We start from the raw sequence: 55574 nt of genomic DNA, 5'->3' as shown, positions 1-55574 counted from the left end.
GCCCCGGGCGAGGAGGTAGATGAAGCAGCCGAGGAAGGGCACGACGCAGACGAGGACCGTCCATCCCGTCTTGCCCCAGCCGCCCAGGCTGTCGTCCCGGAAGATGTCCCCGATGATCCTGAAGAGCAGCATGAACCACAGCACCCACAGGAAGAACCAGAGCATGGTGAGGAATGCGTTGAGCAGCGGATAGTCGTCCATCATCGTCTCCGTCGCAAGGCTGCCCCGGCCGCGGGGCGGCGTCTGTGTGGCGTGCTCCAGGGTCCTCGCTCCCCCCGTCGCCTGCATCACCCGGTCCGGGTGGGGCCACCGGCCGTACGGAGGATGCCGTCACCCGGGACGGGGCGGACCCCCGGGAGATGCGCGGCCATCCGGCCTGGAGCTCAATGGAGATCGGGGGGTGAAGGTACGGCAGAGCGGAGGATCCCCACGTGAGCATGCACGCCAAGGCGCGGCTGGCCCTGCTGTCCGGTGCGGCGGCCCTGATCGTCATGCTGGTCTTCGCCGGCTACCGGAGCATCCTCCTGGTGCTCGTGGGAGCGGCCGGGGTGGTGCTGACGGTGGTGGCCGGCTGGCTGGTGCTGGCCCATCGCGGCCCGGTGCGGTGGGTGGCGCTGCTCCTGGTCGTGGCGGCCCCGGTGGCCGTGATCGTCTGGTACGTGCACGCCGGGCTGCTGTGGGTGGTGCTCTGCGCGGCCCTCCTGTGGGCCCTGGCCGTGGCGGCCGGGCGGGCCGCCCTCACCGCGGAGGGCCGGTCCAGGATGCCCGAGTTCCGGGCCCCGCCGCCCGAACGGCCGTTCCTCATCATGAATCCGCGCTCAGGGGGCGGCAAGGTCGGCTCCTTCCACCTGCGGGAGAAGGCCGAGGCGCTGGGAGCGGAGGTGGTGCTCCTCGACCCGGACCACCCCCAGGACGTCGCCGATCTCGCCCGCCGGGCGGTGGACCGGGGCGCCGACCTCGTCGGGGTCGCCGGGGGCGACGGTACGCAGGCCCTGGTCGCCGGCGTGGCGGCGGAACGCAACGTACCGTTCCTGGTGGTCAGCGCGGGTACGCGCAATCACTTCGCGATGGACCTCGGGCTGGACCGCAGGGACCCGGCGGCCTGCCTGGACGCCCTGACCGACGGGGTGGAGCTGCGGGTGGACCTCGGCCGGATCGGGGACCGGGTCTTCGTCAACAACGCCTCCTTCGGGACGTACGCGGAAGTGGTCCAGAGCCCGGCGTACCGGGACGACAAGATCCGTACGATCATGGCGCTGCTGCCGGACCTGCTCGCGCGCCACAGCGGGCCCCGGCTGCGCGTGCACGCCGACGGGACGACCGTCGAGGAGCCGCAGGCCGTGCTGGTCAGCAACAATCCGTACGGCCACGGCGACCCGGCGGGGCTGGGCAGGCGCACCCGGCTGGACACCGGCACGCTCGGCGTCCTGAGCGTGAAGGTGAACAACGCCGCGCAGGCAGCCGGGATCCTGCGGCACGGACGGTCCAGCGGCCTGACGTCGCTGCGCACCGGCGAGGTCGTCGTGGACTCGGACGACGCGTTCGTCCGGGTCGGGGTGGACGGCGAGTCGCTGACCATGCCCGCGCCGGTGCGCTGCCGGGTGGAGCCCGGCGCCCTGCGGGTGCTGGTGCCCCGGCACCGGCCCGGGATCCGGACGGGGGTGCCGATGGACTGGGCCGGGGTGCGCAGACTCGCGCTGACGATGGGGAGGGCGGCCGTGGAGAAGCGGCCCGCTCCGGCGGGCACGGGCGAGCACCCGGGAGAGCACGGCCGCGGGCGGCCGGGGCCGGGTGGCGCGGCGCGGTCCGACTACTCCGGAGCCGTGTACGGGTCGCTGCTCGCCGCCTCCGTCATCGTCGGGGCCGGCAGCCTCGGGAACTTCCCGAGGACGCAGCTGATCGTGCTGCTGCTCGGCACGGGTGTGGTGTTCTGGGCGGCGCACGTCTTCGCCCGCCTCTTCGGCGTGTCGCTGGCCGACGCGCAGCTGACCTGGCGCGAGGTCCGCCGGGAGTGCGCGCGCGAGCGGCCCCTGGTCGACGCGGCCGTACCGCCCGCCGCGGCCGTCGCGCTGAGCGGGCCGCTCGGTCTCGACATCCCCGGGACGGTGTGGTTCGCGCTGTCCGTGGCCCTGGCCGGGCTCGTCGGCTGGGCGGTCGCCGGGGCGGTACGGGCCGGCGCGTCGCGCCGTCTGGTGGCCATGGCGGCAGCGGCGAGCCTGGTCCTGGGCCTGCTGATCGTCGGGCTCAAGACGGCCATCTCGCACTGAGGCCGGGGGCGGGGGGCCGGAGGGCCGGGCTCTCAGGGAAGGGGGCGGGGCTCTGGAGGACGGGGGTCAGGGCGCCGGCGGCGTACTGGCCTGTGCGCCCATCCGCCCCGTGGGCAGCCGGCGGGTGAAGGGGAAGCAGGCCAGGGTGACGGCCCCGACGGCCAGGATCGCCGTCTTGAGACTGGTGATCTGGGCCTGCGCGTACTCGTCCACGTAGGCGTCGGCCTCCGCCGCCGGGACGTCCGTCTGTTCGATCGCCGCCCGGACCTGGTCGGTGGAGAGGAAACTGACCCCTGACTCCACCGCGACGCCGGTCTGCTCGCGCACGGCGTCGGAGATCAGGGGATTCTCCTCGATCTGCCGGACGAAGACGGTGGTGAGCGCCAGGATCAGCACCGATCCGATGAGCGCGGTGCCCAGCGAGGAGCCGAGGTTCTGCGCGGTGTACTGCAGTCCGCCGGCCTCGCTGCGCCGGCTTTCCTCGACGCTGGACTGCACCACGTTGCCCAGCTGGGACGCCAGCAGGCCCATGCCGATGCCGAGCAGGCCCATCGCCCAGGCGAACGAGGCCTCGTCGAGCTCCGGCTGGATCGTGGAGAGGAGCCAGACGATGGCGCCGAGCAGGACCAGCAGCCCCACCCTGACCACCGTGCGCGGGGCGGCCACCCGGCCCAGGAAGGGACCGCTGAGGGCCGAGAGGAACATCGTGACCGAGACCGGCAGCAGCCGCAGACCCGTCTCGAACGCGTTGAGCCCCTGCACGATCTGGAGGTAGAGGGGGATGACGAAGAAGAGGCCGAGCAGGATGAGGTTCTGGGCGAACAGCATGGAGAGCCCGGAGCGCAGGACGGGGACGCCGAACAGGTCGAAGCTCACGAGCGGGTCCTCGTGCCGGGACTCGCGGCGCCGCTCCCAGATGCGGAACAGCCACAGCAGCAGGCAGCCCGCGGCCACCACGAACAGCGTCGGCGCGAATCCGAAGACGGTGAAGGGGACGTCCCGGGGCTGGAGCCATCCCCAGGTCGAGCTCTGCAGGACGCCGAGCACCACGCCGGCCAGGCCGAGGGCGGACAGCGCCACGCCGACGGCGTCGAGCCGGGGCGGCCGGGCGGGCCGCGGCGGCTCGGTGATCCAGCGCACCACGCAGAGCAGGGCGACCACGACCACGACCTCGCCGGCGAAGACGACGCGCCAGGTGAGGTACGTCGTGACCCAGCCGCCCAGCAGCGGGCCGACCGCGATGCCCGCTCCCGCCAGCCCGCCGATCACGCCGTAGGCGACGGCCCGGTCCCGGCCCTGGTAGGAACCGGCGACGAGGGCCGCGAGGGCGGGCAGGACCAAGGCCGCGCCCAGGCCTTCGATGACCGACCAGCCGAGGGTCAGGACCCACAGTTCGGGTGCCAGCGCCGTCAGCGCGGAGCCCACGCCGTAGACGCACAGACCGATGGCGAAGGTACGGCGGCGCCCGGCCATGTCACCGATCTTGCCGCCGGTGATCATGAAGGCCGCCATGACCAGCGTGTAGAGCGTGATCACGGCCTGGATGGCGGTGACGTCGGTGTCGAAGTCCTCCACCAGGGTGCTGATGGAGACGTTCATGACCGCGGTGTCCAGCACCATCAGGAACTGCGCGGTGCCCAGCACCAGGAGAGCCCGCCATCGACGCACTGCGCCACCTCTCTGCCCGGGCCGTACGGGGCCTGGGCGGCCCGGCCGACCGTTGCCACCCACCGTAAGGAGGCGGCGGCGGCCGTCGGCACATTGACGGGCCGCTCGGCTCCCCTGTCAGCCGTACGGTCCTGGCGGCGGCGCCGGGCCGGGCGGCGGCGGTCAGCCGGCCGCGGTGGGGACCCGGCCGGTCCGGGCGGCGTCGACGAGGGCCTCGTAGTCGCGCTCGTTGCGGTCGGCGTACGCCTCGGCGAAGTCGGCCAGCGCGCGGTCGAAGGTGTCCGATCCGCCGAGGTAGGCGCCCATGGCGATGGGGTCGCCGGAGCGCGCGTGGGCGCGGGCGAGGGAGGCGCCGCAGACGCGGGCGAGCAGCCGCATGCCCTCCGGCCGCATGTCCTCCGTGCTGAGGGAGCCCTTCCAGTCGTGCAGTTGCCTGACGTAGAAGTCGCGGTGCCGGCCGTCGAGGCCCTCGGCCCGCTGCCAGCCGAGGAAGATGTCGCCGGTGGCCTGCATCAGCCGCTGGCCGGCCACCACGCGGTGGCCCTGGTTGTCGTACGTGACGGGCCCGGCGTACGGGGCGAGCACGGACGGTCCGGCCTCCTTCGCCTGGAGGAACAGCGGGTCGTCCTCGTCCCTGCCGGTCAGCAGGACGATCCAGCAGCGGGTGCCGACGCTGCCCACGCCGACCACCTTGCGGGCCACGTCGACGAGTCGGAACCGCCCGAAGAGCGCCCGGCGGTCGGGGGGCAGGCTGGCCGCGTAGGAGTCGAGGAGTTCACGCAGCACGGTGTCCTGGTCCGCCGCCGTGGGCTCGTCCCGCAGCTCGGACAGCGGCACCACCAGGGGCGGGTCCGCCGCGATGCGCAGCTGCCCTCCGTCCCGGTGGGTGAGCTTGGCGAAGGCCTGGAGGTGGTCCCTGGTACGGGCCTTGCCGATGACCCGGTCGGCCCGGCTCAGAGCGCGGCGGCCGCCCTCGGCGGCGATGGCGCGCAGGTCGTCGGCGTTGTCGTGGGCGTACCAGATGTCCAGGACGCGCATGCCCGCGAACTGCCGCATCCGCAGACGGTAGGCCGACGCCGCCTCCAGGACCGCGGCGGCCCGTATCCGCGCCGGGAAGCCGTTGACGCGGCCGGCGACGGCGAGACTGGCGGCGAGCCGCTTGACGTCCCACTCGAAGGGGCCGGGGTGCGTCTCGTCGAAATCGTTCACGTCGAAGACCAGGGTGCGCTCGGGAGAGGCGAAGAGGCCGAAGTTCAGGAGGTGGGCGTCGCCGCACAGCTGGGTCGTCAGGCCCGTGTGGGGCGCCCCTCCGAGGTCGGCGGCCATGATGGCGGCCGAGCCGCGGTAGAAGTGGAAGGGCGACTGGAGCATCCGGCCGTAGCGGATGGGCAGCAGTTCGGGCAGCCGTGTGGCGGCCTCGGCCTCCAGGATGCCGACGGGGTCGGCCCGCTCGGTTCCCGGGTCGAACAGCGCCTGTTCCGCCCGCCGTACGCTCGCGCGGGCCGCCTTGCCGCGCTCCGCGCGTGCGGCGGGTGTGAGGGCGGCCTCCGGGGCAGCTGCGCGCTCGGTCATGGCGACGGCTCCTCTCGCCTGGTGTGGTGCCCGTCCGGCCCCGGTGTCCGGGATCAGTCGGGCAGCCGGCGCATCTCCTCGACGTGCAGGCCCAGGTCCCGGAAGCGCCCGAGCAGGCCGTACAGGTGCGCCTCGTCCGTGACGGTGCCGTAGAACTGGGTCTGCCGGGACGCCGGCTTGTGGTCGAGTTCGGGAAAGGCGTGGGACAGCGTGTCGGACACATGGCCCGTGATCCGGAATTCGTAGCGCATGGGCGGCGTCCTTCCCACCTCGCCCGGGGGAGGGCCCGGTGCGGGGCCTTCCGCGTCGTGCCGGCCGGAGCCGGCGTCCCCATGCTGGCCGCGGCCGGGCGCCGCGCGCCTCACCCGTCCGAGGTGAGGGGGCGGCCGGGTGCCGCTGGCGCTGCCGCTGCCGCGCGAGCAGGGGCGACGGCACGGTCAGAGCATGTGCAGCTCGCGGGCACGTTCGACCGCGTCACGCCTGCGGGACACACCCAGCTTGTGGTAGATGCCGCGCAGGTGGGTCTTGACGGTGTTCACGGACAGTCCCAGCTCCGCGGCGACCTCCTCGGTGGACAGCATCCGCGCCACGTGCCCGAGCACCTCCCTCTCGCGCGGGCTCAGCTCGTCGACCACGAGGGGCACGGGCTCCGCGGGCGCGGCCGTGACCCAGGCGTAGGCGGCGCTGCGCCCGTCGAGCCCGGCCGCGAGGTGCCGCACCCAGGGACCGGCCTCCGTGAAGGGCCGTCGCAGGAGTTCGGGGCGCGCGCGGTCGAGGGCCTGTACGAGCCGGTCGCGTGCCCCGGCCTCGTCACCGTCCAGGAGGGCGTGATGGGCCCGCAGGAGCTCCAGCCGTACCCGGTCCGTGAGGGTGGGAGCGGCGGCGTCCTCGGCGTCCGCGATCAGCCGCAGCGCCCGCGCGCCGTGCCCGGCGGCGAGATGCGCCCGCGCGAGGACCACCGCGCGCGAGGGCGGGCCGTCGGGGGCGTCCTCCAGGACGAGCAGCGCCGTGCCGGGATCCCCGTGCGCCAGTGCGGCGGTGGCGTGCGCCTCGGCCAGGCGTACGGCCGTACCGGTGCCGGTGGCGGTGGCTCCGGCCCGGGCCGGCTCGTCGAGCAGGTCGAGCGCGGCCTGCCACCGGCCCCGGGCGAGTTCGAGGTGCGCGCGCCGGACCAGGCACTCCGTGGCGAGGTCCGCGTCGCGGCGGACGTCCGGGAGCTGCTCGCAGCGCTCGAGGTGCGCCGCCGCCGTGACGAGGTCGCCGCGTTCCAGGGCCACCGTGGCCAGGGCCAGCCCGGCCGCACCGCAGCGGTGGTCGAGGGGGATGCCGTGCTCGTCGGCGACGCGCAGGGAGGCCGTGGCGTGCTCCTGGGCCCGGGTCAGGGCTCCGGCGGCGGCGTCGGCCAGCGCCAGCCGTCCCAGGCAGCGGTGGCGCAGGACCGCCGTCGTGTCACCGGAGCAGGCCCGGACCGCCTGCTCCAGCGCGTCACGGGCCGCTTGCGGGTCGCCGGCGCGCAGGCGGGCGCACGCCAGCCCGTACAGGCGCAGGGGTTCGGTCTCGGGGTGGCGGGCGAGCTGCTCGGGCGGCAGCTCCGCCATGAGGACGGCGACCCGGCGCGCCTGCGTGTCGCCGCCGCCGTGGGGAGCGGCCAGGAGCCGGAGCAGGGCGACGGTGAGCCGGGTCGCCGGATCCGGCGGCCGGCCGGCACGCGCCAGCCGGCGCTCGGCCCGTACGAGCCAGGAGCGGCATCCGGCGGCGTCGTGGTGGACCAGTCGGCAGCCGGCGGCTACCAGGGCCGGGGCGGCGCCCGGGGTGTCGGCGGGCATCCGGGCGAAGGTGTCGGCGCAGGGGAGGCCCGCGGGACCGCCCCGCAGGGGACCCGCCGGCCCGGATCCGGCCAGCAGGGGGACGACCATCAGGTGCTGGACGGTCCGGGCGGCCGCGAAGGCCCAGTCGCCGCCGGCCGCGGCCTCGGCCACGGCCTCGGCGGTCCGGCCCCGGCCGGCGTACCAGCGGGCCGCGCGGCGGTGCAGCCGGGGTTCCAGTTCCGGCTGACGGCTGCGCAGGTGGGTGCGCAGGACCTCCGCGAACAGCGGGTGGAACCGGTACCACCGGGTGCCGGCCAGCGGTTCCACGAAGGCATGACTGCGGGCCAGGTCCCGCAGGGCCCCCTCGGAGTCGTTCCGTCCGGTCAGGGCGTCGGCGAGGTCGGGGTGGACCAGGTTCAGGACGCCCGTGCGCAGCAGCAGGTCGCGCAGCGGCTCCGGCTGGGTGGCGAGCACCTCGGTGAGGAGGTAGTCGGAGACGGCCTGCTCGGAAGCGGTGAGGGAACGGGCGAAGCCGGCGGGGTCGCCGGACCGGGCCAGGGCCAGGGCGCACAGCCGCAGGCCCGCGGCCCAGCCTTCGGTGTGCCCGAACAGGAGGTCCACGACGTCGTCGTCCGGCGCTTGTCGCGGTCCGCCGTGCCCGCCCCGTCCGCCGTCCCCGGCCCCTCCGCCGAGGAGCAGGGCCGCCTCGTGCCGGGTGAAGGCGAGGTCGTGTTCGCGGATCTCGTGGACCCGTCCGTCGGCGCGGTAGCGGTGCAGCGGCAGGGGCGGGTCCTCCCGGCTGATGAGGACCAGGCGCAGGGCCGGACCGGCGTGTTCCATGACGAACCTCAGCTCGTCGTGGACTCCCCTGCCGGGGAGCTTGTCGAGGCCGTCGACGACCATGACCAGCGGGTCCGGCACCTGTTCGAGGGTCGAGGCGAGGCGGATCAGGAAGGAGCGGGCGACGTCGTCGGCGTGGACGGGCTGCTTCAGACCGGTCGCGGCCGGCACGCCGTGGCGCCGGAGCCCTTCGACGACGTACGCCCAGAAGACGCCCGGGGTGTCGTCCGCCTCCGCCGTCAGCCAGACCACCGGGGTGCGGTCCGGCCGGGACAGGGCCCACGACGAGGCGAGGGCGGTCTTGCCGAACCCCGCTCCCCCGGTGATCAGCGTCAGCGGCCCGCGCGTGCCGACCGTGAGCCGCTGCATCAGGCGCGGGCGGCGGACGAGGCCGGGTGCCCGGACGGGTACGGCGAGCTTCGCGGCCAGCAGTGGATCTTCCGAGAGAGGCACGGTCATGTGTCACACCCCGCGTGGTTCGGGCACCCTCCATGGTCGGGTCGGACCGCCTTGATCGCCACGCGCGCCCGACCCGATCCGGGGGATGCGGACGGGACGGCGGACCTGCGGGCGTGCAGGACGTGCGCGTCCAGGGGCAGGGGGCTGTGGCCGACGAGTTCGAGGCCCGCGTCGGCGAGCAGGCGCGCGTAGTGGTCGGTGCGGCGTTCGCGGCCGCCGACGTTGCACAGCATGTGCAGGTCCCAGGCGGTGGCCAGGGAGGGGGAACCGTCGGCGGGCAGGAGCCGTTCCACGATCAGCAGGTCCGCGTGGGCGGGCATCGCGCGGGCGCAGTGGCGCAGGATCTCCCGGCAGCGGTCGTCGTCCCAGTCGTGCAGGACGCGGGAGAGGACGTACACGTCGCCGCCGGGCGGCACGTCGGCGAAGTCGCCCGCGCGGTAGTCGCAGCGCGCGCCGCAGCCCGCGGCGTCGAGCAGGCGGCGGGCGGCCTCGACGGCGTGGGGGCGTTCGAGGAGGATCCCGCGCAGGCGCGGGTGCGCGGTCAGGAGACGGCCGAGGAGCTCTCCCGTCCCGCCGGCCACGTCGACGACGGTCGCGGGCGCGGACGCCCGGGCCGCGGCAGTGATGACCGGGTGGGCGGGCAGCGGCTGGAACATCCGTGCGCTCGAGGCCATGGACCGGTCGAAGAGGTCGGCGAGTTCGGGGTCGCGGGCGAAGTGGTCGAAGTGGTTCTCCCCGAAGAGGTGGTCGAAGGCGGGCTCTCCGGTCCGCACGGCGTGGTCGAGGCCGCCGAAGGAGCGGTAGAACGGGCCGCCGTACAGCAGGGCCAGTGGTCGCATCGACCCCGGCTCGTCCGTGCGCAGCAGGGCGCCGAGTCCGGTCAGCCGGAAGCCGTCCGGCTCCTGGTCCGGGGCCCGGTCCGGTTCCTGGTCCCGGGTGACGGCGCCGAGCATGGCGAGGTAGCGCAGGAGGGTGGCGAGGGCGCGGGGGTGGGTGCCGGTCAGCCGCGCGAGGTCCTCGGCGCGGTACGAGGTGCTGGGGTCCATCGCGTCCGGCAGGCCCAGCCGGGCGAAGGCGGCGAGCGCCTGCGTCGTCCATGCGCCGGTCAGGAGGCGAAGGAGCGTTTCGGCGGGCGGCCGCGCGCCGTCGTCGGGGTGGTCCAGGTGCGCGGCGAGGGCGCCGCGGTGGTCCCCGCGTACGTAGAGTTCCAGCCTCCGGTATCCGCAGGCCGGATCGGCGGGGGTGGTGAAGTACAGGACCGTGCCGTCCTCGTGCGGGTTGTAGCCGCCGCCGTCGGGGCGCGCGCCGTGGCGGACGAGGATCGCGCACAGGCCGCGCAGGACCAGCTGCTCCGGGTGCTCGACCTCGAAGGCGAGGTGCGACTCGTGGCGGCGGGCGCGCTCGTGGGCGGCGATCCGTTCCAGGCCGGAGTGCGGGGGCACGGTCAGGGCGAACACCTCGACCGCGCGGCGCTCCCCGGCGGATCCGTGGACCTGCGGGCGCAGGATGCGTACGTCGAGCTCCGCCGGATCGAGCCGGTGGCGCCGGGCGAGGCGGTCACGGACCACCACGCTGGGGTGGGAAGGGGTGTCCGGGGCCAGCCCGCAGTCGGCGAGCCGGGCCCGCAGGCCTTCCGTGTCCGGAGGGAAGAGCAGCAGTCCGGCGTGGGCGAACCGGCAGTGCCCGGCGAGCGCCGTCAGGTCCGGGCCGTCGAGGCCGGGCAGGAGGAGGGGGAACAGGGCGGCGCTGTCATGCCCGCGGACGAACTCGGCCGCCGCGCGCAGGCGGGCCGTGTCGTCCAGAAGCATCGTTTCGTCGGAGAACGTCGTCGTCATCGTGGGGGTGTCCTCGGGCGGGTACGGGTCTGGGTGGGGGGGGTGGTCTGGGCAGGGGTGGTCTGGGCAGGGGTGCTCTGGGCTGGGGTGGGCGGGGCGGCGCTGCCCGGGCGTGGCACAGCAGGCGGCGGGCAGGGCAAGCAGGGGTGGCGGTCCCGCGGGTGGGGACGGGGAGGCCGGGTGGCGGTAGGGGGTGGGCCGCCTCGGCCGTCACACGCCGACGTAGTTCTCGGCGAACCAGTCCTGGTGGACGCGCGAGGTGCGCAGCGAGTCGAGCCGGGAGCGCCGCAGAGCGGCGTGGAAGGGCGATTCGGGACCCTCGTCCCGGTCCGGAACCGCGTGCAGCAGCCGGGTCAGCCACCCGGTGAACTCCTGCGCCCGCCAGATGTGGGCGAGGCACTGGTCGGAGTACCGGTCGAGGGCCCTCATGTCGCCCCGGGCGAGGGCGTCGACGAGGCCTTGCGCCAGGAGCTCGGCCTCCAGCACCGCCAGGTTGGCGCCCTTCGCGGCGGCCGGGGCCGACAGGCTCGCCGCATCGCCCGCCAGGAAGAGCGAACCGTGCCGCAGCGGTTCGACGACATCGCAGGTCAGGTCGACGATCCCGCGTTCCAGGAACGGGCCCCGGCGCAGCGGGCCGTACTCCGCGGCGCGCATCCGGAGGTCGAGCTCGTCCCAGATCCGCAGCTCGGGCCAGGCGTCGGCCGGGACACCGCGCGGCCACTGGAGGTAGTAGCGGGTGATCTCCGCGGTACGCGCCATGTGTCCGGCGAAACCGCGGTCGTGGAGGGCGTAGCCGACGGCGTCGAGGCTCGGCGGTGTCCCGGCGAGCAGGCCGAGCCAGGTCACGCCGTGGTCGTGGAGGTGGCGGACGGCGCCCGGTGGCAGGGAGCGGCGGGCCGCTCCGTGCCGTCCGTCGCAGCCGGCGACGTAGCGGGCGGCCCACCGGGCGGGGCGGCCGTCGGGCTCGCGCGTCGTGACGGACGGCCGGGGGGTGTCGGCGTCGTGCACGGCGAGCGCCTCGGTGTGGAAGCGGACGCGCCCACCGCGGTCGAGGTAGCGCGTCAGGAGGTCGGTGACCAGGTTCTGCTGCGGGTAGACGTGGTGCTGCTCGCCGTGGCCGAGGGTGCCGTAGTCCAGGCGGAACCGGCCGTCGGCCGTCCGGAACTCGCACGTGCCGTGGCGGCGGCCGTGCCGGTGCAGGCCGTCGGCGAGGCCGTGACGGTCCAGGATCCGCACGGTGTTCGGCACGAGGAACCCGGCCCGGGCCCGGGTCTGGACGTGGGCCCGGGAAGCGCGTTCCAGGACGACGCAGTCGATCCCGGCGGCGTGCAGGAGGGTTGCGAGAACGAGCCCGGCGGGACCGGCGCCGAGGACGACCACGTCGGCTGCTTCGCATAAGGAGGGGGAGTTCTGACTTTCCGTCATAGCGGGTGAAGCATAAGCACGCGAAGAAGCGTGAAACTACGCAAGTCATCCCCAGGCGGGAATAGAGTGACAATCGGAGCGGCCGGTCCCGGCCCGTGAGGCGGGGCCGGGAGGGCCGCCCGCGGCGGGCCGGGTCGTGCGCGCCGGGCGCGCGGCGCCGGACACACGCTCCCACAACGCTCCGCCGCGGACCGTCGCGCTGCAGGGGAGCTTGCCCGGCCGCGGGTCGGTGCTCGGATTGAGGACGAGGAGGGGCTGCGGGCCGCCGAAGCCGGCGCCGGGCGGCCCGATCGCGATGCTTCCGTCGTCCTCCCGGCCGTGTTCGACGTAGCCGAGGACCTCGCTCCAGAACGCGGCGAGCCCCTCGGGGTCCGCGCAGTCGATGACCAGCTCACTGATACGGCATGCCATGCGCGTCAGTGGAGGGGGACGGTGGCGGATCGAGCCCCGGGCAGGCAGGCTGCCACGCATGATCTCCGCAGTGCGGAACGAGGAGATCGAGCGGCTGCGTCCTGCGCGGCGAGTCCGATCGCGCGATGGCGGACCGTCCGCGCTCATGACCCGGCCCTCGTCAGCGCCGCCGGGGTGCCGGAAGTGCCGGGGACGGGGCCGATGCCGCCAGGGACTGCCATTCGGTCGGGGACATGCCGTACGCGCCGCGGAAGGAGCGGCTGAAGTGCGAGGGGCTGGTGAAGCCCCAGCGGCGGGCCACCGCGGCCACGGTGAACCGGCGCCGGGACCTGCCCAGTTCGATCCGGCAGGACTCCAGCCTGCGCCGGCGCACCCACTGGCTCACCGTCATGCCGTCGTTCTGGAAGAGCCGGTGGAGGTAGCGGACGGAGATGTGGTGGGCGCGTGCGATCGATTCCGGGGAGAGGTCCGGGTCCCGCAGGTGCTCCTCGATGAAGGACCGGATCCGGGACAGCGTTTCGTCGCCCGCCCTCGGCGGGCCGGCCCCGGCCGGCCCGCCGGCCGCGACCGGCTCGAGGAGCTCCATGACCAGCACGGACAGGAGGTGAACGGCCGTACGGGCCGGTCCGTCCCCGATCGTGGACCGGCGGAACTCCGACTTCGCGGCGAAGGCTGAGAGGAAGTCCGACACCAGGGCGCCCAGGCCCTCTCCGCCGCGCACGGGGACGCCCACCACCCGCCGCAGCTCGGGCTCCGTGACGCCCACGTAGCAGCGCGGGATCCGGAAGAAGATCATCTGGCAGTCGTCGCCGAAGTGCAGCAGGTGGCGACGGGCCGGGTCGCAGAAGACGAGGTCACCCGGCCGCAGGGGGCTCGTCGCCCCGTCGCGGACGACCGTGACCGGTCCGTGGACGTGCATGCCGAGGTAGAGGAACGTTCCGTCGCCGTCGTCGCCGGGCATCGTGGAAAGGATCTGCACGAGCCACGACGGGGTCGGGGTCGGGGTCGGCGTCTGTGTCATGGGTACTCCCACCGAACGGTGCGTGGCGGTGGCCGGGTCAGGACCGGGGGTCCGGGGACTCCTCGGCCAGGAACTCCTCCAGGAACTCCTCCACCACCGCGTTGAAGGCGGCCGGGTTCTCCAGGAAGGGGAAGTGCGAGTTCGCCTCGTCGGAGGTGAAGACGTGCAGCCGCGCGCCGGGGATCCGCCGGGCTATGTAGCGCTGCGCGTCGGGGTGCACATGGCTGCCCTCGCAGCCGATCACCAGGGTGGGTACGTCGATCCTGGGCAGGACGTCGCGCCAGTCCTGGGCGCAGTGGTCGAAGAGCAGCGGTACGCCGGCGTGCGCGGGGGTCGAGGTGATCTCCCGTGCGACGAAGGCGAGCAGCTCCGGGTCGGGATCGCCGGAGAACATGCCGCGCACGAAGTCGGCGCGCACCGTGTCGCCCTGCGGCCCGGCGAGCGCGGCGCACAGGGCGAGGAGTCCGGGCACGTCGAAGATGGCACCGGACTCCTGCTGCTCCTGCCGGGTCAGCCAGGGAGCGGCGGCGACGGCCGCCGGCTGGTCGACGGCGACGAAGCGCCGGATCCGGCCGGTGCCGTACTGGTCGATGAAGCTCCACCACACCGATACGCCCATGGACCAGCCGAGCGCGTCGAAGCGCTCCAGCCGGAGGTGGTCGACGACTTCGCGTACGTCCGCGGCCAGCCGGGCGATGCGGTAGCCGTACCGCGGCTTGCCGGACCGACCGTGCCCGCGCAGGTCCAGGGTGACGATGCGGCGGCCGGGGGCCAGGCCCTCGGTCTGGTGCCGGAACATCTCCTGCGTCTGGCCCCAGCCGTGCAGCAGGAGCAGGGGGACGCCCTCGCCGCCGGTGTCCCGGTAGGCGATCCGCGTGCCGTCGGTCGTGATCACTTCGTTCATCGCGTCCTTCCTGTTCACGGGCGGGCCGGCGGGCCCACCCCGTCCCGTCCATCCTCGGAGGCGGCGCGGCGCCGCCACCACCGCGTGCTGTAGGAATCGGGGGGCGGATCATTCTCGTTCTGTCGAAGTCACGTGTGCGCGGGGGCGGCCGCGGTGAGGAGCTCCCCGATCCTGAGGCCCAGGTGCAGGGTGAGCCGGTGGGCGCCGTCGTCCAGGTCGAGTCCGGTGATCTCCTGGATCTGGCGCAGGCGGTAGTAGAGCGAGGTGCGGTGCAGGCTCAGCGCGTCCGCGGTCCTCGGGATCGACCCGGCGTTCTCGAGGAAGCACCGCAGCGTGTCCCGCAGCCGGTCGCCGCCGTGGGCCCGGTCGAGCATCCGCAGCGGCTCCGGCACGAGGGACGGGTTCAGGGCGTGCTCGGGGAGCTGGAGGAGCACCGCGAGCGCGCCGAGCCGTTCCCAGTCGCCCACGCCCTCCAGGGAGGGCAGCCGGCGGGCCGCGCGGGCCGCCACCTGCGACTGCTCGTACGACGTCCAGGCGTGGGCCAGGCCCTGCTGCCGTCCGCCGACGCCGATGACGGGGACCGCCGACGGGTCCAGGAACGTGCGCAGTTCCTCCAGGATGCGCGCGCACTGGGCCTCGATCTCCTCCGGCGCGGGCGGCCGGTCGCGCAACTGGAGCAGGACCGCCCGCTCCTGGTAGACCGCCACGAGACCCTGTGCGGTACGCGTCCGGCGCAGACCCTCCAGCGCCGCCCACAGGGCCGTGTCGGACTGCCGCCCGGGCTCGGTGCCGCGGCACAGCTGGACGGTGCTGACCAGGACGTGCCCCGCCTCGCCGATCAGTCCGAGTTCCAGGGCCCGCCGGCGGGCGGCGGTGCGCGTGGCGAGGTCGGTGTCCAGCAGCTCCAGCACCATGGTGCGTTCGTCGGACCTGCGGGTGTCGGAGGCCAGCTGTTCGCCGTACATCTGGGTGGCCATCGCTTCGGCGGCCCGCGCCACGGCGGCGGTCTCGTGTTCGGCGAGGGCCTGGTCCGGCGCGACGATCATCAGCAGCCCGAGGAGGTGCCCGCGTGCCCGGAGCGGCACGACGTAGCGGGGCAGCAGTCCGAGGTCCGGGCGGCCGTCGACGAATCCGGGGCGCGTCCACCGGGCCACGCCCAGGGAGAGGACGTACCGGACCGTGGCGCTGTCGGCGCGGCCCTGGAGCAGGGTGCCGACGCGTACCGGGTCCTCGTCGCCGAAGTGGCGGCTCGTGCACACCATGCGGACCAGCGGATCGTCGACGACGACGGAGCGGCCCAGGGTCTCCGCGAGGTCGTCGACGAGCGCCTGGAGCTCCGTACTGCCGGGTCGCGCTCGCTGGGGACTGACGGTCATGCACTGTTCCTCTCTCGACCACCTGGGTTCCCGCGGAGCGCGCCGCCTTCCGGCCCGCCGCGGCATTGATCATTTTTGAGGAACGGCCGGGGCCCGCACATCGCACGAATCGTGCATTGACGGGGCACCGGCAGGGGATACGAAGCGATTACGCTCCGTCGTCCCGGGTGGTCACCAGGCGGGCCAGGTCCGCGCGCGAGGTGAGGTCGAGCTTGGTGAAGGCGCGGCGCAGGTGCGAGCCCACCGTGTGCGGCGAGAGGGAGAGGTGCTCGGCCACCTGCGCGTTGGTCAGCCCCTGGGCGACGAGGCGGGCCACCCGGAGCTCGGCGCCCGTCAGTTCGGGCCATTCCTTGTCGTGTCCGGCCGTCGACGGCCGCCGCCGGATGCCGGCGGCGCGCAGGCGCCGGCGGACGCGTGCGGCGTCCCGGTCGGCCCCGGCCCGGGTGTAGAGGGCGAGGGCCGATTCCAGGTACGGCACGGCGTCGGACAGCCGGGTGGCCGCGAGTCTGCGTCCGGCGTCCTCCAGGGCGGATGCGCGGGCGATCGGCCGGGGGCAGTCCTCGTACAGCCGGACCGCGCGCACGAGGTGGCCGAGGTCGTTGTCGAGCAGTCCACGCGCGTGGGCGGCGCCGGCGGCCAGGAGCGGGATGCCGGGGTTGTCCGCGGCCCGTCGCTCGGCGGCGTGGACGGCGGGCACGGCCCGCTCGAGTGCGCCCGCCCGCAGGGCGATGCGGACGAGGACGGGGGTGTCGGCGGGGTCGAGCGGGGCGGTGAGGAGCGGGCCGGGGGCGGTGGGTGACGGTGTGTCCGGGTCGGGTGCGGGCCGTTGTGCGCCGGGCGCGGGCAGGAGCTCGTCGAGGGCGGCCAGGGCCCGGTCGGGCCGGCCTTCGGCGTCGGCCAGCAGGGCGAGGAGCCAGGAGCCGGCCGTACGGACCAGGGGTGGGCCGCCGGCGCGCATGCGCCGGGCCTCGGCCGCGCACGTCCGGGCGGCCGCCCGGTCGCCGGTGTGGAGGGCGACGCGCGTCATCGCGTACCGGAGGGTGAGGTCGGCGAAGTCGCCGAGGCCCAGTTCGTCCGTCAGCGCGGCGGCGGCCTCCGCGTCGGCCCGGGCGTCCGCGAGCCGTCCGGCGTCCAGGAGGGCCCGGGTGCGGTTCATGAGCCACAGGCACGTGGTGGCCGCCTGGCCCTGGTTCCGGCTGCCGCGGACACCGGAGTCGGCGACGGCGAGCGCCGCGCGGGAGCGGCCCGCGAGGTTCAGCAGGAAGCCGTGCCAGAGGGCTTCGGGAACCCAGAGGGAATGGACGATGCCGAGGCCGGCGGCGAGGGCCGTGGCCCGGTCCGCCCGGCGCAGGGCGTCGGCCCAGTCCGACCGGGCGAAGCGGACGGCCGATTCGACCACCGCCAGCGTGGCTTCCGCCGTACGGTCCCCGGCTTCCCCGGCGGCCGCCAGCGCCGCGGGCAGGGCCCGTTCGGCTGCCTCGTTCTCGCCCGACATCGCCAGGCCCAGGCATGCCAGCGCCAGCAGCCGGGCCCGCAGGTCCGCCGGGAGCCCGGGCAGTGCGGCGCCGGTCCGGGCCTGGCGGACCGTCTCGGTGAAGTCGAACTGGCTGGACAGGCGGGCCAGGGCGAGGCGTATCCGGGCCTCGTCCTCGGCCCCCGGGGCGGCGGCCGGGGCATCGCCGCCGGGCTCGCGGCTCGCCAGGGCCGAGGCGCCGAGGTCGCGCGCGCGGGCCGGCCGCCCAGCCTGCCAGAGCAGCGGGATGGTCTCGGCGACGAGCCGCGGCCGCTCGGGAGCGTCCGCGGCGATGCCGTCCAGGGCCCGCAGAGCCAGCTCCGCGGCGGCCGCGGGGGCGGTGCTCGCGAGTTCCGCCGCGGCGGTACGCAGCCGGTCGCTCTCCCCGCGGCCATCGCCGGGGCGCCCCTGACCGGCCTGCGGGGCGGGCGGATTGTCGGCCGGCGCGGCGCCGCCGCGCGGGCCGGCGGCCGGCGCGCCGCCGCCCGGCTCGTCGGCGGCGTGCCGGTACAGGCTCTGGCGTACCGAGGGCGGCAGCCCGGCCGCGACCGCGCGGCGGACCAGATCGTGGCCGAAGGCCAGGAAGTCGCCCTGTTCCGTGAGCAGTTCGGCGTCCAGGGCTTCCCGTACGGCAGTGATCAGTGCGGCCGGCGACCTGCCGAGCAGCTCGGCGAGGCGCGCGACGGTGACCGGGGCGCCCACGGCGGCGGCCGTCTCCACCAGCTCGCGCGCCGCCGCGGAGAGCCGGTCGAGGCGGCGGGCGACGGAGGGCAGCGGGGGCACCGGGAAGGCGCCGGCGGTCAGTGCCGCCGTCCCGTTCTCGATCGTCACCGCCTCCTCCTCCCGTACGGCGCCGAGCAGTTCGACCAGCAGCGCGGGCACGCCCCCGGCGGTGCGGACGAGGCCGAGGACGTCCGGTCCGGGAACCGCGCCCAGGACGTCCTCGGCGATCCGCGCGCTCGCCCGGTCCGTGAGCGGCCCCAGGACGAGTTCGTGCGCGCCGGCCCGCCGCATCCGGTCCAGGGTCGTGCGCACGCCCGGCGGTACGACGGCACCCCGGACGGCCACCAGCCAGAGGATCGCGTGCGGGGCCAGTTCGGTCACGACGGTGCCGAGCGTGAGCAGGGTCAGGTCGTCGCACCACTGGAAGTCGTCGAGGACGATCAGCAGCGGCCGGTCACGGGCCGCCTCCCGCAGGCGGTCGGCCAGTTCCCGCAGCAGCCAGAACCGCTGACCGGGCACCGTCGCCAGGTCCCGTAGCCGGTCGGCGTCGGCGAGCGGCTCCGGGCCCGCGAGCAGCCCCTCCAGCAGCGGGCCGAGCGGGACCGGCGGCGCGTCGGGGTCCACTCCCCCGTGGAACACCCGTATGCCGCGCCGTCGTGCGGACGCCGACGCGGCCGCGAGCATCCTGGACGTGCCGATCCCCGCCGGGCCCTCGATCCGTACGATCCCGCCCGCGCCGCGGCCGAGGGCGTCGAGCCGTGCTTCGATGAACGACTGCTCCGCCGCCCGGCCGCGCAGCGGCGTCGGCCCGCCGTCGGGCTCCTCGGAAGAGGGGCCTGGCCCTGTCGTCATGCCGTTCACTCTTTTCCGCCGGCCGGGGGCCGCACGGGATGACGCCGGAGCTCCACGCGCGGTACGGCGGATCAGTATGAACGCTTCTTGGGGCTTCAGTCGAAGCGCAGGGCGTGCTCCAGGACCAGGGAGTGCCGCGCGGTGCCCCCGGTCGCCGCGATCAGGACCGGTGTGCCGGTGAGGGCGTCCGGGCCGAACACGTCGAAGAAGGACGTGAACAGCCCGCTGCAGGAGGCCGTGAACACCGGCGTGACGACGATCAGGCCGTCGGCCGCGGTCACGGCGTCGAGTTCGGCGCGGACCGACTCGGTCAGCCGGTCCGCGTGCAGGCGGATGAGCAGAGCGCCACCATGCGCCGGGTGTGGTCGGCCGGCCAGAAGGGACGGGGCCTGCGGGGCGTGGGGGGGGGGGGGGGCCCGCCCCCCCCCCCCCGCGCGGGGGGGGGGCGCCCCCCCCCCCCGGGGGGGGCCCGCCCCCCCCGGGGCCCGCCCGCCCCCCCCGGGGGGGGGGGGGGGGGGCGGCCCCGCGGGGGGGGGGGGGGGGGGGGGGGGGCCGGGGCGGCCCCGGCCCCACGCCGGGCGTCACTTCGCGAGGAAGGCCAGGAGCGCGGCGTTGACCTCGGCCGCGTGGGTCCACAGCAGGCCGTGCGGGGCGCCTTCGATCTCGACGTAGTCGGCGGCGTGGAGCGCCTTGTGGAAGGGGCGTGCGGTGCCTTCCGCAGGCAGGATGCGGTCGGCGGTGCCGTGCAGGATCAGGGCGGGGACGTCCACGGCCGGTATGTCGGCGCGGAAGTCGGTGTACCAGGTCGACGGCGCGGCGGACGCGGCGAACGTGCCGCCGGCGGCGGCGGTGTTCCAGCTGTTGCGGACGGCTTCCTCGCTGATGCGGGTGCCCAGGTTCTCGTCGAGGTTGTAGAAGTCGTGGAAGAAGGCGGTGTAGTAGGCGTACCGGTCGGCCTGCACGGCGGCGACCACACCGTCGAAGAACTCCTTCGGCGCGACCCCGTCCGGGTGGTCCTCGCTCTTGAGCAGGCAGGGCTCCAGCGAGGCCAGGAAGGCTGCCTTGGCGACGCGGGCGGAGCCGTACGCGGACAGGTAGCGGGCGACTTCACCGGTGCCCATGGAGAAGCCGACGAGGACCGCGTCGCGCAGGTCGAGGGTCTCCATCACGGTGTTCAGGTCGGCGGCGAAGGTGTCGTAGTCGTAGCCGGCGGTCGGGTGGGAGGACTGCCCGAAACCGCGGCGGTCGTAGGTGATCACGCGGTGGCCGGCGTCGAGCAGCGCGGCGCTCTGGCGCTCCCAGGAGCGGCCGTCGAGGGGGAACCCGTGGATGAGGACGACCGGCTGTCCGGCTCCGTGGTCCTCGTAGTACAGGTTGACGGCGGTGGAGTTCTCCTGGCCCACGGTGATGTACGGCATGGGTCGTTCCTCGATTCGTGGTGCGGCTGGTCCGCGCGTCGGCGCGGCCCTGGACGCCGTCACGTTAGGGCGGGGAAAGGGTCGTCCGTTGTCGTGCGCTGCACTGGTTCTTGCCCAGGGGTGCAGTGTTGGCGGGCGCGGCCGGGCCGGCCGCCCCGGTCTCCCCCTGCGCCAGGAGGAACCGGGTCAGGTCGACCCGGGAGCTGACGGAGAGTTTGCGGAAGACCGAGGCCAGGTGGGTGTTGACGGTGTGCGGGGAGACGACGAGGGCCGCCGCGGCCGAGCGGTTGGTGTGGCCCGCGGCGATCAGCCGGGCCACCGTGCGCTCGGAGGCGGTGAGCGCGTCCCAGCCCTCGCGGGGCCGTGGCCGGGTCGGGGCGCGCCGCCGGCCGGCGCGGGAGGTGGCCCGGTCCAGGTCCGCCCGGACCCGGTCGGCCTCGGCGGCGGCCCCGGCCCGCGCGTACAGCTCGTGGGCCGTGGTCAGGGCGGGTACCGCGGCGGCGGCCGGCAGGGCGCGCCCGAGGTCGGCGCAGGCCGCCGCGAGGTGCAGGGGGCGGGGGCCGTCCTCGAGGATCCGTACGGCCCGCTCCAGCCGTCGCGTGTCGGCGGTCACCAGGGCGGCCGCGTGGTCCGCCATCCCCTGTGCGGTGGGCACGCCGGGGTTGCGGGCGGCGTACGCGGCGGCCTGGGCCGCGAGGTCCTCGGCCAGCGGGGTGTCCCCGGCGCGCAGGGCGATCCTCACGGCGTCGACGAACCGGGTGCGCAGGATCCGCCAGCGGCCGAACGGGTGGTCGCGCTGGGCGGACCGGATCCGCCGGGCCGCTGCCGCGTGGTCGCCGTCGGCGTCGGCGCGGACGGCCTCGAGGTACTGGTGGGCGGCGTGGTTGCCGGCGTTCGGCCGGGCGGCCGTCGTCACCCTGATGATGCCGAGGTGTTCGCGGGCGGCGTCGCGGTCGCCGCGCAGGATCGCCAGCAGACCCCGGTGGACCCGGATGTTGACCAGGTTGCCGGGCACGCCGATGTCCGCCTCCAGCCGTTCGGCGGTGACGAGGTCGCTCTCCGCGTCGTCGAGGCGGCCGAGCCCGAGCCTGAGGCCGCCCTGCGCCCACATCAGCATGGCGGGGCGCAGGGGTTCGTCGCCGGCCTCCCTCAGCAGGCGGTCGGCGCCGTCGAAGTCGTCCATGTGGACGCGTGCGACGACCTCCTCGGGCAGGAAGGCCGGGTCGAAGGCGGCCAGGGCCGCGTGGTGGCCCAGGGCCGTCTCGCACGCGCCGTCGTTGAGGGCGATCTCGCCGAGCCCCCACAGAGCGGCGACGCGGGCCTCGCGGTCGCCCGCGCGCCCGGCCGCGGCGAGGGCCAGCTCCCCGGTCCGGCGGGCGAGGCTCAGGTCGCGGCCGCGCGACTGCGCCAGTGCCTGCCGGGCCGTCAGCCGGGCGGAGACGGCCGGGTCGGTGACCGCGGCCAGAGCCGCCGACGTACGGCGGGTCAGCTCGTGGATGTCGTCGAGGTGCCACAGCGCGTCGCCGAGCGCGCACTGCAGACGGGCGAAGGTCTCCAGCGGCGGCTGCCGGGCGAGCAGCAGATCACCGGTCTCCCGGGCCCGGGTGTAGCGGCCGGCGCGGGTGAGGGCGGCGATGGCGCGTTCCCCGGCTGCGAACGCCTCGGGATCGTGGGGCGGCAGCAGGTCCAGGGCACGCGACTCCAGGTCCGCGGCCAGGTCGGGCATGACGGCGCGGACGTCCGCGGCCGCCCGGCCCAGCAGCCGGACCGCCTCGTGGTCCCCGGGGTCGGCGCTGTGGAGCAGGTGCGGGACGGCGTCGGCGGGGGTCCGGCCCGCCGCCACGAGCCGGCTCGCCGCCTCCCGGTGCAGCGCCCGCCGTACCGAGGGGGCGAGGTCGGCGTACACGGCCTGGCGCAGCAGGTCGTGGCGGAACACCAGGCGTTCGCCGTCGTCGTGGAGGAGGCCGGTGGTGACCGCCTCGTCGACGGCGCCGATGAGATCGGTCGCGGGGCGGCCGCACAGCATCGCGGCGTCGGCGAGCCGGAAGGCGCGTCCCAGGACGGAGCCGATCCGCAGGAAGTGCAGGGTGTCGGGCCGCAGGGCGGCCAGTCTGCCGCGTACGCCGACCACCAGCCGCTCGGGCGGCGTGTTCGCGTCGGCGTCCGAGGCGGCGAGGCCCGCCAGCAGCTCCGAGGCGAGGAACGGGTTGCCCGCCGCGCCGTCCAGGAGGTGCGTGACCCGCTCGGGCACGTCCTCGCCGAGCGCGTCGCGCGCCAGCTCCGCGAGCGCCGCGTCGGGCAGCGGCCGCAGCGCGACCGTCGTCGCGCGCGGTCTGTCCGCGCGCAGGCCGGGGTCCTCCCGGGTGGCGAGCAGCCACAGGACCGGGGAGCTGAACAGGCGGGCCGGCAGGACGTTCAGGGCGAACCGGCTGAGCTGATCGGTCCACTGGACGTCGTCGATCGCGATGAGGACGGGGGTGCCCGCCGCGCGCTCCTCGATGAGCTGGGCGAGCCGTTCCACGAGCCAGATGCGCTGGTCGTGGTGGCCGGCGAGGTCCGCGAAGTCCACCGCGGACAGCAGCGGCGGGTCGCCGTGCAGGAGACCCGAGGCGAGGGAGGCGAGCGGCGCCAGCTCGTGGAGCTCCTCGGCGCGTCCCTGGCTGACGAGGAACCCGTGGGCGCGTGCGAAGGCGACCGTCTCCTCCAGGAGGACGGTCTTGCCGATGCCCGGCTCCCCCCGCAGTACGGCGATCTCCCCGCCGCCGCCGCGCACGGCCTCGACCAGGGCGCGCAGCCGGCCCAGCTCGGCTTCGCGGCCCCGCAGTCCGGGCCGGCTCAGGCCGGGGCGGCGCGCGTCGGGGCGGCCCACGTCGGGGCGGCGCGGATCGGGGCCGCTCGCGTCGGGGCGGCGCGGATCGGGGCGGCCCACGGCGGGTCCGTCCGGGCCGGGGCTCCCGGTCTCCTCCTCCCGCGCGGTCATCCCTTGACCGATCCCGCGAGGAGTCCCCGGGTGACGTACCGCTGGAGGGAGAGGAACACGATCACCGGGACGACGGCCGATACGAACGCTCCGGCGGTGAGCCGCTGCCACTCGTTGCCGCGGGTCCCGGCCATGGCCGCGAGGGCGGCCGGGACCGGCGCCGTCCCGGCCGCCGCGCCGGACAGCGTCAGCGCGACCAGCAGGTCGTTCCACACCCAGATGAACTGCAGGACCGCGAACGTGGCCAGGGCGGGCGCGGCCGGCGGCAGGACGATCCGGAGCAGCACCGTCCGGTGCGAGGCGCCGTCGACCCGGGCCGCCTCGATCAGTTCGCGCGGCAGTCCGGCCAGGCAGGTGTGGAGGAGGAACACGGCGAACGGCAGCGCGAAGGCGGTGTGGGCGAACCAGAGGTGACCGAACCGGGCCGGACCGTCCACGTTCCAGGCGGGCAGGAACAGCCACCCCTGGGAGAAGAGCCTCAGCAGGGGCACGAGCGCCATCTGGAGGGGCACGACCTGGAGCGCGAAGACGGCGACCACGACGGCGTCCCGCCCCCTGAAGTCGGTCCAGGCCAGCGCGTACGCCGCGAGGAAGGCCAGGACCAGCGGGAACAGCACCGAGGGGAGGGTGATGACGAGCGAGTTGACGAGGTGGTCGGCGAGCCGGCCCGACCCGTTCCGGGAACCGAACAGGACCTCGCGGTAGTTGTCGAACGTGAGGTGCGGCGCACCGAACACCGTCCACCAGCCCGTCGTCTTGATCTCGTCGGCGGGGCGGAAGGAGGACAGGAGCAGACCGAGGGTCGGCGTCGTCCACAGCAGCGCGATCACGACGGCGGCCCACGCGAACGCGCGGGAGGTCAGCCGTTCCCGTACCCGGCTCATCGTGCGCTCCGCCGCGCCCGCACCTGGTGGGCCACCACCGGTGTGACGAGGGCGAAGAGCAGGACGGCGAGGGCCGCGCCGCGGCCGGTCCGGCCGTAGCGGAACGCCTGGTCGTACATCTCGTGGGCGAGGACGCCCGTGCCGAAGCGGCCGGCGGTCATGGTCTTGACGATGTCGAAGGCCTTCAGCGTGCCGATCGCCTCGGCGAGGACCACGACGAGCAGCGCGGGTCGGATCACGGGCAGGGTGACGTACCGGAAGACCTGCCGGGGCCGGGCGCCGTCCAGCCGGGCCGCCTCCGTCAGCTCACCGGGAACGGCCCGGATCGCGGCCGTCAGCAGGACCGCCGCGAAGCCCGCCTGGGTCCACACCATCGCGACGACGAGGAACAGGACGTTCCAGGGCGCGTCCACGAGCCACTGGCGCGGCTCGCCGCCGAACGCCACCACGAGCTGGTTGAGCAGGCCGATCTGGTCCGCCCCGGCGGGTCGGTAGGCGTAGACGAACTTCCAGATGAGGCCCGCGCCGACGAAGGACATCGCCATCGGCAGCAGCAGGAGGCACAGGGCGGGCGAGCGCAGCCGCGACCGTGCGACGGCGACCGCGTAGAGCAGGCCGACCGCGGTCACCAGCAGGGGCACCAGCACCACCCAGATCAGGGTGTTGCGCAACGCGAGCAGGGCCCCGGGGTCGGTGAGCGTCCACGCGTAGTTGTCGAGTCCGACCCACGCGGTGCCCTCGTCGTCCGTGAACGACAGCATCAGGGTCCGCAGGGCGGGCAGCAACAGGCCGGCCGTCAGGAGCAGGAGCGCGGGGGCCAGCAGCAGGACGGCGGCGCCCCCACCGCGCGCCGGGCCCCGGTGGAGCACCAGCAGGACGAGACAGACCACGGCCGCGAACGCGCCGACGCCCTGGAGCAGATACAGCAGTTTGGGCTGCTGGGCGAGCAGGTCGAACGACATCAGGGACTCGGCCAGGACCGTTCGATCGCGTCGGCCACCGGCCGGGTGGCCCGACCTCCGGCCCAGTCGACGGCACCCTTCCAGAAGGTCCCCGCGCCGACGGTCGCCGGCATCAGGTCCGAGCCGTCGAACCGGAACCGCGTCCTGGGGTCCTGGAGCAGCTCGATCGAGAGCCGGTCGACCGGGTTGGCGGCGTCGGCCGGGTCCACGTCCTTGTGCGCCGAGACGAACGGGCCCTTCTTCATGCGCGTCTCGGCGAAGTCCGCGCTCGCCAGGTACGCCCGGAAGGCCCGGACCTCGGGCCGGTCGGCGAACGCCGCCGCGAACACCCCGCCGCCGAGCACCGGCTGGTCGGCCGGTTCCTTTCCCGGAAGGAGGAAGGCGTACACGTCCCCGTCCGGTCCGATCCGGGTCCCCCGCGGCCACTGCTCGGCGTAGAACGAGGCCTGCCGGTGCATCGCGCACTCGCCGGAGAGGACCGGCAGGCCGGCCTCCTGGTAGGTGATCGAGGTCATCGAACGGGCCGGTCCGAAACCGCCGTTGGCGTACCGGTCGTTCTTCAGGACCGATCCCACGGTGTCCATGGCCTCGATCACGCGCGGATCGTCGAAGGGGATCCGGTGGGCGACCCACTGGTCGTAGACGTCCGCTCCCTGCTGGCGCAGCAGGACGTCCTCGATCCAGTCCGTGACGGGCCAGCCGGTCGCCTCCCCGGACTCGACGCCCACGCACCACGGCGTGACGCCCGAGGCCGCGACCTTCTCCGTCACGTCCATCAGTTCGGCCCAGGTACGGGGCACGCTCAGCCCCCGGTCCCGGAAGAACGCCGGCGCGTACCAGACGAACGACTTGACGTTGGCGACGAGCGGGGTGCCGTACAGCGTGCCGTCCACGGTGGCGTAGCTGTTCCAGTCCGCCGACCAGCCCTGCCGCGCCAGCGTGGCGAGCTCGGGGTCGGCGGGCTTGAGCCGGCCGGCGCGCGCGAAGCGCTCCAGGAGCCCGGGCTGAGCGAAGAACGCGACGTCGGGGGTGTTCCCGCCGTCGGACCGGAGCTGGATCCGGGCCTCGAACTCCCCGTCTCCCTCGTACTGGACGTCGATGCCCGTGCAGGCCGCGAAGTCCGCCCACGTCTCCTCGAACAGGTCGGCTTCCCGGTCCCGGTTCGACGCGTAGACGGTGACCTCGGTACCGGGGTGCTCGCCGTAGCGCGCGTACGGGCCGCAGTCGGTGGCCGCGTGGTTCCGCGGGCCGCTGCCGCCGGGCGCACCGCAGGCGGTGACCGTGGCGACGAGGGTGATGACGGCGAGCGCGAGCCTCGCGCCGAACCTCATGGGTGTGCTTCCTCCGATCGCCCCCCAGGCGTTCTCGGGGGACGACCCGAAGCTATCAGCGCTCGAACGACATCGACCAATCGTTCGAGGTCAGCGGCGTACGGACGCGGTGGCGGGCGGCTGTCGCGGGCCCGTGGTTCACAGGCCGAAGCGGGCGCGGTGCGCCTCGGGCACCAGGTCCGCGTACTCGGGGTGCTTGCCGATCCAGCCCCGGATGAAGGGGCAGTACGGCAGGACGTGCAACCCGCGGGCCCGGGCGTCGTCCAGGGCGCCCCGGGCGAGCAGACCGCCCAGGCCCTGGCCGCCGAACCGGGGATCGATCTCGGTGTGGATGAAGGCGATCTCGCCCTCGGAGAGGAAGTACTCGGCGAATCCGGCGGTCTCGACGCCGTCGTCACCGGCGAGGACCTCGTAGCGCGATCGCTCGGGCCGGTCCTTCACCTGCGGTTGCATGCATGCTCCTGTTGCGGTCGCTGTGTTCGGGGGCGGGGCGGTGGGGCGGCGGGGCGGTGGTTCAGAGCGTGCGGCGCACACCCGCCTGGCGTTCCAGATTACGCAGTTGCACCGCGAGGTCGCCCTCGACGGCGGCGTGGGCCGGGCCGCTGCGGCCGATGGGCAGGACCTCCTCGCTGCGCATGTCCTCCAGCATCAGCGCGAACGCCGCGTACATCGCGACGAGCGCCACCAGCAGGCCGAGGGCGCCCGAGGTCCGCGTGAGCCACTCGGCGCCGGTCAGCCCGGCCAGGCCGGTGGCCGCCCAGCGGGGCAGGGAGACCACCAGGACGAGCCACAGGGCCCGTTTGGGCCGTGTCACGGCCGCCATCAGCGCGCCGAAGCAGAGCAGCGCCAGGTTGAAGACGCCCAGCACCGGCAGGCCGTCGGGCGCGCCGGTGGACATGACGAGCGCGTACGCCAGCCAGCTGCCGGCGAAGACGGCCATCAGCGTCGCCGCGATGACGTCGCGGGCGCCGAAGGCCAGGACGCTCACCAGGAACTGCAGGGCGAAGGCGGGCAGCACGCACAGGGCGACGGCGACGCGGGCCCCGTCCTCGAAGAGCCCGAGTTGCAGGGACCCGGTCATCACGGAGGCGATCGCCACCGTGAAGAAGCCCAGCGGCATGGGTGAGGCGATGGGGCGCAGGGTGATGCGGGTCATCGACCGGAGGTCCGGTTCGAAGCGGCGTCCGGGCGGCGCGTCGGGCCGGGGCCGCGGCGGGTCGTCGGCGCCGTCGGCGCCGGGTGCGGAGGGGGTTGTGCTCATCGTGGGGAACTCTCGTTTCGCTCGGTGCTGGAACGCTCGGTGGGGAACGCTCGGTGCTGGAACGCTCGGTGCTCGAACGCTCGGTGCTCGAACGCTCGGTGCTCGAACGCTCAGTGCTCGAAGCAGGGGTCGAGGAACGGCTGCGGTGCCCGGGGCGCGGAGCCCCGGGCCGCGCGCCACTGCCGGTGCAGCTCGGACTCGGCGGCGGCCTCGGTCACCAGCTCGGCCTGGCGGGCACCGCTCTGGTAGCCGCCGAAGTGGGCCACGGGGCTCCACTGCGGGCTGATGGGCGGAACGGCCTCGTCGAGTCCCTCGTACTCCGCGCTCGCGTAGACGATGCGGCCGCCGACGACCGTGAGCACGGCCTCGATGTCGGGGATGGTCTCCTCGGGCACGGTCAGGAAGTCCTCGGACAGGATCGCGAGATCGCCGTGACAACCTTCCCGCAGCACGCCCTTGACGTCCTGCTCGCCGGTGAGGAGAGCCCCGCCGCGGGTGTAGAGGCCGAGCGCGGTCTCCCTGCCGACCGGGTTCCCGGCCGGGTTCAGCCGCGTGCCGCCGACGGTGCGCCCGGTCACCAGCCAGTGCAGCGCGACCCACGGGTTGTACGAGGAGACGCGGGTGGCGTCGGTGCCGGCGGCGACGGTCAGGCCCCGGTCGAGCATGGCCCGGACCGGCGGGGCGTGGGCGGCGGCCTCCGCGCCGTAGCGGTCGAGGAAGGCGGTGCCCTGGAAGGACATGCGGTTCTGGACGGACAGGGCGCCTCCGAGGGCCGCGATCCGGTCCAGGCTGGCGGGCGAGACGGTCTCCGCGTGGTCGAACAGCCAGCGGTTGTCGCCGGGGAAGAGTCCCTCCGCGGCGAGCTTCTCGAACACGGCCAGGTCGCGGCGGATCGTCTCGTCGTACGTAGCGTGGAGCCGGAAGCCCCAGCCGTTCTCCAGCAGCAGCCGGACGGCCTTCTCGAACTCGCCCTCGTAGTCCGCGGCGAGCTCGGGACGGGGTTCGGAGAAGTTCTCGAAGTCGGCGGCGGCCCAGGTCAGGTTCTCGCCGGCACCGTTAAGCCGCAGCCATTCGTCGCCGTCGCCGGGCCGGACCGTCTCGGTCCAGCGGGTGAGGTCGGCGAGTTCCTGACCGGCCGTCTGGGGGAACAGGTGGTAGGCGATCCGCAGCGACAGCTCGCCCGAGCGGGCCAGGTCGATGACGGTGGCGTAGTTGTCGGGGAAGTTCTGGAAGCCGCCGGCGGCGTCGACCGCCGAGGTCAGCCCGAACCGGTTCAGCTCCCGCAGGAAGTGCCGCGTCGAGGTCCTCCTGGCGGCCTCGTCGAGGGCGGGCGCCTTGGCCAGGGTCGAGTACAGGACGAGGGCGCTCGGCGCCGCGAGGAGGACCCCGGTGGGTTCGCCGTCGCGGCCCCGTACGATCTGGCCGCCCCGCGGATCGGGGGTGTCCCGGGTGAATCCCGCGGCCCGTACGGCGGCCCGGTTCATCAGGGCCGACTGGTAGAGGTGCAGGACGAACACGGGCGTGTCCGGGGCGGCGGCGTTCAGCTCGGCGACGGTCGGCATCCTGCGCTCGGCGAACTGTTCGGCGGTCCAGCCGCCGACGACCCGGATCCACTGGCCTTTGGGGGTGCGGCCGGCCTGCTCGCGCAGCATGGCGAGCGCGCGGCGCAGGCTGCGTACCCCGTCCCAGCGCAGCTCCAGGACGTAGTTCAGGCCGCCCCTGATGACGTGCAGGTGCGAGTCGTTGAGGCCGGGGACGACCCGGCGGCCGAGCGCGTCGACGACCCGGGTGCCCGGCCCGACGAGGGGCGCGAGGTCGTGGTCGTCGCCGAGGGCCACGATCCGGCCGTCGCGGATCGCGACGGCGCGGGCGTGGGGGCGGCCGGGGTCGCCGGTGAAGACCTTCGCGTTGCGGACGAGGAGGTCGGCCCGGGCCGCTTCCGCTCCCGCTCCGGTTCCCGTCCGCTGGGCCGTGGCGGGGCCCACGCCCGCCACGGGCATGCTCGCGGCCGGCATGTCCGGCATCGGCGTGCTCGTCGTCGGCCCGCTCATGCCAGGGCCTCGCGCAGGGTCTCGCTCAGGGTCTCGACGGCGCGGAACGGGGGCGCGGCGGTGGTGTCGGCGAAGGCCTGGGCAGCGCCTTCGTGGGTCGGGCGGTTCGGCATGCGGGTTCTTCCTCGGGAGGCCGGGTGTGCGGGTGGGGCGGGAAGGGATCGCTCGCCCAGCGGGCGGGGCGGCGGCCGCCCGGGAGCGGGCGGGCCGTCGCGGCGGAACGGACGGGGGAGCCGTCGTCTCAGAGGCCGTACGCCTCCAGCAGTCGCAGCCAGACTTCGCTCACGGTCGGGAAGGCGGGCACGGCGTGCCACAGCCGGTCGAGCGGGACCTCCCCGACGACGGCGACGGTGGCCGTGTGGATGAGCTCGGTCGCCATGGGGCCGGTGAACGTGCAGCCGACGACGACCCGGCGGGTGTCGTCGACGACGAGTTTGGCGTGGCCGCGATAGTCGTCGGCGTGCAGCGCGGCGCCGGCGACGTCGTCGATGCGGTACTCCACCACCCGGACCGCGAGGCCGGCCTCGCGCGCCGCGCGTTCCGTGAGCCCGACGCTCGCGACCTCGGGGCGGGTGAAGACGGCCTGCGCCACGGCGGCGTGGCCGGCCCGGATGCTCCAGGGCTGCCCGTCACCGGTGGCGGCCGGACGGCCCGCGGCCCGCTCGGCGATCGCCGCGGCGCAGGCGCGCGCCTGGTACTTGGCCATGTGGGTCAGCGGCGCCAGGTGGTTCACGTCGCCGACGGCGTAGAGCCAGGCCCGGTCGCGGGAGGCGTCGTCGAGGGCGGTGACACGGCAGGTGTCGTCGACCGTGAGCGGTCCCCCCGCCGGCAGGCCGACGCTCTCCAGGCCGAGGTCCGCGGTGCGCGGGCGGCGGCCGGCGGCCGACGGCGACCAGCACCTCGTCGCAGCCGAGGGTGGCGCCGTCGTCGGTCTCCACGGTCACGCGGCCGGTGGTGGCGTCGCGGGCGTCGATGAGGATCCGCTCGTGTGCGTCGAGGAGCCGCGACAGCATGACGGGAACCGGCTCCACGCCGATCGGCAGCTGCTTGAGGGTGCCGAACTTCCGGGTCTCGGCGCCCTTCTGGTGCAGCAGCGGCCGGCCGCCGCCCGGGGCCGCGGTCACAGGTTCGGTCGTGGCTGCTGGTGAAGCGGTGGTGGGTGGGGTTGCGGTGTCCATCGGGTACTCCTGCGGGTACGGCCACGGCTGGTCGTGAGGGGTCGTCAAGGCACGCGAGGGCGGGCGAGAGGCGGAAAGGGGGACAGGGTGGGAGGGCCCGGCCGCCGGTCGGGGGTGCGGGGCGGCCGGACCCGGTCCGTACGGCTCGTGCTCAGCGCCCGCCGGGGGCGGCGGTCCGCCGCGCTCGTGCGGCGGGCCGGTGCAGGACGAGCCGGGTGAGCAGCCCGCTGCCGACCCCGGCCGCGAGCGCGAGGGCCGCCCACCACAGCGGGTACGGCGTCAGGCCGAGGGCCGCGTCGACGGACCAGGCGCCGGGGCCGGTGGCGGCGAGGGCGGCGGCGGTGCCGATGAGGACGAGCGGGTACTCGTAGCCGTCGTTCTGCACCCAGAGGCCGTTGTGCCACTTCACGGTCAGGGCGACCGTCATGACCCCGACGGCCCCGGTCACGGCGAGCGGGGTGAGGGCGCCGGCGGCGAGCAGCAGACCGGATCCGATCTGGCCGCCGCCCGCCGCCAGGGCGGTGAGGACCCCGCCGCGGAAACCGTCGGCGCGGAACTCCTCCGTACCGCCGTCGAGCCCCCTGCCGCCCAGGTACGGGCTGACCTTCTGCACCCCGTGGCCGGCGATGAGCAGACCCACCAGCAGACGCAGGATCAGAATGCCGGTATCCAAGGGAGTCAGCCGGCCGCGTGCTCGCCGATGACGGCCTGCGCGTAGACGACACCCAGGCCGTACGCGCCGGCGTGGGCCTTGACGATCTCCATGACCGCGCCGTACGTCTCCTGCCGCGCCCAGTCGCGCTGGAGCTCCAGGAGCACCTGCACCCAGGTGACGGGCACGGCGCCGGCGGCCAGCATCCGCTGCAGCGCGTGCTCGTGGGCGGCCGGGCTGACGCCGCCGGAGGCGTCGGAGACCACGTACACCTCGTATCCCTGCTCCAGCGCGGAGAGGGCGGGCAGCACCAGGCAGACCTCGGTCCACAGACCGGACAGGATGATCTTCTTGCGCCCGGTCGCCTTGACGGCGGCCACCAGCGCCTCGTCCTCCCAGGCGTTCATGGACGTACGGTCGATGACGTCCTGCTCGGGGAACACCTCGGCGAGCTGCGGCAGCAGGGGCCCGGAGAAGGACTCGGCGGCGACCGTGGTCAGCACGGCCGGCACGTCGAACGCCCGGGCCGCCTTGGCGAGACCCACGGTGCTGTTGATGATCGCGGCGCGATCACCGCTCCCCGTGCCGAAGAACATCTGCGGCTGGTGGTCCACGAAGAGCATGACCGAGTTGTCGGGGGTGAGGAGATCGGCGCTCGGGGCGGCCTGCACCTTGGTGATGTCGAACACGGGTGGTCCTTTCGGATCGATCGGTATCGGGCCCGCCGCGTCCTCCGCGGCCGGGCACACCCCGAAAGTACGATCGGAACCACCGCCCGGCTTTTCCTTCCGTGCCCTGGAGTTGACACGAGAGTGCACTGATCCCCGCACCGGCCGGCCCGGTACGTTGCCGGGGCAGCGGGAGGTCACGCCCCCCACCGGTGCGCGGGCTCACCCGGCCGGCGTCGCCGACGGCCGCACCCCGAACCACTGCTCGGCGCCGAACTCCTCGAACCGCTCCACCTCGGCGAAACCGAGCTTCACCGCCAGCCGCATCGCGCGGTCGTTGGCAGTCCGGGTGCAGAGCACCACCGGCTCGCCGGGGCGCGCGGCACCGAGCCAGTCGAGTACCGCCGCGCAGGCCTCGGCGGCGTACCCGCGTCCCCATGCCGCCGGCAGGAACATGTAGCCGAGCTCGGTCTCCGCGCCGCCCGGACGGATGTGACCCGGACGCCCCGGGTCGCGCGGGTCGAGCGTGACCATGCCGATCATCGCGCCGTCGAGATCGATCACGAAGAACCCGGGGCGCCGGCCGGGCACTTCGGGCACCGCGCGCTCGAGCTCGTCGCGCGGCCGGGCACCGCCGACGTAGGCACCCACCTCCGGCGAGGCGAACAACTCGATGAACGCCGCACGGTCCCGGGCCTCGGATGCGCGGAGCACGAGGCGGTCGGTCGTGATCGGGGCGGGTGGCCAGGCGACGGGTCCGAGAACAGTCATGGCGGGCAAGCTACCGCACGCAGCGAACGGGACCCCCTTTCCTACGGGGTGGCACCGTGTGTGTGACGGTGGTCCCGGGGTGTGCGGTCGAAGGCGGCCCGGAAGCTGCGGCTGAACGACGCGGGGTCCCTGAATCCCCAGCGCGCGCCCACGGCATGGACCGGCAGGTCCGCGTAGCGCGGGTCGACGAGATCGGCCGAGCAGCGTTCGAGCCGGCGTCGGCGGATCGTCGCGGACACCGTCTCCCCCCGCCCTTCGAAGAGCCGGTGGAGCAGCCGGACGGAGATGTGGTGGCGGGCTGCGACGACCTGCGGGGACAGCTCCGGGTCGGCGAGGTTGTCGCCGATGAAGGCGTCGATGCGGCCGAGCAGCATACGGTGCCGGGTGGGCGGCGGCAGGCTGTCCGCGGCGTCGATGTGGTGCGCGAGGAAGGCCGTCGCCAGGTCCGCCGTGATGGCGCCGAGGCGGCGGCCGTCCACGTCGCTCAGGTGCTCGGCCTCCTGTACCACCGAGGTCAGGTGCCGGGCCAGGACCGCCCCGACGCCCTGGTGCGACAGCGACCCCCCGGCCAGCAGCCGGTCCACCCGGGACTCCGGGAGGGCGACCCGGGAGCGGGGCAGGTGCAGCACGAGCGCGTCGGACGGCGCGGTGCCCGGTCCGCCGACCGGGGCCCGGCTGCGGGAGGGGAGGGACGAGCTCCACAGGTTGAAATCCCCCGCCGACAGCGCCGTTTCCCGGCCGGCCTGGGCCACCTGGAGCGACCCGCTGAGCAGCAGCGTCAGTTCGTACGTCTCCGGGTCGGAGCGGCGGATCAGCCGGTCGGTCCGCTCCGAGCTCATCGCGGGGAAGGACATCCGCGCGATCGTGACCTCGTCCAGGGGCAGCACGCCCATGCTGACGGTGAAATCGGCCGGGTGGTCGGCCGTCACGCGGGTCGGGCCGGCGCCTTTGCTGACCGTCTCGCGCCACCACTCGAACCGGTGCTCGGCGGGCAGGTCCCCCGCGTCGAAGACCGTGAATCCCATGGGCCCCTCCCCCGTACGGCAGGGGTCCACCGTCGGGGGGCTGGTCGGAGGGCGTCCATGCGGTCGGACCGGCGGGTGGCCTGATACGGCGCACGCCGCGACCGGGGAACGGAAGGGGTGGCCCGGGCGGCCCGGCTCGGAAGGGGCCGTACGCGCGCGGAAGCGGACGCGGGCGGGAGCCGAGGCCGGGGCTGCGGTCCGGCGGGCCGGTTCGGCGTGTTCGCGGCGTTCGGAAGACGGCCGGCGGCGGCCGGTGCGCCGGGTCACGGGGCGTCCGTCCAGGTCAGTACGGACGCGGTGCTCGCGTCGACCAGGGTCCTGGGGACGGTGCCGGAGGACCGGTCCGGATCGGCCGCCGCGCCGGGCGAAGCGTTCGGCTCGGCCGCCGCGGCGGGCGAGGCGCCCGGCAACGTATTCGGCTCGGTCGCCGCCGCGGGGAACGACCAGGCCGCCCGCCACGCTCCGCCGATCTGGACCGCGAGCAGGGTGGGCCGGCCCGGACGCACGCCCGGGCGGGCCGCCGCGGCCGCGGCCACGGCCCGTTCCTCGCCGACCTCGACGGGCGGCAGCCGCGGGTCCGGTTCGTCCACGGCGGCGAAGGACGCCACCGCCCCGGACCGGTCGAGGACGACGTCCAGCCGCATCGGCATGAGGACCGATTCCACCGTGCGCCGCCAGGAGAACACCCGCCGGCCGCTGTCTCCCAGGGCCCACGACGTCACCCGTGCCCGGTCGGCCCACGGGAAGTTGGCCCACATGAACTCCTCGGCGCGGCGCTGCTGGTCGTCGGGGCCGACAGGGCCCGTGGGGCTGGTGGGGGTGTTCTTCTCCTGGCTCGCCTCCGCGTCGCGGATGCCGCGCAGCGGCTTGAGGCCAGGCCAGGAGAACTCCGTGTACCCCTGGTCCGACGTGACCACCACGGTCTCCGGCTCCCCCGCCCCCGCCCCTGCTCCGGTCGCGCGCTCGACGCCGGTGACCGGGACATCCCGGCCCCACAGCGCGCGTGCCGCCCGTTCCGCCCGGACCCGCTGCTCGGCGGGGAGCCCCTCGGCGGCGGGGGTGGTGGGTGCCGTACGGACCAGCGTGGCGAACAGGACGGCGACGACGGCACAGAGGCCGATGAGGGCGGTGCGGGTCGGGAGGAAGAACAGCCGGCTCATGGCCCCTCCAGTCGGGTGCGTGGGGTGCGGTGCGGGACGGGGCCGGGCGACCGCCCGGGGCCCGTTCAGCAGAGGCTGACCGGCGGAACCTCGTAGCGCCTGCCGCCGGAGTCCATGAACCCGACGACCGCCGAGCAGTCGGCGTAGGAGGACATGGGCCAGGTGAAGTACCGGGTGGTCCCGGCGGACTGGGTGAAGGCCCCCTGGTCCCACCAGGTGCCACCGCGGTTGTAGTGCCCGAACCGGGCGGTGATGGTGGAACCGCCGGTCTTCTCGTACGAGTTGCTGACCTGGGCCCGGTCCAGGGGGTCGATGTTGGCGAGCTGGGTGCACAGCACACCGTTGCTCAGCTTGGTGCAGGCGACGGTACGGGCCTGGGCCGGGGCGGCCAGGCCCACGCTGGTCAGGGCGATGGCGACGCCGACGAGGGCGGGGGCGATCCTGCGCATGGGTCTCCTCCGGAGGGGTACGGGGGTGCCGGTCCGTGCTCGGGCGACGTCCGCGGTACGGCGGCCGTACCGGCACGGCGCTGCCCCTGCCGGCCGGTCGCAGCGGCGGTCCCGCGGCGGCTCCGGGCACGAGTATGGGCGGCGCCCCGCCGCACCGCCTTGGCCTGGCGTGCCCATTTCCTTGGCACTGGGCGCACCGGCGGGCGGCACCCGGACGTCGGCCTTCGCCCCCCGCCGACGACGTCACGTCACGTCACCTCACGTCAGGCGACGGCGGTTCCCTCGAGTTCGACCATCTGGCCGGGGATCGCCAGTCGCGTCACCCCGAGCATCGTCGTGGTCGGCGCCACCCCGGCGGCGCCCAACCGCGCCGCCAGCCCGCCGTAGTGCTGGAACAGCAGATCCACGTCGGTCGTGTAGACGTTGAGCCGGACGAGGTTCGCGAGGGTCATGCCGGCCTCGGCGAGTACGGCCTCCAGGTTGTCGGCGCTCAGCGCCAACTGCGCCGCCATGTCGCCCTCGTGCAGGGGCTTGCCGTCCTCGCTCATCGCGGTCTGTCCCGAGATGTACAGGGTCCGGGTGTGCCCGGAGACGACCTCGCCCTGGTTGAACCCCAACTCCACCGACCAGTTCACCGGGTTGACCGCCGTACGCTCCATTGCCATGTCCGCTCCGTTCCATTCCATGCGTGGGAAGTGCGTACGTCCATCGGCTGCGACGTCGCGGTACCGAGCCTGCCAAGAAATCACGACATCCTCGGTCATGTATTTCGTTAGAGTTCCGGCATGCGCGCCGACCGGCTGGTCTCCCTGGTACTGCTGCTGCGCCGGCGCGGCCGGCTGACCGCGGACACGCTCGCCCGCGAGCTGGGCGTGTCCACCCGCACCGTGCTGCGTGACATCGACGCACTGTCGGCGGCCGGCGTCCCGGTCTACGCCGAACGCGGCCGGCACGGCGGCTTCGCGCTGCTGCCCGGCTTCCGCACCGAGCTGACCGGCCTGAACCATGACGAGGCCCTGGCGCTGCTGACCGCCGGATCGGGGCGCGGCGAGCAGGTCTTCGGCCTCGGCTCGGCGCTCGCTTCGGCCATGCGGAAGGTGGTCGACGCGCTGCCCGAGGGCCACCGGGCCACCGCGAGCGACGCGGTGCAGCGCTTTCTCGTCGACCCGGAGACCGACCTGCTCTCGCGCCGGCCGGTCGCGGACGAGGTATCCGGCACCACCATGATCGAGGTACGGCGCGCGGTGCTCGCCGGACACAAGCTGCGCATCCGGTACGCGGCCACCGGCCAGGCGCCGCGGTGGCGGACGGTGGACCCGATCGGCCTGGTCACCGTACGCGACCGCGGCTACCTGCTGGCCACGAGATCCGGCTCGGACCGCACCTACCGGCTGTCGCGGGTGCTGGCGGCCGAGGAACTCCCCGAAGCCGCACAGCGGCCGGACCGGGTCGATCTGGACCGGATCTGGCGGGAGCGTTCCGCGCGGTTCCTCGCCGACGGCGATCACATCACCGTGCGGCTACGGGTGGCGCCGGCGCGGCGGGAGGAGCTGCTGGACACCGCGCTGGCCGTCCGCGCGGAGGAACCCGACGCGGACGGCCGGCTGCGCCTGGAGGTCACCTTCCAGGACGTACGTCATGCCGAGTGGGCGCTGTGGCAGCTCGGCATGGACGCGGAAGCCCTGACCCCACGGTCGCTGCGCGCCTCCCTGCGCGAGCGGGCCGCCGCGCTCGCCGCCCGCTACCAGGACCCGTCCTGAGGGCGGCGGGCGCCGACGAACGGCACGAGGGCGGAGCCGAAGTCCGCGCGGGGCAGCCACGGTCCGAGGCCGAGGCACGCGGGGGCCGCAGGGGCCGCGGGAGAAGCGGTCACTGCACGGGAGAGCCGGGATCCGGCAACTCGTAGCCGCGCTCCCGCTCCACGTCCTCGACGCCGTGGGCCGCGCTCAGGGCGGCCAGCGCGTCCTCGGGCACGGTTCCCACGACCGTACCGATCGCCCGCTGCTCGGACTCGACGATCAGTCCGGCGCCCCGGGCGGCCTCGATCGCCGCGTCGAACTGGTCCGGGTCGAGTGCGACGACGACCCGGACGCGGGGCGTCCCCTCACGCGCGGTGTGCCCGTCGCCGGTCACATGGTCCATGTCGCCTCCAGGGTGGTTCGTCATGTCCCGACCACCCTAGGGTGCCTGCACCAGCCCTCGGCCCGCGTCGGACGCCGGAAGGCCGAGGTCACGCGTGCCCGCGCGCAGCAGCGTCATGATCTGTGCGGCGGTCGCGTTCGGGTTCTGCTCCCAGAGCAGCGCGGTGACACCGGCGACGTGCGGTGTGGCCATGCTGGTGCCCGCCAGCCGGCGGTATCCGCCGTTGGGCCAGGTGGACAGCACGTCGACGCCCGGCCCCACCAGGTCGACCCCGCCGCCATGCGGGTTGAGGCCGGCGCACGAGAACGGGGCGATGGTGAAGTCCGGTGCGATCGCTCCCACCGCGAGCACCGACGGGCAGTTCGCGGGCGATCCCACCGGTCGCAGATCGAGCGGGCGCCGGCTCTCGTTCCCGGCGGCCGCGATGATCAGCTTGCCGCGTTTGATGCACTGGCGGGCGGCGCGCTCGTAGATGCGCGAGAAGCCGGCGCCGAGGGCCACCGCACCGCCCAGGGACATCGAGATGACCCGGACCCCGGCCTGGTCCATCGCCCAGTTGATGCCGTCGAGGATCTGTCCGTCGCTTCCACGGCCCTGGTTGCTCAGCACCTTGGCGACGTAGATGTCCGCCTCGCACGCGACGCCGTAGCGCGGCCCGGTGGCCGGGTTCCTGGGGCCGCAGGCGGTCCCGGCGCAGTGGGTGCCGTGGCCGTGGCCGTCGTCGACGGCCTGTCCCGGCACGAAGGACGCCGACTGCCGCAGCCGGGCCGTCAGGTCCGGGTGGTCCTCCTGGATGCCGGTGTCGAGGATCGCCACCCCGACGCCCCTGCCCGTGAGGGCCGTCTCGGTCGCCAGGATGGCCTGGAGCCCCCAGGTCGCCTGCGCCTCGCTCCACTGGGGAACGGCCGCGGCCCGCGCCGGCGGCTGCTTGACCTGGCCGTTGCCCCGGACCCGCTCGACGAGGTCGGCCACACCGTGCAGGTAGCCCTCGTAGTACTCGACCGGGTGGTCCGCCGTGCTCTCCCTGTAGGCGTGCAGCACCCGTTCCGGTTCCGCGCCGACCAGGCTCCGCGTCGCGGCGATCGTGGCTTCCAGGGCCAGGCGCTGGTCGCCCTCGACGGCCTCGACGATGGCGATGCCCAGCTCGTCGAGGACCACGGTCCCGCCCTGCTCGAGGGCGCGCACGGCCGAGTCACCCGCCTGGACGTGCTCGGCCACCGACACTCCGGCCCCCGAGGCCAGGGCGTCGAGCCCGGCCTGGGGGTCGTCCTGATCGAGCAGGACGAGGTATCTGCCCGTGTACTCGACGTTCTTGGCCACGCCGTCGTCGGCCATCGCGGTCACGTTGTACTGGTCGCCCATGGTCGTCTTCCTCTGCTCGGGGAGGGCGTGCTGCGCCCTGCGGATGGATGGAAGGCGGGAACGCCGGCCGCTCGCGGAGCAGGCCCCTTTTCCATCGTTCTGCGTCGTTTCGACCATAGGAAGGGCAGATCCGTGGCGCGCGGGCTGGCGGACCATTCGGCCCAGCCCCTCGGACCCTTCGGCCGGCGTGGAGCCGGCCTGCGCTAGGTTCGCCTCCATGAACTCATTGGCACAGGTGTACGACAGGGAATTCCGGATACGCGGCCTGCGCGAGCAGGGGTGGGGCCGGGGACTGCTGGCCGCGGCCGCCCTCATCTGGCTCTGGGTGGCCTACCTGCTCGTCTTCCCGTTCACCATCGACCGCGGCGTGGACAGGAAGCCCGTCGAGTGCGAGTCCCTCGCCTTCCACCAGGACGGCGACGTCGAGGTGTCGTACCTGGACGACGAGGGCAAGCTCTGCGACGCCGAGCGCGACGTGGGCCCGATACTCGCCGCACTGCTCCTCTCCCTCCCCCTGGCCACGGTCGGCGCCGGCCTGTACGCCGCGGGCACGTCGGCGGTCCGCACCGCCGCGTACGCCACGGAGATCACCCGCCTCGACGCCACCAAGGAGATCTGAGCGCGGGGGGCACCTCGGGGCGAGCCCCCTCCCCTCCGATGCCCGGCGCGTAGACCCATGAGGGGGATTGTCCCGGCACGCCGAGCCACGGAAGGCAGCACGACGGGGCCGCATCCGCTAGACACCGGGCCGTGATCATCGACTGCAGCAGGACCCTGACGGCCCGTTGGCGATCCGCAGGCGACGCCGGACTCCCGAAGCGGCTGGAAGGGAGGAGGCCATGTCATTGAGACGGTTCCCCGGAGCGGGCCCGCGAGGGACCCTCGCGGCACGCGGCTGGCCGCACGCGGTGCTCCTCGCGCTCGCGGTCACCCTCACGGCGGTGGCGCCGGCGGCCGGAGCGGCAGCGGAGCCGCATCCCAGGGCCCCCGCCACGAGCGCCTCCCCCTCGCAGGCGGACGGCGAGGTGACGCTCACCCGGATTTCACCCAAGCGGCGCGTCGAGGTCCGGTCACTGCCGCGGCCTCGGCGCACCGCCCCGCCCCAGGCACAGCCCGACCTCGCCCCCGCGAAGCCACGGGCGGCCGAGGGACCGCGGCGGGAGGCGAGCCTGCCGGTCACCGGCGCGGCCCTCACCCCGACAACCGCCAGGGCTGCGTGGGCACGGTCCCCAACGGCAGCCCCGTCAACACCTCGACGCTCGGCGCGCACACGTTCACGGTCAACGCCACGGACGTCGCCACGAACCCGTCCACGAAGAGCGTCACCTACAACGTGGCGTACCGGATCTGCCTGCTCTACGACCCGAACCGCCCGATCCGGCTGCTCGGCCAGGTCGTGATCAGCCTCCGGATCTGCGACGCGAACGGCAACAACCTCTCCAGCCCGAACATCACGCTGACCGCCCGCCGGGTCACCGGCCCCGTCACCAGGCCCGTCACAGGCCGGTTCACCTACACCCCCTTGCTCTCCGCCTACAGCCTTCCCGTCAGCACGGGCGGGCTGCCGAACGGCACCTACAACCTGGAGTTCACCATCAGCGGAGCGGACACCACGACCCACGTCGCACCGTTCACCCTGCGCTGATCCACCGGCTCCCGTCACCGGCGCCCCGGCCCCGGCCCCCTCTCGGGGCCGGGGCCGGCCCGTCAGCGGCGGCGGGTGTTGAGGCGGGCGGCCTGGCGTGTCAGGTGGTCGCGCTCGGCGAGGTTGGGGGCCTTGTGGGCGGCCTCGGCGTACAGCCGCGCCGCCGTCGCGAGGTCGCCGTTGCGCTCGTGGAGGTACGCCGCCGCCGCGGCGTGGCGGGGCAGTGCTGCGTCCAGTTCCGCGAGCGCCGCGAGGCCGGCCCGCGGTCCGTCGGCCTCGCCGACGGCGACCGCGCGGCCGAGCCGGACGACGGGGCTGTCGGTCAGGCGTGTGAGCTCGTCGTACCACTCGACGATCTGCGGCCAGTCCGTCTCCTCGGCGGTGCGCGCGTCGGCGTGGAGTGCCGCGATGGCGGCCTGGGCCTGGAACTCCCCCAGCCGGTCGCGGGCGAGGGCCGCCTGGAGGATCCCGACGCCCTCGGAGATCAGCGTGGTGTCCCACCGGCCTCGGTCCTGCTCGGCGAGCGGCACCAGAGCGCCGTCGGCCGCGGTCCGGGCGGCCCGCCGGGCGTGGTGGAGCAGCATCAGGGCGAGCAGCCCCGCCACCTCGGGGTGGTCGATCGCGGCCGCGAGCTGCCGGGTGAGCCGGATGGCCTCGGCGGCGAGATCGACGTCGCCGGAGTACCCCTCGTTGAAGACCAGGTAGAGGACGCGCAGCACGGTGGCGACATCGCCGGGCCGGTCGAAGCGTTCGGCGGCGACGGTGCGCTTGGCCCGGCTGATGCGCTGGGCCATGGTCGCCTCGGGCACCAGGTAGGCCTGGGCGATCTGGCGGGTGGTCAGTCCGCCGACGGCGCGCAGGGTGAGGGCGACCGCCGATGCCTGGGTGAGCGCAGGGTGGGCGCACAGGAAGTAGAGCTGCAGCGTGTCGTCCACCGCGGCCGCGGGCCCGGGCACGGGCTCGTCCTCGACGCGGTCCTCGCGTCGGCGGCGGGCGGCGTCCGCGCGGGTCGCGTCGAGGAACTTGCGCCAGGCCACGGTGACCAGCCAGCCCTTCGCGTCCCGCGGAGGGTCGGCCGGCCAGACGCGGACCGCTTCGACGAGGGCGTCCTGCACGGCGTCCTCGGCCGCCGCGAAGTCGGCTCCGCGGCGGACGAGGACGGTGAGCACGCCCGGGGTGAGGCTCCTGAGCAGGGCCTCGTCCATCGGTGCCGTCACGTGGCGGTCACTCCGTGATGGTGGGCGGCGCGGCCAGGAACGGGCGTACCTCCAGCCACTCGTGGATCGGCTTGCCGCCCGCCCCGGGAGCGGCCGAGAGCTCCCCGGCGAGCTCGACGGCGCGTTCGTAGCTGTCGACGTCGATGATCATCCATCCGGCGATCAGGTCCTTGGTCTCGGCGAACGGACCGTCGGTGACCGGCGGGCGTCCCTCGCCGTCGTAGCGGACCCACGCCCCCTCGGGGGCGAGTGCCTGACCGTCGACGAACTCGCCGGTCTTCTCCAGCCGGGCGGCGAAATCGTTCATGTACTGCACGTGCGCCGAGATCTCCTGCGGCGTCCACTGGTCCATCGGTACGTCGTTGACCGCGGCCGGTGCACCGCGGTAGTGCTTGAGCAGCAGGTACTTGGCCATCGTGGTTCTCCTCGGTGCGGGTGCGCCCCATTGTGGTCGCGTTCGCCCCGGGGACGGAGCCGGCCACGGGTTCTCGACATCGTCGTCCGGAAGTTTTTTCCGGACGGCGGACGTGGGGAGAGGTCGGCGGGCGGCGGCGGGCGTCAGTCGTGGTCCGCGTCAGTCGTGGTCCGCCCCGGACAGGGCTTCGGCGATCATGCGGGTGACGAAGTCCGGGTCGTCGGTGATCCGGTTGATGTGCTCCGCGAGGAGGAAGGCGGTGGCCTCCAGCGGCCTCATCTCCGCCTCGGTCCACTGCCCGTACTGGCCCCGCCACAGGTTGGGGCTCAGGCCCGTACCCGCAGCGATGACCATGCCGGCCATCGTGGGGACGACCTCCGGGCCCACGCTCCTGGGCATCATCCGCAGTGAGGCGACGAGGTTGGGCACGACGTACTCGATCACGTCCTTGCCGTGCTGCTCGTGCGCCAGCCGCAGCCACCGCACCATCATGTACATGATCGTGCAGACCCCGTCGAGCACCTCCTTCGCCTCCTCGGGGCCCAGGGAGGCGGTGAACCGGTCGGCCAGCAGCCGGTTCTCCGGGGCGGCCTCGCCGCTGTCGTCGTGGACGGCCTTGAGGCGGGAATCGATCAGCATCAGGGCCGCACCCACATCACCGGCGGGAGCGAACTCGGGGTCACAGGGCGACGGCACACAAACCTCCCAGAAGCGGACCGCGGCAGGAAGCCCGGCACGACGCCACGGTAGACCGCCCGTCACGCGCCGGTCCGGCGAATCCGAAGGGTGCACACTCCCGCGCGAACGCCGCCGCCGGGCGGCGCGGACGGTCACCCGGGGTCGCGCAGCGTCAGGACGTACGCAGCGGTGAACGCGACGGCGGGGTCGTCGTCGTGCGCGAGGGTGCCGAGGGCCTGTGCGGCCGTGTCTCCCGGGATGTCCGCGAGTGCCTGCGCCAGCCGTCGCCGGGCGGGCGCCCCGGCGGGGTCCCGTGGCAGCCGGCCGACGAGCGTGGTGGCGATCCGCTCGGCCGCCCCGGGACGGTCGGCCAGCGCGCTCAGCGCGTCGGCCGCCTCGACGTCGTTCGTGCCCTCGACGACGAGATCGACGAGCGCCGGGACCGCGTCCGCCACGCCCCGGGCTCCGAGCGCCAGGGCCGCGACCCCGCGGACCGTGGTGTCGGTGTGCGCGAGGGCGTCCCGCAGCAGGGCGGTCGCCCGCTCGTCGGTGAGCTCGGCGACGCAGCGTACGGCGCGTTCCCGTACCGCGGCCACCGGTGAGGCCAGGCCCGCCGCCAGCGGTTCCAGCGCGCCGTCGCCCGATTGCGCCACCGCCCACCGCAGGGCTCCCGCGACGCTCGCATCGCTCTCGCCCAGCGCCGCCTCGACCAGTGCCTCCACCGGTACGGGCGCCTCGTCGCCCGAGGACGCCGAGGACCCCGACGACACCGAGGCCAACGCCGCGCGCTGGCGCCGGCCGGCGCTCTCCGAGCCCAGCGCGTGCAGGAGCGCGACGGTCTGGAGCACGTCCTCCCAGTCCGCCGGTTCCGCGGCACCGATCCGGCGCAGCCGCGTGAGCAGCGCCGTCTCGGCTTCGATGCGCTCCTGCGTCTGGCGGACGAGGTCGTCGACGAGTTCCGAGGGCCGGAAGCCCGGGTCGTCGAGGGCGCGCGCGACGTCGCGCAGCGACAGACCCAGTGAGCGCAGGCTCTCGACGTGGAAGATCCGCCGGATGTCGTCACCGGAGTACTCCCGGTACCCGGACACGGTACGTCCCGTCGGCCGCACCAGGCCGAGCGCGTCGTAGTGCCGGAGCATGCGGGCACTGACCCCGGACCGCCTGGCCACCTCACCGATCAGCACTGCCTACGCTCCTCCTCCTGGCTGGTCCCGCAGGGCCACCACGCGCTTCGCCTCCTCGATCGCGGCGTCGAATCCGGCGTCCGGGTCGTGCAGCAGCCGCTCGGTGGCGGCCGCGTGGTGACGCACCCGGGGGTCGGGATCCGCCGCCGCGGCCAGCAGGGCCGGGACGGCGCTCTCGCCGAGGGCGATCAGCGCGCGGCTGAGGCTCAGTCGCGTCTCGCGCCCGCCCCGGCCCAGCTGGGCCGCCAGCGCCCGGGCCAGCTCCGGTTCCTCCCCCTCGGGTACGAGCGCGACCGCCGCCCGCCAGGCTGTGCGCGCGACCTCGTCTTCGGCGTCGGACAGCAGCGCCCGGGTGATGGCCGGCCACGCCTGCCGGTCACCGATCTTGGACAGAGTATGCAGTGCCTGGCTGCGTGCCTGCGGCCGCCCGGATCCGAGCTCGGCGACGAGTCGCGGAACCGTCACGTGTGCTGCGTGACGGGTGAGCGCCCACGTCAGCATCTCGCGGACGGAGAAGTCGGGTTCGACCGCGCACCGCTCGATGAGCTTCTCGACGTTCCGCGCGTCCGGGTCCGGGGCCGGGGCCGAACCGATCGCCAGCGCGGCCCGCAGCCGCACCGACGGACGGCCGTCCTCCAGCCCCCGCGCAGCCTTCACCGTCTCCGTCTCCGCGTTCGCATCCGCATCCGCATCCGCGTCCGCGTCCGCGTCCTGCTCCCCGCTCACCTGCGGGTCCTGTTTCGCCGTGGTCATCGGGACACCACCTCCTGGACCGCAGTGAAGACCTTGTCACCGTGTCAAGGTCAAGCGCGGACGCCAGCCGGGGGTGCGCTCCGCTAGGCCGTCCCGGCCGAGGTGGGGTGCTCGCAGGGCGTGTGGCGCCCGCCGGGGGCGGGCTCGCTGCCACGCTCGTCGTCCATGGATGTCAGTACCTTCTACGCCCTCTTCTCCGCCACCTGCTTCACCCTGGTCGGCCTGTGGTGGAACGTCGTCCAGAGCCACGCCGACTGGATGCGCGAGCCCGCGCTGCGGCGCGTCGTCGGCGGGATCTACCTGTCCTTCCTGCTGCCCGCCCTGATGGGCCTCTTCGCGCAGGTCGGCGGCACCGAGCAGCCGCAGATCTGGCGGGGGGCCTTCGTCGTCCTCGCCCTGATCGGCTGCGTGTGCACCCTGCAGCTGCTGGCCCGCTCCCGCGGCGACCGCTTCGTCGCCGGGCAGCAGGCCGGCGCCACACTGCTCTACGCCCTGATCGCCGTCGTCGGCGCCTTCCCCGAACTCGCCGGGCACATCGGGCTGCGCCCCATCCAGGCCGAAGCACTGTTGCTCATCGGACTGATCGTCCTGGGACACGCCCTGGTCTGGCGGTTCATGGCCGGCGAGGGCCGCGCCGCCGACTAGGCCGCCGGCTATGCCGTCGGCTAGGCCGCGGGCGCCGGTCGCGATCGGCGTGCCTAGAGGCCGCCGAGGTCCGCCGACAGCCAGTGTTCGGGGCGCATCCGGATCGTCAGCTGGTCGCCGTGTTCGCGGGCGGCCATCTCCAGGAAGGGTCCCACCGCCTCGGGCGGGAGGTAGCGGCTGGCGATGTCCCGCTTCTCCTCCTCGGTGGTCGGCTCGGACGACACCACCGGGCCCTCGACGCTGACGTAGCGCACGGTCGGCGACACCCGGTCGGCCAGGAGGGAGAACCGGCCCGCCCGCGCGAGGGCCTCCGCCTTGGCGGAGTCGCGGCCGGTGGTGATCCACAGGTCGCCGCCGGGCTCGTAGCCGTACCAGATCGGTACGGCCAGGGGCGCGCGCCCGGCGTCGGGGCGGGCGACGGCCAGGGCTCCGATGTGGGGTTCGGCGAGGAAGGACTGCCGCTCGGCTTCGGAAAGGGGCACGGGGTCTCCAGGGCTGCCGGGGTGGGGACGGGGCCGTTCGATCCTCTCCCCCAACCCGTCCGAGGACTTCCCACCACCGGCCCCGACACGCCAGCATCGCGCCGAAGACCCCGCCCTCTGGCCCAACGGCGAGCGGCGCTCCGAGCTGGGACCGCCTCGGGCCCGGCCCCCGGGCCGGGCCGGACCCGTGGTGCGGATCCGTGGTGCGGATCCGTGGCTTCGGCTCAGCCGGTCAGGGCCTCCAGGGCGGGGACCGTTTCCGCCGGGGTCGGGAGGGCGGCGTTCTCCGCCTGGACGCGGACGGCCGCCTCGCGCAGGGCCGGGTCGGTGATGAGGCGGGTCAGGAGCGGGGCGTCCACGTCGTCGGACGCGGAGCGCAGGGCGGCGCCGGTCGCGGTGAGGGCGTCGGCGTTGGTGAAGTGATCGGCGCCCTGGGGCAGCAGGAGCTGGGGCAGACCGGCGTGCACGGCGGTGAGGAGGGTACCGGAGCCACCGTGGTGGACCAGCGCGTCGGAGGCGGTCAGCAGCTCGGCGAGCGGGACCCAGGGCAGCGGGCGGACGTTGTCCGGGAGGGTACCGAGCGCGGTGAGGTCCGCGTCGCCGACGGCGAGCAGGAACTCGGCGTCCACGGAGGCGGCGGCCTCGATCAGTCGGACGATGGCGCGGACCCCGTCCAGCTCGGTGAGCACGGTGCCCAGCGTGATGGCGACGCGCGGGCGGCTGCCGCGGCGCAGGAGCGCGGCGGGGACGATCCCGCCGCCGTTGTACGGCAGGTAGCGCATCCGCAGGCCGCCCGGGTCACCGCCGAGCGAGGCGGGGACGACGTTCAAGGCGGTGGGTACGGCGGGCCCGTCCACTCCGTACGTCTCGTACGCCTCGGTGAAGTGGGCGGCGAGCCGCGTGACCATGCCGAGGCCGGGGGTGATGCCGAAGTTCTGGATCACCGAGGGGATCTTGCGTTTCGCCGCGACCAGCGGGGCCGCGGCCTGGAAGGAGTCGTAGACCAGCAGGTCGGGCCCCCAGGTCTCGGCGACCTCCAGCAGGTCGTGCACGGTGGGGCGGGAGATGAACGCGAAGCCGCGGGCCGCCCGTTCGAGGATCTGCTCCTGGGTGAGGTCGGGGGCGACGTAGCGCGGCCCCTCGTCGGTGGACTGCTCCATCAGGTCCCGGATGGTGCGGCCGTCGCCGATCTCGACGATCGGGAATCCCGCCTCGCGGATCCGGTTCAGCGGCTGCGAGCAGGCGAACAGCACGTCGTGGCCCGCGGCGCGCAGGGCCTGCGCCGTCGGGATCATCGGGAACAGGTGGCCGGCCGCGGCCGGTCCGGTGAAGAGAATGCGCACGGTACTCCTTGCCAAGGTCTGCCGGTCCGGAACGAGCGGCGAGGGTCCCGGCCCGCCCCGGTTACCTTTCTGAACTGGCGTGACTGCGCGCCGTGTTCCCCCAGGACCATCGATATTCGGACATTCTGGTCCGACTGGTGGCCCCACCCTGCGGTGCGTCGACCGGTGATCGCCCCTTCCCCGCCATCGACGAGGCAGCAGAGCGGCTGACCGCCACCGGCGTACGGCACGGCGGGGTGGGGTGGGTAGTGGGGCTTGCGGACCGGCCACCGGGTTTGCAGGCTTCGCTGCATACCAGCAGGAAGGAATGTCAACCATGATCCTCCCAAAGGTCAGAGACCCTCGCTTCGTGACGATCCGCCGCGGTGGGACCCTCACTGATGCGGATCACCATCTCCTCGCCCTGTGGGCGGCAGCCTGCGCGGAACACGTCCTCGACCTTTTCGAGTCGGCTCGACCTGAGGACCCGCGCCCGCGCCAGGCGATCGAGCACGCCCGCGCCTGGGTGCGTGGCGAGGTCAAGATGATGCAAGCCCGCGCGGCGGGCGGCCACGCGATGGGCGCGGCCCGAGACCTACGTGGCGCGGCACGGCATGCCGCCTACGCCGCCGGCCAGGCCGGGGTTGTCGCACACGTCGCCGCACACGAGCTCGGTGCGGCCGCCTACGCGATCAAGGCCGCACGCGCTGCCGCGCCAGAGGGCGAGAGTGAGGCCGCGGGGCGACTCGAGTGCCAGTGGCAGCGTGATCAGCTCCCGGAGCCGATTCGCGAGCTCGTACTCGACGACCAGCGCTTGCGGAACGACATCTGCTGGTCGGTGTTCGACTGCTGAGTTCACGATCCACGGCTGGAGTACTAGGGGCAGAGCACTCCCTTGGCCGGCGGAGCGCCGGCCGCGCCGTACAGGTGGGTCGTCGGGTCGGGGGTGTAACCGACGGTGTCCTCGCCGAGGACGCCCATGGAGCGGAACGGGCCCACGGTCTGCCGGTAGACGTGGCCGGCGTGGGCGTAGTCCACGATCAGGCCCCATTCGTAGTTGCCCTCGCAGGCCGACACGTCGACGCGCACGACGGCCGGATCGGCGGCGCTGACGGTGAAGGCCGGTCCCAGTGGGTTGGCGTTGGCCTTCTGACGACCGGGCTCGGGCTTTCCGTCGATTCCCCGGTCCGTCAGGACGGCCCGGTCCAGGTCGTAGGAGAAGACACGGTTGTAGCTGTCGCCGCAGCCCCCTTGCGTCACGGCGATCCACGCGGGCGGGCCGATCCGGATGGGCCGCGGGGTGGAGGGGCGGATGTCCTGGACGACGACGGTCTTGCCCTCCTCCGCGCTGAGCGTGAGGTACAGGTGCCCGGCTCCCCAGGTCGCGCCGCCCTTGGCGGTGACGTTCTTGCGGAAGTCGATGTCCTGGGGCTGGAACGAGGACAGCGGGGGGCCGCCGGCCGGCATCGCGACGGACGTGGCTCCGTCGCAGTCCTCGTACGTGGGCCAGGAGGAGGTGAGGAACAGCGGGCCCTTGTCCGACGGGCCGGTCGCCGTGGTCCCGGGAGGCGCCGTGTCGGGCGGTGACGACGCGGGGGGTTTGCCGTCCGTGCCCTCGGCGCTCATTGCGCCGACGATGCCCCGGATGCCCAGGCCCGTCCCGGCCAGGGCGAGCACGCAGAGGACCGAGAGCCACGCGGACCGTGCCCGCCGGGAGGGCGTGCGCGCCGCGGGCTCCGCCGCGTGGGGGACGGGGAAGCGCGGGCCGGGGTCGCCTCCGCACCGGTGGTAGGCCGCGGCCCAGTCGGCGACGACCGCCGTGACGTCGGGCTCGCCCTGGTGCTCGGCACAGATCCGGACCAGGAGCTCGACCTGGTCCCACTTGGGCTTCCGGCTCGAGTCCGTGTTCACGAGCGCGTTGTACGTCGCGACCCCGGTGTACGCCTGGAGGCCCGGGATGCCGCGGCCGGCCATCTCCTCGCTGAGGGCGGGCAGGCTCCGGAACGCGGGACCCCCCTCGCGCAGGGCGTGCAGCGCCCCCCGATACTCCTGCCAGGTCCGCGCTTCGGACAACCGCGCCCGCCACGTGCTCATGTGCGCCACTCCCTCGACACTCGGCCGGGGCCCAGGATCCCGCAGATCCGCGCGTCAGGTGGCGTGTTGGACGGACATCGGAACCGTTCGGGAACGGAATTGGTATGGAGCGAACGGTGTCCGGCGCGGTGTCCTCGGGCCATGCCGCCCACCGGACGGCGGCCCGCCCCCACCGGGGCGGCAGGAACGAGCGGGGAGGGACCGCCTGCCATGGCAGCCAGCACGCCCACGACCGAACGCCCGACGAAAGACCGAGAGGGTCATGGCGCTCACCATCGCGCTCCTGTGCGGGCTCGCCGCCGCGCTGATCGCCTTCATCCTCACCCGCCACGGGGGCGGCACCACCCTCATGGGCATCGGTGCGTCCGCGAGCACCTTCATCACCGTTTCCGGGTTCGTCGCGTGGCTCGAGGAGAAGCTCGACCTGCTGTAGGAGCGGGAGCGCCGAACGCGGCCGCCGACTCCCGGGAGTCGGCGGCCGCGTTCGGCCGCGTCACGGATGCGGGCACATCGTGACGGGGGCGGTCAGCGGGCGGCGAGCAGGTAGGCGTTCGTGATCGTCTCCCGTACGGTGTTGCCGCCCTTGTCCTTCAGGTCCACCTGGAAGGACACGGCTCCGGCCGTCGCCGGGTGCTTCACGCTCACCGAGCGCGCACCCTTCGCGTCGGTCCGCACCGCGAGCGGCTTCCAGGTCGCACCCCCGTCGAAGGAGACCCTGACGGCCAGTTCGGCCACCTGACCGACGGCCGCCCCGGCCGCCCCGCCCAGCAGCAGCGGCACCTTGAGGGTGCTGCCCGCCGGGGCCGTGCCGTCCAGGGCCAGGTCCGGCGCGAGCCGTACCGTCGACAGCGGCAGCCGGACCGACTCCTCCCCGGACGGGCGGGCCGAGGTGAACGTCCACACGGCCGCGACCTTGGTACTGGTGGCGGTGTCCTCCGGTGCGCGGCTCGCTTCCATGCTCAGGCGGTACGCCGCGGAGCCGGCCGGGACCTCGGCGCTCAGCCAGTCCGTGGCGGACCCTTCCGCGATGACCCGGCCGCCCGATTCCAGCCGGGCGAACCCGTCGGTGACGACGGACGAACCGGAGTGGCCGGCGCCGTCGTTGAACAGCTGGACCCTGGTGTCGAGGTAGTCGCCGGTCCGGTGGGCGCCCTGGTCGGCGCCGGCGCCCGCGTCCAGATCGGGGCCGACGACACCGGTGTTGAACTTCAGCGTGTGGCGCGAGCCCGGCCGGTAGGCCACCGGGCCCTCGGTGTAGGCGATCCGCCCTTCGCCCTCGGCGTCGACCTGCGCCGCGTACCAGGTCCAGCGGACGCCGGCGGCGCTGACGTAGGTGGTGGCGGCCAGCGGCAGGCTCTGGTCGGCCGGCTCCCACACCCCGGTGCCGAAACCGCCCGGGTCGGTCGGTGTCACCCAGATCCGGGCCTTCGCCCCGGTGACCGACGCGCCGAAGCCGAGCTTCACCTCCGCGACGTCGGCCTTGGTGACGCTGCGCCGCAGACCGGTGAACCAGCTGCCCGTACGGTGGAAGGCGAGCCGGTAGTCGGTGTGCGCGCCGGCCGCGCCGGGCCTCTTCCACACGCCGTTGTACTGGGCGCGCAGGTCTGCGCCGGCCGGGCCGAGCGCGGCCGTGAGGACCTGCGTACTGCCGTCGGTGTACCAGGTGTTGCCCACGCCCGCGGTCATGTCGTGGTATCCGACGGTGGCGTTGACCAGGGTCGCGGCCGGGTCCCGCCGCCCGATCGCGCGCCCGAGCCGGCGAGGGTGGAGGCCACGTGCGTGCCGTGCCCGTGGGCGTCGGTGATCTCGGGCGAGTGGGAGAAGTTCGCCTGCGCCGTCTCGACGCCCCGCAGGTCGGGGTGGGTCTCGTCCACGCCGGTGTCCAGGACCGCCACGGTGACGCCCTTGCCGGTGTGGCCGGCGTTCCACAGGCTGGGCGCACCGATCTGCGGCACGCTCCGGTCGAGGGCGACGCGGCCCTTGGCGTCCAGCCACAGGCGGGCGACGGGTGGGGCGGGGGCGGGCCCCGTGGTGCGGGCGGGCGTGCGGCCGGTGACCGTGGACCACAGGGCCGCCGTATCGGCCTTGGACGCGTGGAAGGCCTCGCCGTCGACGGCGGGCAGCGGGCGGCGCTCGCGCGCGAGCCCGGCGAACGCGTCGGGGGTGGTGGCGAAGGCTCCGGGCCCGCCCTTCCCCGGTGCGGCGGCGTCGCGCCGGTAGCTGACGATGAGCGGCAGCGTGCTGCGGTGCGCGTCGTCGTACCCGTCCCTGACGAGCTGGGCGACGTCGAACAGCCGCCGGTCGAGGACGCCGCCGGCGACCAGGCGGTGGGCGTCCTGCGGGATGGCGTACGTGTGCCCGCCCTCGCGGCGTACCGAGAAGGCGATCCCCTCCCGGCCCTTGCCGCGGACGAGCCGGCTGACGCTGCCGTCGTCGCCGACGACGACGCGGTCGCCGGTGATGAGCGTGACGGTCGCCGGCGCCTTCGCCGCCGTCCCGGCCGACGGCCTGACGGATGTCGTCGTACCGTCCCGTGCGCTGGAGCCGGCGGCTGCCAGCGCCGGCGGGCCGTCGGCCAGCACCGCCCCCGCGATCAGCGCGGCGGCCAGCGCCGCCGTCGCGGCCCTTGAGGCTATTCCCACCCGTGTTCCCCCGACTTCGCGTGTGTGCGGACTTGTTGGTCCGTATTACGCACGCATGCCGGCCTGCGGTTCTCGCCTGCGCGAGATCGCCGGGGAGTTACACCCCTGGGTGTAGGCGGGCGCTCACCGTGGTGAGCGGAACGGCCGTCGCCGAGTGGTACAGGACGCCGCTACCGGCCCCGGGCCGGTTCGCCGTCGCCGTCGGGGCCCGGGCTGGTACCGGGGCCGGGGCCCGCCGCGGGCTGTGCGGAGAGGATGTCGCGGGCCTGGTCCGCGGCGCGGGCGATGCTCTCGCCGACGAACTCCACGAAGCGGGCGACGTTCTCCAGGCGGGCCGCGGCCGGGGTGTCCCGGCCGAGGATGGCCACGCCCTGCCGGGCGGTCTCGGCGAGCATGATGTTGGCGCGGGCGCCGGCCATCGTCGACTGGTACCAGACGTCGTTGTCGGCGACGTAGCGATCGCGGCGGCGTTCGTCGCGTTCCCGGCGGACGAGGCCCTGGCCCTCGAGGAACGTGATCGCCTTGGAGACGGACGCCGGGCTGACCTGGAGGTGCCCGGCGAGTTCGGACGCGGTGAGGCTGCCCGCGTCGGCGGTCAGGAGGCAGGTCAGCACCCGGGCCATCATCTTGGGCAGGCCCGACTGCATGAGGAGGGTCGTGAACGTCTCCTCGTACTCGCGCACGGCCTCGGCGTCGCGCCCGGGGGCCTGCGCGGGCGCCTGCGGCCCCGGGACCGCGGTCTTCCTGCGCCGGTGGGCGCGGCGTTCGGTGGCGCGGTGGGCCAGGTCGGCGCGGTAGGCGGTCGGCCCGCCGTTGCGCAGCACCTCGCGCGTGACCGTCGAGGTCGGGCGGTCGAGACGTCTGGCGATCTCCGCGTAGGCGAGCCCGTCGGCCACGCCCTGCGCGATCTGCTGACGCTCCTGTTGCGTGAGCCTGCCTCCCGGCATCGGCATCTCCTTCGTGTTCCGTGAGGGCGCCAGCCTAGCGTTCACCTTCGATCCAGTGCAACGAACTCCCTGACCGACGTTGCGTTAAATCGATACCCGTTGCAATGAATTCTAGGCTTTGAGCTGGGAACATGAGCTTCCCACGCAACGAGCACGTTGCACGATTCGTGAATGCTACGTAGCGTTTCTGGTGTCAGAAACAACTGCCGCAAGAACTGAGAAGGAGCACCACCATGACGCAGCACGGCTCGCCCTCGACCGACGCGCACTGGACCGGCATGGTGCCGGTCGACGACACCGCCCTGGCCGTCACCGACACCGGCGGTTCCGGCGTCCCCGTGGTCTACCTCAACGGCCAGTTCGCCACCCAGGGTTACTGGCGGCGGGTCCTCGCCGACCTGGGGACGGGCCCGGGATCGGGGTGGCGGCACATCACGTACGACGAGCGGGCCCGCGGCAGGAAGTCCGGGCGCTCCGCGGACTACTCCTTCGAGGCCGCCGTCCGGGACGTCGACGCCGTTCTCGCGGCCAGGGGCGTGGAGCGGGCGCTGGTGGTGGGCTGGTCCTACGGGGCGTACGTCGCCACGCACTGGGCCCGCCGCAATCCCGGCCGCGCCCTGGGCGCGGTGCTGGTCGACGGCGCGGCGCCGTACGACTGGCTGGACGAGGCCATGGAGCGGCGGATCCGGAGGATGTTCCGGCGGATGGGCTGGTTCATGCCGCTGCTGCGCCCGACGGGGCTGGTCCCGCGGATGACCGCCGACGAGCAGGCGGACAGCAACATCGAGCTCGGCCGGCTCGGCAGCACCGCCGAGCTGGGCCCCGTACTGGACGCCATGACCGTCCCGGTACGGTATGTGCTCGCGTCGGGAACGTCCCTGGGCAGCAAGGGGGACGAGCAGGAGCAGATTCGCGCGGGGCTCGGCCAGGTCTTCGAGCGCAACCCGAACATCCGGCTCAGCGCGAAGGTGCCCAGCAACCACGGGGCGATCCTGCGCAAGGACTTCCGGGCCGTCGCCGACGCGGTACGGGAGGTCGCCGCCCTCGAGCACGCCGGGCAGTGAGGACGCGCCCCTGCCCCGCACAAGAGGGCGCAGGGGCTCGGGAGGGTCACTTCTTCATGCAGAACTCGCGGTACGCCTCGTCGTAGGCGACGTCGTAGCCGACGCGGTAGCCGTTCTGGTACGCGAGGATCAGCACGTCCGGCTTGGCCGGCGGCGTCAGCGTCGCGTGCTCCCGCGTACACGTCAGCCGGGCGTCCTCCTTGCCCCACCTCGCTCCCGCCGCCTGGCCCGCGGCGGCCATGCTCTCCTGGGTCTCCGTCTGCGGCCGCTGGGCGGGCGGGAGCTGGGGCAGGTCGCAGTTCCTCTCGTACGTGTGCTTGAAGGCCTGGTTGTAACCCTCCACGTAGCCCTGCCGCTTCCCCCGCTCGAACGGGGTGGGGTTGACCGGCGCCAGCGGGGGCGGGATCCGCCGGCACTGCAGGCCGGTGTCGTAACCGGCGTCGATCCCCATGTCGAAGCCCTCGCGGCAGCCCAGGTGGTAAGGGTCGGCGGGCATGCTGCGCAGGTGACAGGTGGCCGGGACGGCCGCCGGAGCGGGATCCACGGCCGCGGCGGCCGGAGCGAGCGCGAGCAGGGCGGCGAGCGGGGCCGCGCCGAGGACGGCGCGGCGTGCCGCGCCCCTGGTGGTGCGGTGTGGACGGCGGGTTCGGACGAGGCGGTTCATGGCGCTCCTGGCGGGCAGGCGCTCGGGCCGGACGTCCGCCGGCCCGGGACGGGCGGTCGGATGGAGGACGTGGGGCGGGGCGGGTCCGGTGCTGCGGTGCTGCGGTGCTGCGGTGCTGCGGTGGCACGGCGCGCCGCCTCCCTCCGTTCCCATCGTCCCGCCGCGGTGGTGCGGTGTCGACCGGGAGGCCCGGGAGCCACGGGGCCGCCAGGCCGCCGGACCGCCGGACCGCCGGACCCCGGCCTGCTGTGGGTCAGGGGTCATGACAACCGATCGCCCCGGAACCGCGTCCTCCTCGCGGGGGCGATCTCCGCCCCGCACCGACCCTGGAGGGGCATCATCGACGCGCAGACATCCGACCGTTCCGGCCGGAGCGCACGGCCCGCAGGGAGGTACGGGATCCGCGGGGTACTGCTGGGCGGTGCGGCGGGTGTGGTCCTGACCGCCGTCCTCCTGACCGTGGCGTGGTGGCCCCGGACCGAGGTGACGTACCGCAGCAGTGCCCCGGCCGCGGTGGTCTACGACGACCGGTTCCCCCACAGCCTGGCGCTGGTGCACGAGTACACGCTGTCCGGACGGCACTCCTACCGGATGGTGATCGGCAGGGGTTCCCACCCGTCCTACGGGCACTGGGTGGACGTCGACAGCGTCCTGGGGGCCGAAGGGATCGAATCCACCACCTGGACCGAGTCCGGCGTACGGGTACGCTTCCCGACCGGTCACGAGGTCTTCGTCCCGGCCCGCTTCTTCCTGTACGGCAGGTGACCGGGCCACGGCTCGTCTCCCTCTACGTACCCCCCGCCGCACGTCCTGAGAGGTCCGCTCCCCCATGCCCGTGGCCGAACCCCCTTCAG

The 55574-nt window shown here is 74.3% G+C and carries 51 protein-coding genes and 1 pseudogene (1 of these 52 only partly in view); 9 read left to right on the top strand and 43 right to left on the bottom strand.

Annotation, left to right across the window (positions count from 1 at the left end):
- Positions 1–201, bottom strand: the 5' end (the start) of a protein-coding gene (locus ACIPXB_RS04280; RefSeq protein WP_401444293.1) for an SHOCT domain-containing protein. It extends 204 nt beyond the left edge of the window; only the first 201 of its 405 coding nucleotides appear in the window; its start codon is at positions 199–201; the stop codon falls past the left edge of the window.
- A 236-nt stretch (positions 202–437) separates the two neighbouring features.
- Here ACIPXB_RS04280 and ACIPXB_RS04275 point away from each other — a divergent pair, with 236 nt between their 5' ends.
- Positions 438–2267 (top strand): diacylglycerol/lipid kinase family protein, encoded by a 1830-nt coding sequence (locus ACIPXB_RS04275; protein ID WP_401444426.1) that lies wholly within the window; start codon positions 438–440, stop codon positions 2265–2267.
- A 66-nt stretch (positions 2268–2333) separates the two neighbouring features.
- Here ACIPXB_RS04275 and ACIPXB_RS04270 read toward each other — a convergent pair whose 3' ends face one another.
- From ACIPXB_RS04270 to ACIPXB_RS04135, 28 genes and pseudogenes are all read right to left on the bottom strand, one after another.
- Positions 2334–3935, bottom strand: a complete 1602-nt coding sequence (locus ACIPXB_RS04270) for an MFS transporter (protein WP_401444291.1) — start codon at positions 3933–3935, stop codon at positions 2334–2336.
- Between the two features lie 162 nt (positions 3936–4097).
- Complete coding sequence (locus tag ACIPXB_RS04265) at positions 4098–5507, bottom strand: DUF2252 domain-containing protein (RefSeq protein WP_401444290.1); 1410 nt, start codon at positions 5505–5507, stop codon at positions 4098–4100.
- A gap of 53 nt (positions 5508–5560) precedes the next feature.
- Positions 5561–5758 carry a hypothetical protein gene (locus tag ACIPXB_RS04260; RefSeq protein WP_401444288.1) on the bottom strand — a complete coding sequence of 66 codons (198 nt, stop codon included), beginning with the start codon at positions 5756–5758 and terminating at the stop codon, positions 5561–5563.
- Positions 5759–5944: 186 nt separating this feature from the next.
- Positions 5945–8614 (bottom strand): LuxR C-terminal-related transcriptional regulator, encoded by a 2670-nt coding sequence (locus tag ACIPXB_RS04255; protein WP_401444285.1) that lies wholly within the window; start codon positions 8612–8614, stop codon positions 5945–5947.
- Positions 8611–10449 carry a methyltransferase gene (locus ACIPXB_RS04250; RefSeq protein ID WP_401444282.1) on the bottom strand — a complete coding sequence of 613 codons (1839 nt, stop codon included), beginning with the start codon at positions 10447–10449 and terminating at the stop codon, positions 8611–8613. The genes ACIPXB_RS04255 and ACIPXB_RS04250 overlap by 4 nt, the downstream gene beginning before the upstream one ends.
- Before the next feature lie 210 nt (positions 10450–10659).
- Complete coding sequence (locus ACIPXB_RS04245) at positions 10660–11874, bottom strand: 4-hydroxybenzoate 3-monooxygenase (protein WP_401444280.1); 1215 nt, start codon at positions 11872–11874, stop codon at positions 10660–10662.
- A 45-nt stretch (positions 11875–11919) separates the two neighbouring features.
- A complete protein-coding gene (locus tag ACIPXB_RS04240) occupies positions 11920–12285 on the bottom strand; it encodes a VOC family protein (RefSeq protein WP_401444277.1) in 366 nt (121 codons plus the stop codon).
- 160 nt (positions 12286–12445) lie between these two features.
- Positions 12446–13306 (bottom strand): helix-turn-helix domain-containing protein, encoded by an 861-nt coding sequence (locus ACIPXB_RS04235; protein WP_401444274.1) that lies wholly within the window; start codon positions 13304–13306, stop codon positions 12446–12448.
- A gap of 37 nt (positions 13307–13343) precedes the next feature.
- Positions 13344–14210, bottom strand: coding sequence for an alpha/beta fold hydrolase (locus ACIPXB_RS04230; RefSeq protein ID WP_401444271.1), 867 nt, complete (start codon positions 14208–14210; stop codon positions 13344–13346).
- A gap of 128 nt (positions 14211–14338) precedes the next feature.
- Positions 14339–15586: a PucR family transcriptional regulator gene (locus tag ACIPXB_RS04225; protein ID WP_401444268.1), complete on the bottom strand. Its 1248-nt coding sequence runs from the start codon at positions 15584–15586 to the stop codon at positions 14339–14341.
- A 148-nt stretch (positions 15587–15734) separates the two neighbouring features.
- Positions 15735–18674: an AAA family ATPase gene (locus tag ACIPXB_RS04220; protein WP_401444266.1), complete on the bottom strand. Its 2940-nt coding sequence runs from the start codon at positions 18672–18674 to the stop codon at positions 15735–15737.
- Between the two features lie 104 nt (positions 18675–18778).
- Positions 18779–18979, bottom strand: a pseudogene (locus ACIPXB_RS04215) (NAD(P)H-dependent oxidoreductase); the annotation flags it as partial.
- Positions 18980–19255: 276 nt separating this feature from the next.
- Positions 19256–20092, bottom strand: a complete 837-nt coding sequence (locus ACIPXB_RS04210) for an alpha/beta fold hydrolase (protein WP_401444263.1) — start codon at positions 20090–20092, stop codon at positions 19256–19258.
- 64 nt (positions 20093–20156) lie between these two features.
- On the bottom strand, positions 20157–23072 hold the full coding sequence (locus ACIPXB_RS04205) for an AAA family ATPase (protein WP_401444260.1): 2916 nt from the start codon (positions 23070–23072) through the stop codon (positions 20157–20159).
- Positions 23069–23956, bottom strand: coding sequence for a carbohydrate ABC transporter permease (locus ACIPXB_RS04200; protein ID WP_401444259.1), 888 nt, complete (start codon positions 23954–23956; stop codon positions 23069–23071). Before ACIPXB_RS04200 ends, ACIPXB_RS04205 begins: the two co-directional genes overlap by 4 nt.
- Positions 23953–24918, bottom strand: a complete 966-nt coding sequence (locus ACIPXB_RS04195; protein WP_401444257.1) for a carbohydrate ABC transporter permease — start codon at positions 24916–24918, stop codon at positions 23953–23955. Before ACIPXB_RS04195 ends, ACIPXB_RS04200 begins: the two co-directional genes overlap by 4 nt.
- A complete protein-coding gene (locus ACIPXB_RS04190) occupies positions 24918–26249 on the bottom strand; it encodes an ABC transporter substrate-binding protein (RefSeq protein ID WP_401444256.1) in 1332 nt (443 codons plus the stop codon). Before ACIPXB_RS04190 ends, ACIPXB_RS04195 begins: the two co-directional genes overlap by 1 nt.
- 138 nt (positions 26250–26387) lie before the next feature.
- Complete coding sequence (locus tag ACIPXB_RS04185) at positions 26388–26702, bottom strand: GNAT family N-acetyltransferase (RefSeq protein ID WP_401444255.1); 315 nt, start codon at positions 26700–26702, stop codon at positions 26388–26390.
- A gap of 61 nt (positions 26703–26763) precedes the next feature.
- Positions 26764–27510: a GPR1/FUN34/YaaH family transporter gene (locus ACIPXB_RS04180; protein WP_401444254.1), complete on the bottom strand. Its 747-nt coding sequence runs from the start codon at positions 27508–27510 to the stop codon at positions 26764–26766.
- A 110-nt stretch (positions 27511–27620) separates the two neighbouring features.
- Positions 27621–29561, bottom strand: coding sequence for an amidohydrolase (locus ACIPXB_RS04175; RefSeq protein WP_401444253.1), 1941 nt, complete (start codon positions 29559–29561; stop codon positions 27621–27623).
- A 241-nt stretch (positions 29562–29802) separates the two neighbouring features.
- Positions 29803–30294: a hypothetical protein gene (locus ACIPXB_RS04170; protein WP_401444252.1), complete on the bottom strand. Its 492-nt coding sequence runs from the start codon at positions 30292–30294 to the stop codon at positions 29803–29805.
- A 596-nt stretch (positions 30295–30890) separates the two neighbouring features.
- Positions 30891–31412, bottom strand: a complete 522-nt coding sequence (locus ACIPXB_RS04165) for a DoxX family protein (protein ID WP_401444251.1) — start codon at positions 31410–31412, stop codon at positions 30891–30893.
- A gap of 5 nt (positions 31413–31417) precedes the next feature.
- On the bottom strand, positions 31418–32080 hold the full coding sequence (locus tag ACIPXB_RS04160) for a hydrolase (RefSeq protein WP_401444250.1): 663 nt from the start codon (positions 32078–32080) through the stop codon (positions 31418–31420).
- A 201-nt stretch (positions 32081–32281) separates the two neighbouring features.
- On the bottom strand, positions 32282–32830 hold the full coding sequence (locus ACIPXB_RS04155; RefSeq protein WP_401444249.1) for a GNAT family N-acetyltransferase: 549 nt from the start codon (positions 32828–32830) through the stop codon (positions 32282–32284).
- Positions 32831–32871: 41 nt separating this feature from the next.
- Positions 32872–33855 (bottom strand): helix-turn-helix domain-containing protein, encoded by a 984-nt coding sequence (locus tag ACIPXB_RS04150; RefSeq protein WP_401444247.1) that lies wholly within the window; start codon positions 33853–33855, stop codon positions 32872–32874.
- A 263-nt stretch (positions 33856–34118) separates the two neighbouring features.
- Positions 34119–35015 carry a hypothetical protein gene (locus tag ACIPXB_RS04145; protein WP_401444244.1) on the bottom strand — a complete coding sequence of 299 codons (897 nt, stop codon included), beginning with the start codon at positions 35013–35015 and terminating at the stop codon, positions 34119–34121.
- Between the two features lie 65 nt (positions 35016–35080).
- Positions 35081–35464 (bottom strand): hypothetical protein, encoded by a 384-nt coding sequence (locus ACIPXB_RS04140; protein WP_401444241.1) that lies wholly within the window; start codon positions 35462–35464, stop codon positions 35081–35083.
- A 263-nt stretch (positions 35465–35727) separates the two neighbouring features.
- Complete coding sequence (locus ACIPXB_RS04135; protein ID WP_401444424.1) at positions 35728–36123, bottom strand: RidA family protein; 396 nt, start codon at positions 36121–36123, stop codon at positions 35728–35730.
- A 126-nt stretch (positions 36124–36249) separates the two neighbouring features.
- On the opposite strand from ACIPXB_RS04135, the gene ACIPXB_RS04130 reads away from it, so the two are divergent.
- Positions 36250–37224, top strand: coding sequence for a helix-turn-helix transcriptional regulator (locus ACIPXB_RS04130; RefSeq protein ID WP_401444239.1), 975 nt, complete (start codon positions 36250–36252; stop codon positions 37222–37224).
- Between the two features lie 109 nt (positions 37225–37333).
- Here the strand turns inward: ACIPXB_RS04130 and ACIPXB_RS04125 are convergent, their stop codons facing one another.
- Complete coding sequence (locus tag ACIPXB_RS04125) at positions 37334–37630, bottom strand: hypothetical protein (protein ID WP_401444237.1); 297 nt, start codon at positions 37628–37630, stop codon at positions 37334–37336.
- 12 nt (positions 37631–37642) lie between these two features.
- Positions 37643–38968, bottom strand: a complete 1326-nt coding sequence (locus tag ACIPXB_RS04120; protein ID WP_401444235.1) for a S8 family serine peptidase — start codon at positions 38966–38968, stop codon at positions 37643–37645.
- A 217-nt stretch (positions 38969–39185) separates the two neighbouring features.
- On the opposite strand from ACIPXB_RS04120, the gene ACIPXB_RS04115 reads away from it, so the two are divergent.
- Positions 39186–39587: a hypothetical protein gene (locus tag ACIPXB_RS04115; protein ID WP_401444233.1), complete on the top strand. Its 402-nt coding sequence runs from the start codon at positions 39186–39188 to the stop codon at positions 39585–39587.
- A 597-nt stretch (positions 39588–40184) separates the two neighbouring features.
- Positions 40185–40613, top strand: coding sequence for a hypothetical protein (locus tag ACIPXB_RS04110; RefSeq protein ID WP_401444230.1), 429 nt, complete (start codon positions 40185–40187; stop codon positions 40611–40613).
- A gap of 62 nt (positions 40614–40675) precedes the next feature.
- Here ACIPXB_RS04110 and ACIPXB_RS04105 read toward each other — a convergent pair whose 3' ends face one another.
- The 5 genes from ACIPXB_RS04105 to ACIPXB_RS04085 form a co-directional block, all read right to left on the bottom strand.
- Positions 40676–41818: an RNA polymerase sigma factor gene (locus ACIPXB_RS04105; protein WP_401444423.1), complete on the bottom strand. Its 1143-nt coding sequence runs from the start codon at positions 41816–41818 to the stop codon at positions 40676–40678.
- 19 nt (positions 41819–41837) lie between these two features.
- Positions 41838–42245, bottom strand: coding sequence for a YciI family protein (locus tag ACIPXB_RS04100; RefSeq protein WP_401444228.1), 408 nt, complete (start codon positions 42243–42245; stop codon positions 41838–41840).
- Positions 42246–42404: 159 nt separating this feature from the next.
- Positions 42405–42941 carry a hypothetical protein gene (locus ACIPXB_RS04095; protein WP_401444225.1) on the bottom strand — a complete coding sequence of 179 codons (537 nt, stop codon included), beginning with the start codon at positions 42939–42941 and terminating at the stop codon, positions 42405–42407.
- A 134-nt stretch (positions 42942–43075) separates the two neighbouring features.
- Positions 43076–44107, bottom strand: a complete 1032-nt coding sequence (locus ACIPXB_RS04090; protein ID WP_401444222.1) for a HEAT repeat domain-containing protein — start codon at positions 44105–44107, stop codon at positions 43076–43078.
- 3 nt (positions 44108–44110) lie between these two features.
- Positions 44111–44860 (bottom strand): HEAT repeat domain-containing protein, encoded by a 750-nt coding sequence (locus ACIPXB_RS04085; protein ID WP_401444219.1) that lies wholly within the window; start codon positions 44858–44860, stop codon positions 44111–44113.
- 165 nt (positions 44861–45025) lie between these two features.
- On the opposite strand from ACIPXB_RS04085, the gene ACIPXB_RS04080 reads away from it, so the two are divergent.
- The gene (locus tag ACIPXB_RS04080; protein WP_401444217.1) at positions 45026–45505 is read left to right on the top strand and encodes a hypothetical protein; all 480 of its coding nucleotides are present in this window, start codon (positions 45026–45028) and stop codon (positions 45503–45505) included.
- A gap of 53 nt (positions 45506–45558) precedes the next feature.
- On the opposite strand, the gene ACIPXB_RS04075 is transcribed toward ACIPXB_RS04080, so the two are convergent.
- Positions 45559–45987, bottom strand: coding sequence for a pyridoxamine 5'-phosphate oxidase family protein (locus ACIPXB_RS04075; RefSeq protein ID WP_401444215.1), 429 nt, complete (start codon positions 45985–45987; stop codon positions 45559–45561).
- 224 nt (positions 45988–46211) lie between these two features.
- Positions 46212–47330 (bottom strand): nucleotide disphospho-sugar-binding domain-containing protein, encoded by a 1119-nt coding sequence (locus ACIPXB_RS04070; protein ID WP_401444213.1) that lies wholly within the window; start codon positions 47328–47330, stop codon positions 46212–46214.
- 316 nt (positions 47331–47646) lie between these two features.
- Between ACIPXB_RS04070 and ACIPXB_RS04065 the strand changes: the two genes are divergently transcribed.
- Complete coding sequence (locus ACIPXB_RS04065; protein ID WP_401444211.1) at positions 47647–48162, top strand: putative immunity protein; 516 nt, start codon at positions 47647–47649, stop codon at positions 48160–48162.
- 23 nt (positions 48163–48185) lie between these two features.
- Here the strand turns inward: ACIPXB_RS04065 and ACIPXB_RS04060 are convergent, their stop codons facing one another.
- Positions 48186–49403, bottom strand: coding sequence for a hypothetical protein (locus ACIPXB_RS04060; protein ID WP_401444208.1), 1218 nt, complete (start codon positions 49401–49403; stop codon positions 48186–48188).
- A 262-nt stretch (positions 49404–49665) separates the two neighbouring features.
- Between ACIPXB_RS04060 and ACIPXB_RS04055 the strand changes: the two genes are divergently transcribed.
- Positions 49666–49836 carry a hypothetical protein gene (locus tag ACIPXB_RS04055; RefSeq protein ID WP_401444206.1) on the top strand — a complete coding sequence of 57 codons (171 nt, stop codon included), beginning with the start codon at positions 49666–49668 and terminating at the stop codon, positions 49834–49836.
- 92 nt (positions 49837–49928) lie between these two features.
- On the opposite strand, the gene ACIPXB_RS04050 is transcribed toward ACIPXB_RS04055, so the two are convergent.
- From ACIPXB_RS04050 to ACIPXB_RS04040, 3 genes are all read right to left on the bottom strand, one after another.
- Positions 49929–51089: a hypothetical protein gene (locus ACIPXB_RS04050; RefSeq protein ID WP_401444203.1), complete on the bottom strand. Its 1161-nt coding sequence runs from the start codon at positions 51087–51089 to the stop codon at positions 49929–49931.
- Entirely contained in the window at positions 51086–52045 is a 960-nt protein-coding gene (locus tag ACIPXB_RS04045; RefSeq protein WP_401444200.1) for a S8 family serine peptidase, read from the bottom strand. The genes ACIPXB_RS04050 and ACIPXB_RS04045 overlap by 4 nt, the downstream gene beginning before the upstream one ends.
- A gap of 170 nt (positions 52046–52215) precedes the next feature.
- A complete protein-coding gene (locus tag ACIPXB_RS04040) occupies positions 52216–52992 on the bottom strand; it encodes a helix-turn-helix domain-containing protein (protein ID WP_401444197.1) in 777 nt (258 codons plus the stop codon).
- Between the two features lie 233 nt (positions 52993–53225).
- Here ACIPXB_RS04040 and ACIPXB_RS04035 point away from each other — a divergent pair, with 233 nt between their 5' ends.
- Positions 53226–54056 carry an alpha/beta fold hydrolase gene (locus ACIPXB_RS04035; RefSeq protein WP_401444194.1) on the top strand — a complete coding sequence of 277 codons (831 nt, stop codon included), beginning with the start codon at positions 53226–53228 and terminating at the stop codon, positions 54054–54056.
- Between the two features lie 46 nt (positions 54057–54102).
- On the opposite strand, the gene ACIPXB_RS04030 is transcribed toward ACIPXB_RS04035, so the two are convergent.
- Positions 54103–54720, bottom strand: a complete 618-nt coding sequence (locus ACIPXB_RS04030) for a hypothetical protein (protein WP_401444191.1) — start codon at positions 54718–54720, stop codon at positions 54103–54105.
- 432 nt (positions 54721–55152) lie between these two features.
- Here ACIPXB_RS04030 and ACIPXB_RS04025 point away from each other — a divergent pair, with 432 nt between their 5' ends.
- Positions 55153–55485, top strand: coding sequence for a hypothetical protein (locus tag ACIPXB_RS04025; protein ID WP_401444188.1), 333 nt, complete (start codon positions 55153–55155; stop codon positions 55483–55485).
- Positions 55486–55574: the final 89 nt, after the last annotated feature.

The organism is Streptomyces sp. NPDC090022 (assembly GCF_044748145.1).
Classification (GTDB): Bacteria; Actinomycetota; Actinomycetes; order Streptomycetales; family Streptomycetaceae; genus Streptomyces.
This window is presented reverse-complemented; position numbering and strand designations above follow the sequence as displayed.

What these genes read in the sequence shown, in the direction of transcription:
- ACIPXB_RS04275 (WP_401444426.1), top strand. Translation starts at nt 438, where the DNA reads ATGCACGCCAAGGCGCGGCTGGCCCTGCTGTCCGGTGCGGCGGCCCTG.
- ACIPXB_RS04265 (WP_401444290.1), bottom strand. Translation starts at nt 5,507, where the DNA reads ATGACCGAGCGCGCAGCTGCCCCGGAGGCCGCCCTCACACCCGCCGCA.
- ACIPXB_RS04260 (WP_401444288.1), bottom strand. Translation starts at nt 5,758, where the DNA reads ATGCGCTACGAATTCCGGATCACGGGCCATGTGTCCGACACGCTGTCC.
- ACIPXB_RS04255 (WP_401444285.1), bottom strand. Translation starts at nt 8,614, where the DNA reads ATGACCGTGCCTCTCTCGGAAGATCCACTGCTGGCCGCGAAGCTCGCC.
- ACIPXB_RS04250 (WP_401444282.1), bottom strand. Translation starts at nt 10,449, where the DNA reads ATGACGACGACGTTCTCCGACGAAACGATGCTTCTGGACGACACGGCC.
- ACIPXB_RS04245 (WP_401444280.1), bottom strand. Translation starts at nt 11,874, where the DNA reads ATGACGGAAAGTCAGAACTCCCCCTCCTTATGCGAAGCAGCCGACGTG.
- ACIPXB_RS04240 (WP_401444277.1), bottom strand. Translation starts at nt 12,285, where the DNA reads ATGGCATGCCGTATCAGTGAGCTGGTCATCGACTGCGCGGACCCCGAG.
- ACIPXB_RS04235 (WP_401444274.1), bottom strand. Translation starts at nt 13,306, where the DNA reads ATGACACAGACGCCGACCCCGACCCCGACCCCGTCGTGGCTCGTGCAG.
- ACIPXB_RS04230 (WP_401444271.1), bottom strand. Translation starts at nt 14,210, where the DNA reads ATGAACGAAGTGATCACGACCGACGGCACGCGGATCGCCTACCGGGAC.
- ACIPXB_RS04225 (WP_401444268.1), bottom strand. Translation starts at nt 15,586, where the DNA reads ATGACCGTCAGTCCCCAGCGAGCGCGACCCGGCAGTACGGAGCTCCAG.
- ACIPXB_RS04220 (WP_401444266.1), bottom strand. Translation starts at nt 18,674, where the DNA reads ATGACGACAGGGCCAGGCCCCTCTTCCGAGGAGCCCGACGGCGGGCCG.
- ACIPXB_RS04210 (WP_401444263.1), bottom strand. Translation starts at nt 20,092, where the DNA reads ATGCCGTACATCACCGTGGGCCAGGAGAACTCCACCGCCGTCAACCTG.
- ACIPXB_RS04205 (WP_401444260.1), bottom strand. Translation starts at nt 23,072, where the DNA reads ATGACCGCGCGGGAGGAGGAGACCGGGAGCCCCGGCCCGGACGGACCC.
- ACIPXB_RS04200 (WP_401444259.1), bottom strand. Translation starts at nt 23,956, where the DNA reads ATGAGCCGGGTACGGGAACGGCTGACCTCCCGCGCGTTCGCGTGGGCC.
- ACIPXB_RS04195 (WP_401444257.1), bottom strand. Translation starts at nt 24,918, where the DNA reads ATGTCGTTCGACCTGCTCGCCCAGCAGCCCAAACTGCTGTATCTGCTC.
- ACIPXB_RS04190 (WP_401444256.1), bottom strand. Translation starts at nt 26,249, where the DNA reads ATGAGGTTCGGCGCGAGGCTCGCGCTCGCCGTCATCACCCTCGTCGCC.
- ACIPXB_RS04185 (WP_401444255.1), bottom strand. Translation starts at nt 26,702, where the DNA reads ATGCAACCGCAGGTGAAGGACCGGCCCGAGCGATCGCGCTACGAGGTC.
- ACIPXB_RS04180 (WP_401444254.1), bottom strand. Translation starts at nt 27,510, where the DNA reads ATGAGCACAACCCCCTCCGCACCCGGCGCCGACGGCGCCGACGACCCG.
- ACIPXB_RS04175 (WP_401444253.1), bottom strand. Translation starts at nt 29,561, where the DNA reads ATGAGCGGGCCGACGACGAGCACGCCGATGCCGGACATGCCGGCCGCG.
- ACIPXB_RS04155 (WP_401444249.1), bottom strand. Translation starts at nt 32,830, where the DNA reads ATGACTGTTCTCGGACCCGTCGCCTGGCCACCCGCCCCGATCACGACC.
- ACIPXB_RS04150 (WP_401444247.1), bottom strand. Translation starts at nt 33,855, where the DNA reads ATGGGATTCACGGTCTTCGACGCGGGGGACCTGCCCGCCGAGCACCGG.
- ACIPXB_RS04145 (WP_401444244.1), bottom strand. Translation starts at nt 35,015, where the DNA reads ATGAGCCGGCTGTTCTTCCTCCCGACCCGCACCGCCCTCATCGGCCTC.
- ACIPXB_RS04140 (WP_401444241.1), bottom strand. Translation starts at nt 35,464, where the DNA reads ATGCGCAGGATCGCCCCCGCCCTCGTCGGCGTCGCCATCGCCCTGACC.
- ACIPXB_RS04135 (WP_401444424.1), bottom strand. Translation starts at nt 36,123, where the DNA reads ATGGAGCGTACGGCGGTCAACCCGGTGAACTGGTCGGTGGAGTTGGGG.
- ACIPXB_RS04130 (WP_401444239.1), top strand. Translation starts at nt 36,250, where the DNA reads ATGCGCGCCGACCGGCTGGTCTCCCTGGTACTGCTGCTGCGCCGGCGC.
- ACIPXB_RS04125 (WP_401444237.1), bottom strand. Translation starts at nt 37,630, where the DNA reads ATGACGAACCACCCTGGAGGCGACATGGACCATGTGACCGGCGACGGG.
- ACIPXB_RS04120 (WP_401444235.1), bottom strand. Translation starts at nt 38,968, where the DNA reads ATGGGCGACCAGTACAACGTGACCGCGATGGCCGACGACGGCGTGGCC.
- ACIPXB_RS04115 (WP_401444233.1), top strand. Translation starts at nt 39,186, where the DNA reads ATGAACTCATTGGCACAGGTGTACGACAGGGAATTCCGGATACGCGGC.
- ACIPXB_RS04105 (WP_401444423.1), bottom strand. Translation starts at nt 41,818, where the DNA reads ATGGACGAGGCCCTGCTCAGGAGCCTCACCCCGGGCGTGCTCACCGTC.
- ACIPXB_RS04100 (WP_401444228.1), bottom strand. Translation starts at nt 42,245, where the DNA reads ATGGCCAAGTACCTGCTGCTCAAGCACTACCGCGGTGCACCGGCCGCG.
- ACIPXB_RS04085 (WP_401444219.1), bottom strand. Translation starts at nt 44,860, where the DNA reads ATGACCACGGCGAAACAGGACCCGCAGGTGAGCGGGGAGCAGGACGCG.
- ACIPXB_RS04080 (WP_401444217.1), top strand. Translation starts at nt 45,026, where the DNA reads ATGGATGTCAGTACCTTCTACGCCCTCTTCTCCGCCACCTGCTTCACC.
- ACIPXB_RS04065 (WP_401444211.1), top strand. Translation starts at nt 47,647, where the DNA reads ATGATCCTCCCAAAGGTCAGAGACCCTCGCTTCGTGACGATCCGCCGC.
- ACIPXB_RS04060 (WP_401444208.1), bottom strand. Translation starts at nt 49,403, where the DNA reads ATGAGCACGTGGCGGGCGCGGTTGTCCGAAGCGCGGACCTGGCAGGAG.
- ACIPXB_RS04055 (WP_401444206.1), top strand. Translation starts at nt 49,666, where the DNA reads ATGGCGCTCACCATCGCGCTCCTGTGCGGGCTCGCCGCCGCGCTGATC.
- ACIPXB_RS04050 (WP_401444203.1), bottom strand. Translation starts at nt 51,089, where the DNA reads ATGACCGCGGGCGTGGGCAACACCTGGTACACCGACGGCAGTACGCAG.
- ACIPXB_RS04040 (WP_401444197.1), bottom strand. Translation starts at nt 52,992, where the DNA reads ATGCCGGGAGGCAGGCTCACGCAACAGGAGCGTCAGCAGATCGCGCAG.
- ACIPXB_RS04035 (WP_401444194.1), top strand. Translation starts at nt 53,226, where the DNA reads ATGACGCAGCACGGCTCGCCCTCGACCGACGCGCACTGGACCGGCATG.
- ACIPXB_RS04030 (WP_401444191.1), bottom strand. Translation starts at nt 54,720, where the DNA reads ATGAACCGCCTCGTCCGAACCCGCCGTCCACACCGCACCACCAGGGGC.